The sequence below is a fragment of the Pseudomonas sp. St290 genome (genome assembly GCF_018325805.1).
Classification (GTDB): Bacteria; Pseudomonadota; Gammaproteobacteria; order Pseudomonadales; family Pseudomonadaceae; genus Aquipseudomonas; species Aquipseudomonas bijieensis.
Window position 1 is genome coordinate 4,852,427 of record NZ_AP014703.1, and the last position, 56,603, is coordinate 4,909,029.

Here is a 56,603-nt window from a genome sequence, read left to right on the forward strand (position 1 = left end):
TGATGTTGATGTTCTCGCCCACGCTGCCCAACGGGATGATGCCTTCCTTCTTGCGATCTTCCGGGCAGAGCAGCACGCCCGCGGCGATGGCATCGCGGGGTGAACGCAGTTTCAGTTCCTTGCCGTGCAGCACGAAGCTTCCCTCGCGCTGACGCTCCAGGCCACTGAGCAAGCGCAACAGCTCGGTACGACCGGCGCCGACCAGACCGAACAAGCCGAGGATCTCGCCCTTGTGCACCTGGAAGCTCACCGGTTCGCGCAAGCCCGGCCCCAACAGGTTCTTCACTTGCAGCGCCACATCGCCGCGCTCCCGAGGACGGTAATCATAGATGTCCTGGATATCGCGGCCGACCATGCAGGTGACGAGTTGATCATGGGTCAACTCGCTCATGTTTTCGAAGGTGCGGACATAACGACCGTCCTTGAATACCGTCACCGCATTGCAGATACGGAACACCTCTTCCATGCGGTGGCTGACGTACAACACCACTTTGCCCTCGTCTCGCAGGCGGGCGATGATCGCCATCAAACGGTCGATTTCACGGGCCGACAGGCTACTGGTGGGTTCGTCGAAGGCAATGACGTGGGCGCCCCGGGACAAGGCCTTGGCGATCTCCACCAATTGGCGCTGGCCGAGGGACAGGCGACCGACTTTTTCCTGCGGGTCGATTTCGTCGGCCAGGCCCTTGAGCAGTGTCAGCGCCTGCTGGCGTAGCACACCACGGTTGACCAGGCCGAAACGTGCCGGCAAATGGCCGAGAAACAGGTTTTCCGCGACGGTCATTTCCGGCACCAGGTGCAGCTCCTGGTGAATCACCGCCACACCGCTGGCGATGCTGTCAGCGGTGCCCTTGAAGACCATCGTCTGTTCGCCGATCTGCAGGTCACCGCTGCTCGGGATGTAGGCACCACCGAGGATCTTCAGCAACGTGGACTTGCCGGCGCCGTTTTCACCCATCAAGGCATGGACCTGCCCCGGATGGGCAACGAAACTGATATTGGCCAGCGCCTGCACGCCGGGAAAGGACTTGCCGATCCCGTTGAATCGCAAGCTGCCGCCGATGTTGTGTTGCCGTGTCGCTGTTTGCGCTTGCATAACCACCTCGAACTCACAGAGATCAAGCGATCCCGGTCACTCAGGTAACCGGGGTCGCTTTTGAATCAACCGACCGTCAATTCCACAGGCCGATCTTTTCCAGCTCCTGCTTGAAGTTCTCCCGGGTGATCAGCGTCACCTCGTCCATCGCGGTGTACTTCGGCGGTTCCTTGCCGGTGGTGATCCACTCGTACATCATTTCGGCGGTCTTGTAGCCTTCGATGTGCGGGCTTGGCAGCATCGAACCGAAGAAGCCGCTTTTCGGTTTTTTCAGCTCACCGATGGCGTCGGTACCGTTGATACCAATGCCGATCACGTTGTCGGCCTTGAAGCCGGCCGCTTCGGTGGCGCGTACGCCGCCCAGCACGGTGTTGTCGTTCATGCCGCCGATGATCAGATTCTTCGCGGCGCTTGGCAGCTTCACCAAGGCCGAGTTGGTGGAGTCCATGCTGCCGGGTACGTCGAGGGTCTTCAGCGCGGAATAAAGGATGTGGTCTGCCGGCATCCCGGCCTTCTTCAGGGCATCGACCGAACCGTCGGTGCGCTTCTTGCCGGTGTCCAGCTCGTTGAAGGTGTTGATCACCGCGTAGGTATCTTTCCACTCCCAGTTACGCTTTTTCGCTTCAGCAGCCATGGCGGCGCCCTGCTTCTGGCCCACTTCGAACGCGGCCATGCCCAGGTACGGCACGTCTTCCATGAACTTGCCGCTGGCGTCGACGAAGCGGTCGTCCACGGCAATCACCTTGAGATCGTTGAGCTTGGCCTTGGCCATGATGGCCGGGCCGAGGGACACGTCCGGCGGGCAGATCACAAAGCCCTTGGCGCCGTTGGCGGCCAGGCTGTCGATGGCCGAGAGGGTTTTCTCGCCGTCAGGCACGGCGATCTTGATCAATTCGAAGCCTTTGTCCTTGCTCGCCTTCTCGGCGAACGCCCATTCGGTCTGGAACCAAGGCTCCTCGGCCTGCTTGACCAGGAAACCGATTTTTACGGGATCAGCTGCCAGCAAGCTGCTGCTGAGGCTGACCGCGGTAACCGCCAGGGCGGCGCGACACAGGGAACGGATCCCACGACGATGATTCATAGCTGACTCCTTGTTTTTTTTATTGAAAGCCAAACGTCCAGGGTTCTGCTCCACCGTCGGTGGAAATGCGCAGGCTGGGCGGTTACATCAAGTTGCTACACAGCATAGGTCTAAATAGTCATATCGTATGATGATTGGATTACAGGCGAAGTTTCCGACTGCAATCCGGAAATATTCAGTCGTGATACATGACCGAACGTCCCCCATCGATGGTGATGCATGAGGCATTGATAAACGGTGCTTCGTCACTGGCCAGGAACACGGCTGTCATTGCCACTTCGATCGGTTGCCCGACGCGTCGTGGCGGGTGCAGGTCCAGCGCACGCTGACGTTCGGCATGGGGATCGGCGAAGCCGTTCCAGTAGTCGACGTTCAGTTGGGTTTCGATATACCCCGGGGCGATGGCGTTGACGCGTACCCCTTTGGGCGCGTATTCGATGCCCAGGGCGCGGGTCAGGCCGAGCAGGCCATGCTTGGCCACCGGGTACGGGAAACAGCCGGGAATGATGTGGGACGAATGGACCGAGGCAATATTGATGATGCTGCCCACGCCCTGCTCGATCATCTGTGGCAATACCGCCTTGCAGCCGTACCAGGCGCCATCCAGGTCGATGGCGAAGCAGCGACGCCAGTCTTCTTCGGTCATTTCCAGCGGGTCACGGAAGACATTGACGCCAGCGCAGTTGACCAACACATCGATGCGCCCGTGCAGCTCGACGGCGCGACGGGCCATGGCCTGCAAGTCCTGCGGCTTCGACACATCGGCCTGCAGCGCTTGCACATCGGCCCCGCGCTCCCGCCAATGAGCCGCCACCGCCTCGACCTTCTGCGCCTGGATATCACTGATCACCAGTCGAGCCTGTTGCGACGCGAACGCCGCGACGATGGCCTCGCCGATGCCTTGGGCGGCACCGGTCAACAACACGACCTTGTCTTTCAGGCGCTCACCCTTCGGTGGCTCCGGCACAGGTGGCAAGACCAAGGGCTCAGCCATGGTTCAAGACTCCTGTACGGGGGCACGACAAAAACCGGGCATCCACGGATGACCGGCGCAAAGGCGCTTGTAAGAACAGTGGCCGGCGTACGCCAGCGGGGCGTACGGGGAAAGATCGTTGCATCACTTCACCTGTTTTGTTTTTTTAGTGTGAGTGCGTATTGCCGATGGAGCCGACTATAAACCCGGCCGCCAAACAATCTCAATATATATATTTACATCCCATATTTTGGGATTTAACCTGCAAACCGTGTACACGCCACGCCGGGCACATCGACACGCATCGACAGCAGCGCACCGTCCAGCGGATGACCCAACGGGCTCGCGGCGCTGGTGATGTACAACGTCTTGAGGTCTTCACCGCCGAACACACAACTGGTCGGGCGGCTGACGGGCAGTTCGATCACCCGATCGACCTGGCCATCCGGGTTCAGGCGCAACAGGCAACTGCCGTCCCAGCGGGCGTTCCAGATGTATCCCCGGGCATCCATTGCTGAGCCATCCGGACCGCCACGCGGGTGTGGACCGAACCAGACCTCGGCAGGCGCCAGGTTGCCTTCCGGGTAGATAAAGTGCCGATACAACGTGCCATCCAGGCTGTCGCCGAAATACACCGAGGTGCCATCGGGGCTCCAGACCAAGGTGTTCGGAATACCCAGCCCGCGCAACAGGGGCAGGACACGGCCATCACTCCCGACGCGAAATAGGCCGCCGGACCGGTGCTCGATCGGCAAGTCCTCGCCTTCGGCACCGATGTTGTTCTGCATCGTGCCGAGCCAGAGCTGGCCCAGGGCGTCGCAACGGGCCTCGTTGGCACGATTGCCTGGCTGGGGATCGGCCATGCACAACAGCGTCAGGCGCGGCTCCAGGCCCGGCGAATCAAGATCAAGGCGGTAGACACCGCTGCTCAGGGTCACCAAGGCGTCGCCATTTTGGGTCGGTATGAAGGCGGACACATGCTCGGGCATCTGCCAGATATCAACATTGGCGCCGATCAACCGCAGTGCCTGCTTGCCGGCGATATCAACCCAGTACAATGCCTGGGTCGGCTCGTCCCAGAAGGGCCCCTCGCCCAATTTCGCCCGGTGTTCCGTCACAGCCGTCCACTTCATTGAAACCTCCTGTTCCCGACTTGCCCGGCGGCGTCTGTTCGACCAGCCATGACATTGGGGTAAAAGCGTTTGATCGCCAGGTCGGCGTTATCGATCAGGGTCATGCAGGCCCAGACACCTCGCGCCGCGTCACGGGCGGCGATGGCGTCGGCGATGTCCTTGTGGATGGGCAAGGTGCGGCGCAGCTCATCCGGGTCGGCCGCCGACACCTCGAACGACACCGCAAGCAGCGCCCCCAGGGCCGGGACCATTTGTTCGATGAATTGATTATGGCTGGCGGCAAGGATGCACTCGTGGAAAAACTGGTCGGCGCGGTTGTAATCGGCGCCGCTGTCCACCGCCCGCTCCAGCGCATGGTAAGCCAGGCGGATCGCCTGCACCTGATCGGCGGTGGCCCGCTCGCACGCCCAGCGCACTGCCATCGGCTCGATGGTACGGCGCAGGTCCAGCAAGTCATCGACAAAGTTTTCCGGCAGGCCGCTGCGTGACAACCAGCCCACCACTTGGGGATCGAACAGGTTCCAGCGTCGCACCGGCAACACCCGCGTGCCGACTTTCGGCCCGACCTCCAGCATGCCCTTGGCGACCAAGGTCTTGATCGCCTCGCGAATCACCGTGCGACTGACGCCCAGTTGCTCGCCCAAGTCCGCCTCGACCTTGATGGTTTGCCCAGGCTTGACCTGGCCGGCGGCTATCCAACTGCCCAGCCAATCGACGGTCGACGCATGAAAACTGCTGGACATGAAAACCCCGCGGGCCACTCTTATTGGAGGCCCACGCTAATCATCATATGATTGGGTGTCAATTTGAATTTTACGGCTTCACTCCTGTGGGAGCGAGCCTGCTCGCGATAGCGGTGGGTCAGTTAAGGCCGGGTTGACGGTGCTGCCATCATCGCGAGCAGGCTCGCTCCCACAGAGGATCAGGGTTCCAGGCCTATGGGGAAAAACTCTCCGCCGCTCCACACGCCCAACCAGCGCTGTCCGTCGATCTCGCGGCTGACCGCCAGTTCCACCAACTGGTAGAACACATTGCGATGGATCAGCGCTTCCAGATTGCTGCGTACATGCACGTAGGGCGCAGGCTCCTGGGTCTGGGGGTCGATCACCACCCGCAACGGATGCTCGGCACCGGCCTCGGTGGTTTCCTCGACATTGGTGGTAAAGCGCAACAACTGCCCTTCCCCGTGTCCTTCGACCTCGAGGGTCACGGCCACGAACGGCGCGTCATCGACCTTGATGCCGACTTTTTCCACAGGGGTAATCAGGAAGTAATCATCGCCGTCGCGGCGGATGATGGTGGAGAACAGCTTGACCATCGGCTTTCGCCCAATGGGCGTGCCCAGGTAGTACCAGGTACCATCCCGGGCGATGCGCATGTCGATGTCGCCGCAGAAGTCGGGGTTCCACAAGTGGACTGGCGGCAGGCCTTTGGTCTTGGGGATCTGCCCCAGCAAGTCATTGGCTTTTTGCGGTCCGCTCATGGTGACTCCTTAGTTACTCGTCGCTCATCCCCAGCAGGCTGCGGGCATATTCACGCAAAGGCGTGGCGATGAGGTCTTGTGGCTGCTTGTCGTGCAACGTCAGTAAACCGCCACGACTCTTGATACGTGCAGTATCAATCAAATACTGGGTGCTGGTCTCGATCAACATGATTTGAATCACACTGGTATCGACACCCAGGCGATCCACGGCTTCCTCATCCTGCCATTCGTCAGTGTTGCCGATGCGGTTGTCGGCCTTGGCGAACCGGGTGTACAGCAGGTAATGGGCACCGGCGGAACGGGCTTCACCCATGGCCTGGTCGAGGCCTTCGGGAGTACGGGCGCGACGGACCATGGGGAAATATTCGATGAAGCCATTGAAGGCTTCCTCGGCCACGACATTGGGACGCGGATAGGCGCTGCCTGGCGGAGCGAAGGCTCCCTGGGCAATGTAGATGAACGAGTCTGGCTGGATACGCAGGTTGTTTATACGACGGCTGTCGCTATGGTCCAGCAGGCCGGCATCGCTCATGTGATAACGAACGCCCTCTCCCATGTCGCTGACATTCATGCAACCGCCAAGCACCAAAACGGCCAGCAGCAAAACCAGGCTACGCATCCTACCCTCCAAAAACCGGTGTCGGAAAACCGGCGAATGGTCGTGGGATGCAGCTTTTGCGCCAGCTCATCAAGATGGGGGTCAGACGTACCCAAGTGAATGGGAAATTGCTATCGCGGGCAAGCCTTGCTCCCACATGGTAAGTGTCGTACTTGTGGGAGCAAGGCTTACCCGCGATAGCAATGGATCAGCCGCCGATGATTTTCATGATGGTCGCGCCGCCGGAGAACGCCACTTCCTGCTTGTCCCCCAACGCCTTGACCAGCAAGCGCTGAAGGGCTGGCAAGGCCTGATGCCGCGGTTTGTCCAGTAGATCGCCGACAAAGTGTCGGTTACTCGAAGACAGGCAGCCATGCAGCCAACCCGTCGAGGACAGCCGCAGCCGGGAGCAGGTACGGCAAAAAGGCACGCTTTCATTGGCGATCACACCAAAGTGCCCCAGCCCCGGTATCTCATAACGCACCGCCGTGGCATCCACCGGTGCGTCGGCTTGCAGGTATTCGTACTGATCGCCGATCAGGCTGAGCAGTTGCTGGAGGCTGACGAACTGCTGCAGGAATGCATTGGAGTCGCTGGCCAGGTGGCCCATGCGCATCAACTCGATGAAACGCAACTCATAGCCACGTTCCAGGCAGTATTCGAGCAACGGCATCACCTGATCCAGGTTCTGCCCGCGCAACGGCACCATGTTGACCTTGATCTTCATCCCGGTGGCCCGGGCCTGTTCCATGCCGTCGAGCACGGTCGCCAGGTCGCCGCCACGGGCGATACTGCGAAACGCAGCGGGGTCCAGGGTGTCAAGGGAAACGTTGATCCGGCGAATGCCAGCGTCTACCAGCAAAGGCAGTTTTTTCGCCAGCAACTGACCGTTGGTGGTCAGGCTGATGTCTTCCAGCCCCATCTGTCCCACCGCCGTCATGAAACGTTCGAGCTTGGGGCTGACCAGCGGCTCACCGCCAGTGATGCGCAGCCGCTCGATTCCGGCGGCCTCGATCAAATAGGCTACGCCGCGTGCCATGGCTTCGGCTGACAGTTCATCCTGCGCAGCCACCAACCGCTTGCCATCAGGCACGCAGTAGGTACAGGCGTAATTGCAGGCAGAAGTCAGGCTGATCCGCAAATTGCGGAAACGCCTGCCTTGACGGTCAACGATCATGGATCACTCCGGCGAAAGAAGAATCGGACCTGTGAAACTTGACCTCTAAATCAAGATTTCGCAAGACCCAAGCCTGAGTATATTACTGGGGCACTGCGCCATGTAAGCGGACATGGCGCAATAAGACAGCTGAATGTCTTGGCCTGTGCGGCCAATCAGCTACTCTGGACGTCGGTATCGCGCTTGCGCTTGTTGCCCATGCGCACGCCAATGTCCATCAGGAACTGGAAGAAGCCTTCCTGGTCTTCCAACACATTGCTCCAGAACGGTGAGTGATACAGCGCCACCGCGCCGTGCACCAACGCCCAGGCTGCGCAGTAATGGAAGTAAGGCGGCACGTCTTCGAGCTTGCCTTCGCTGATCCGGCCTTTGATCAGCTGGGTCAGGCGTTCGAAGTTCGAGGCGCGGATCTTGTGCAGCTCCTCGACCATCTCCGGCACCTGGTTGCCCTTGACCACCTTTTCTTCCAGGCGGTCGAACAAGCGGTAGCGCTGCGGGTCACGCATGCGGAACTCGAAGTAGGCCCGCGACAGGGCTTCCTTGTCCTTGTCCACATCCGCCGAATGCAGCAACTCGTTCAAGTCGCGCTCGTAATCGAGCATCAGGCGCAGGTAGATCTCCGCCTTGGATTTGAAATGTTTATAAATTGTGCCTTTGCCGATACCCACGGCATCCGCAATCATCTCGACGGTGACACTGTCTTCACCCTGGTCGAGGAACAACTTGAGCGCGGTGTCGAGAATTTCCTGCTCGCGGCGGCGAAACTCACGGACCTTACGGGGTTCTTTGTGCATAAGAAAAAGGTCTGAAGGGTCAAAATTCGAAGCCGGGTATTATGCCTAACTTACGCAAAAATGCACGGATCATCCGTTCTCGGCCACTGTTCTTCACAAAACCGTACACACCCGGCCCGCCGTTTCCCACGCCAATGTACCGCGCCTGCGCGCTTTGACGACAGTGAGAACTTATCCGAAGCGAGCGTATTCCAAATTTGTTTAAAAACCACCCCGGCCCGACTGGACGCGTTGGCATACTGATCAATACTTCAACTGTCGGCGCGACATCTCCCCCAAGTGACGCGCTGATAAAGGTACCAACGGACCGCGTGCCTTTGTTTTACTCCTAATGGTCTTAACCCGGATTCACCCCCCAGAACCCGGGTTTTTTTTGCATGGAATTCAGGCTTGCACCGGCCGGACGTGAGCCAGCGGAAACAATTGCTTAAAATTTTCCGTCGTCTGCTCGGCAAACCGCTCGTAGGACTCGCCGCGCAGCATCGCCAGGAACTCCGCCACTTCCCGTACGTATTGCGGAAGATTCGGCTTGCCTCGATAGGGAATGGGCGCCAGGTAAGGCGAATCGGTTTCCACCAACAATCGATCAGCCGGCACTTTGCTGGCGACATCGCGCAATGCATCGGCATTGCGGAACGTGACAATCCCGGACAAGGAAATGTAATAGCCCATGTCCAGTGCTGCCTTGGCCATGTCCCAGTCTTCAGTGAAGCAATGCAGCACCCCGGCCTGGGGCAGCGCGGCATCACGCAGCAAGGCCAGGGTGTCGGCCCGGGCGCCACGGGTATGGATGATCACCGGCTTGCCGGTTTGCCGGGCGGCCTCCAGGTGCAGCCGGAACGACGCCTGCTGCACGTCGGCGGCTTCCGGCTCGTAGTGATAGTCAAGGCCGGTTTCACCAATGGCGACAACCCGTGGATGGTCGAGCTCACGCAACAACCAATCGAGCGCCGGCGCGGCGTCTGGCTGGACATCCAGCGGGTGGACACCGACCGAGCAATCGACATCGGCATAACGTTCGGCCAGTGCCTTGACGTCGGCGGCGTTGTCGGCGCTGACGCCGATGCACAGGAAGTGACCGACACCCCGTTGGCGGGCCGCGTCCAGCGCAGCATCCAGGGAGCCGCCGTGGGCAGCGAGGTCGAGACGGTCAAGGTGACAATGGGAATCTACAAGCATAAAGGGCTGGGCTACATCGTATGGGTGGGACGGTCGGACTTCAGGGAGCCGGCCAAGTGGGTTTCGATCTGATTGCGAGCCGAATTGTCGCCGTCGTTGAACTGCACGCCAACGCCAGCGGCCCGGTTGCCCTGGGCGCCTTTGGGCGTCATCCAGATCACCTTGCCGGCGACCGGGATCTTTTCCGCTTCATCCATCAGGCTCAAGAGCATGAACACTTCATCGCCCAAGCGATAATTCTTGTTGGTCGGAATGAACAGGCCACCGTTCTTGATAAAGGGCATATAGGCGGCGTAAAGCACCGACTTGTCCTTGATGGTCAAAGACAGGATGCCGTTGCGTGGCCCGGGACTGACAGGTTCGTTCATGCTGATCTCCGCTGCGATTGAGCTGAGTTTAGGCAGTACCTGTCAGTTTCGACCAGGCAAACTCGCCCACTGCACCAACAGCGCCTCGAGCAATAGCACCCGATTGAGGTTCGCCTTGCCTAGCACCTTCTGACGTTGGGCAAGAATCCAGTCCTGAATGTTCAAGATTTTATCCTGGCTGCTTTTTTGCGCCAGGTACTGGATGACCTTGCGCATGTCCGCCAACCCCAGGCCGGCCTCATCCTCGGTCAGTTGGTAACGCAGGATCAGGCTCGACCAGTCGCAGAACCAGTCAAACAGCAGGAGCAACGGGATCGCATTCCAGCCCTCGGCCAGTTGCGTGGGGGATTGCTGCTGCTTGAGCAGTTTCTTTACCCCATCCACCACCAGGGCCCGCTGTTCACGCACGCCCTGGGCCTGAAGGCTGACAGCCGCCAAGGGCGAGCCGGCCGCCAGGGTCAGCAGCTCGACACGCTCTTCGTCGCTGCTATCGGGCAAGGCCTGGGCCAGCCACTGCAAACTCATCGCCTCGCTCGGCAGCGGGCAGGCCTGCTGCACGCAACGACTCTTGATGGTCGGCAGCAAGCGGCTCGGCTGGTGGCTGACCAGCAACAGCACGGTATCGCCGGAAGGTTCTTCAAGACTTTTGAGCAAGGCGTTGGCGGCGTTGATGTTCATCGACTCGACCGGCTCGATCAGTACTACCTTGCGCCCGCCCATCTGCGAGGTCTGGACCACGAAGCTGACCAGATCCCGGACCTGGTCGACCTTGATCGCCTTGTCCGCCTCCTCCGGCTCCAGCACGTAATTGTCGGGATGGCTGCCGGCCTTGAGCAGCAGGCATGACTTGCACTCGCCACAAGCGTCGTTCGAGACACCCGGGCGCAGGCAAAGCAGACTGGCCATCAGACGCTCGGCCAGTGCCCGCTTGCCGATGCCGACCGGTCCGTGCAGCAGATAGGCATGGGCATGCTGGGCACGACCGGCCAATTGCTGCCAGAGACCGTCTTGCCACGGATAGGCTTCAGCCACGGACACGCTCCAGCAAACGCGGCAGCAAGCCGTCCAGGGACTGTTGCACCTGGGCCAGCGGTTGCGCCGCATCGATCAACAGGTAACGCGCCGGATCGGCCTTGGCGCGACTCAGGAAGGCATTGCGCACGGCGTTGAAGAAAGCCTGGCCCTCAAGCTCGAAACGATCCAGCCGGCCACGGGCGCTGGCGCGGGCCAGGCCGATTTCCACCGGCAGGTCGAACACCAGGGTCAGGTCTGGCCGCAGGTCACCCTGGACGAAGGCTTCCAACGCGGCGATGCGCTCCACGGACAAACCGCGACCGCCACCCTGGTAGGCATAGGTCGAATCGGTGAAACGGTCGCACAGCACCACGGCGCCACGGGCCAGCGCCGGGCGAATCACCTCGGCCAGATGCTGTGCCCTGGCCGCGAACACCAGCAACAGCTCGGTGTCGGGGTTCATGACTTCTTCAATGGGCGCCAGCAGCACCTCGCGAATTCGCTCGGCCAACGGTGTGCCGCCCGGCTCACGGGTCAACACCACCTCGAGGCCGGCGGCCCGCAGGCGTTCGGCCAGGTATTCGCGATTGGTGCTCTTGCCGGCGCCTTCCGGGCCTTCCAGCGTTATAAACAAGCCAGTCACAGGCGATCCTTTATCAATGTTCATTGCGAGCTCGGCGGCTCGCTGGCATTCGGTTCAGGGGCAGGTTGCTGGGGCGGTACCTGGGGCACGTCCTCAGGCGCCGTATCGGGAGATGCCGCCGGGATCGGCGCCTGCTCGTCCGGGGTTGCCGGGGCCGGGCTGGAGCGGTAATCGGCACGGCGCTTGAGCTGGAATTCACGCACTGCATTGTTGTGCGACTCCAGGTCATCGGAAAACACGTGGCTGCCATCACCGCGCGCGACGAAGTAAAGGCTATTACCCGACGTCGGGTTCAATGCCGCATGAATCGCCTCGCGTCCCACCATCGCAATAGGCGTCGGCGGCAAGCCTGGAATCAGATAAGTGTTATAGGGATTTTCTTCTTTCAAATGGGCACGAGTCAGTTTGCCAGTGTAGCGCTCGCCCAGGCCGTAGATCACCGTGGGATCGGTCTGCAGGAGCATGCCCAGGCGCATGCGTCGCACAAAGACGCCGGCAATCTGCCCGCGCTCCTGGGGCACGCCGGTTTCCTTCTCCACCAGGGACGCCATGATCAGCGCTTGATACGGTTGGGTGTAAGGCACATCGGCGGAACGCTGTGCCCATTCCTTGGCGAGCACGTCTTCCAGGCGGTCGTAGGCTTTTTTCAGCAAATCGACATCCGAGGTGCCACGCACGAAGCGATAGGTGTCCGGGAAGAACCGGCCTTCGGGAAATATTCCGGAGTGGCCGATACGCTCCATGACCTGGCTGTCGCTCAGGTCGGTGAGGGTCTGCTGGAGCTTTTCATCCTTGGCCAACGCTGCGCGCACCTGGCGGAAATTCCAGCCTTCCACCAGCGTCACGCTGTACTGCACCACTTCGCCGCGCTTCCAGACACCGATCAGGCCTTCCATCGTCATGCCTGGCACCATCCGATACTCACCGGAGTGCAACGGCTGGTCAGCGAGATTGAAACGCCAATAGATCCGCAGCCAGAAGGCGTCCCTGATCAGGCCGTCGGCTTCGAGGCGCTTGAGGGTTCCGGTCGGGGTGGTTCCGTTGGGCACGTCCAGCAATTCTTCCTGGGTGATGTTCAGCGGCTGTTGCAGCGCCGAATGGATCTTCCAGGCCGAAGCCCCCAACAACAGCCCTGCCAGGACCAGGCCGGTCTCCAGCAGCAGCAAGAATTTACGTCTCACGAATCAAGCATCCAGTAGCGCACGGGCAAGGGTCTGCAGTTTACGGGTGAGCGGGCCAACCGACCAGCGCGCCGAACCGCATCCACGTACCGGCCACACGCCATACACGCTGTTGCAGACGAAGACTTCATCGGCCTGGTGCAACTGTTCGAGGCTGATGTCCGTGATTTGCGTGGCGATGCCTTGGGACTTGGCTTGAAACAATAATTCCGCGCGCATCACACCGGCCACGCCGCAACGGCTCAAGTCCGCCGTGAACAATACGCCATCGCGCACCAGGAACAGGTTGCTGAACACCCCCTCGATCACCCGTCCGGACGTATCCAGCATCAAGCCTTCGGCATGTTCCGAGTCGGCCCATTCGGAACGGGCCAGCACCTGTTCAAGGCGATTGAGATGCTTGAGGCCGGCGAGCAAGGGCTGCTCGGACAAGCGCACGGTACAAGCAAACAGGCGAATGCCTTGTTCGGCATGGGTCGAGGGATAAGCGGCCGGCGGACTCCCTTGCAGGATGCGCCGGGCCATGGCCAAGGGATCAGCGGCATAACCGCGCAGACTGTCGCCACGGGTCACGATCAGCTTCAGCACGCCGTTACCCAGCCCCCGGGCGTAGGCACTCAGCTCAGCACTCAACGCGTTCATGTCGACATTGAGCGCCAACCGCCGACAACCTGTCTCCAGGCGTTGCAGGTGACGGTCCAGCAACACGGGCCCGCCGTCGTGCACGGCGATGGTCTCGAACAACCCATCGCCATAAGCCAGGCCGCGATCTTTCAGCGACAGGACGTCGGCCGGCTGACCGTCGACCCAGCTTTCCATCAACCGGCGAACCGGCGGAACACCAGCGAACCGTTGGTCCCGCCAAAGCCGAAGGAGTTGGACAGCACCACATCGATATCCATGCTGCGGGCGGTGTGCGGCACGAAGTCCAGATCGCAGCCTTCGTCCGGCTCATCGAGGTTGATGGTCGGCGGCGCCGTCTGGCTGTTGATCGCCAGGACGCTGAAGATCGCTTCCACCGCCCCTGCCGCACCCAGCAGGTGACCGGTCATGGACTTGGTCGAACTGACCGCCAGCTTGTACGCGTGCTCGCCAAACACGGTCTTGATCGCCTGGGCTTCGGCCAGGTCGCCGGCCGGGGTCGAAGTGCCGTGGGCGTTGATGTACTGCACCTGCTCGCCGTTGATTTTCGCGTCACGCAAGGCATTGGCGATGCAACGGGCCGCACCGGCGCCATCGGCCGGTGGCGAGGTCATGTGGTACGCATCGCCACTGGTGCCAAAGCCGATCAGTTCGGCATAGATGGTCGCGCCGCGGGCCTTGGCGTGTTCCAGTTCCTCGAGCACCAGCGCACCGGCACCGTCGGACAGTACGAAGCCATCGCGGCCCTTGTCCCATGGCCGACTCGCGCGGGCGGGCTCATCGTTGCGGGTCGACAGCGCACGGGACGCGCCGAAACCGCCCATGCCGAGGCCGCAAGCGGCCATTTCAGCGCCACCGGCAATCATCACGTCGGCTTCGTCGTACATGATGTTGCGCGCGGCCATGCCGATGCAGTGGGTACCAGTGGTGCACGCCGTGGCGATGGCGTAGTTGGGTCCCTGGGCACCCAGGTGGATGGACAGGAAACCGGAAATCATGTTGATGATCGAACCCGGCACGAAGAACGGAGAAATCCGACGCGGCCCCGAATCGTGCAGCGTGCGGCTGGTTTCTTCGATATTGGTCAAGCCGCCAATACCCGAACCCATGGCCACGCCGATGCGTTCACGGTTGGCGTCGGTGACCTCCAGGCCAGCGTTACGCACTGCCTGGAAACCGGCTGCCAGGCCGTATTGAATGAACAGGTCGAGCTTGCGGGCTTCCTTGACCGACAGGTATTCCTCGACATTGAAGCCCTTTACCGAGCCGCCAAAACGGGTGGAATAGGCAGAAAGGTCGGTGTGTTCGATCAGACCAATGCCACTGCGGCCAGCCAGAATGCCCTGCCAACTGCTCGGCACATCCGTGCCCAGTGGCGACAACATACCCATACCGGTGACTACGACGCGTCTACGCGACACAGCACTCTCCTTTTTCTAATGACGACTTTGCATCAGGCCTAAAGAAAAAACCGCACGCCGTGACGGCAGTGCGGTTTTTCCATGACAGCTAGCGACGACTAAAAACGATTACGCCTGGTGGCTGGTAACGTAGTCGATAGCAGCTTGTACAGTAGTGATCTTCTCAGCTTCTTCGTCAGGAATCTCGGTCTCGAATTCCTCTTCCAGAGCCATCACCAGCTCAACGGTGTCAAGGGAGTCGGCACCCAGGTCTTCAACGAAGGAAGCGGTGTTCACAACTTCTTCTTCTTTAACGCCCAGTTGCTCGGCAACGATTTTCTTGACGCGCTCTTCGATGGTGCTCATACCTTGTTTTCACTCCTAATGGACAAATTCAGGCAGCTGGCCGGTGGGTAAGTGTATAGAAGAACTTTTCGGTTTTTCAACCGAAAGCTTCACTCCTCAGACCCCGCGGCCCGCCGTCTATAAATTGATTGCAGCTTTATAACGGATTTTAGACAGCTCGTATGACATTTTTTTGAAGCAATCCGTCACATTTAACTCATGTACATCCCGCCGTTTACCGGGATTGTAGCCCCGGTCACGTATGCCGCACCGTCCGACGCAAGAAAAGCGACCACGGACGCGATTTCTTGAGCTTGCCCCAGACGACCCAGCGGAATCTGCGTCAACAAGGCTTCACGCTGTGCTTCTGGCAGTTCGCGGGTCATGTCGGTATCGATGAAACCCGGTGCGACCGAGTTTACCGTAATCGAGCGCGAACCCACTTCACGCGCCAACGCACGGCTGAAACCTTCCAGACCGGCCTTCGCCGCAGCATAGTTTACTTGGCCTGCGTTGCCCATGGCACCCACAACCGAGCCAATACTGATAATTCGTCCCCAACGGGCCTTGGTCATGCCACGCAAAACGCCCTTGGACAGCCGGTACAGACTGTTCAGGTTGGTGTCGATCACATCGAACCATTCGTCATCTTTCATGCGCATCATCAGGTTATCGCGAGTGATACCGGCATTATTGACCAGGATCGCCGGCGCACCGAACTGCTCCTGAATGCTTGCCAGCACCGCCGCAACGGATTCGTCGCTGGTGACGTTCAGCTCAAGACCGGTGCCCTGGATGCCATTTTCCTTCAGGGTCGCAGCGATACGCTCGGCGCCCGAAGCGGAAGTCGCGGTGCCAACAACGATGGCGCCTTGACGACCCAGTTCCAGGGCAATGGCCTGGCCGATGCCACGGCTTGCACCGGTCACCAGTGCAACTTTACCTTGCAGACTCATGCAAGCTTCTCCTGTTCAGGCCTGCGCTGCACGGGCGGCAGCGAAGGCGTCTGGGGTGTTGAGATTGGAAGTCGACACGCCTTCGGCGCAGCGTTTGTTCAGGCCTGCCAGCACTTTACCAGGACCGCATTCGACCAGTTCGGTCGCGCCCTTGGCCGCCAGGGTCTGTACCGATTCGACCCAGCGAACCGGCTTGTAGAGTTGCTCCAACAGATCACGCTTGAGGGTCTCGAGATCCGGCGCCACGTTGGCGCTGACGTTCTGCACCACGGGAATCTGCGGGGCCTGCCAGTCGATGGCGGCAATGGATTCGGCAAAGCGCTCTGCAGCCGGACGCATCAGCTCGCAGTGCGACGGCACGCTGACCGGCAGCGGCATGGCGCGCTTGGCACCACGGGCCTTGCAACCTTCGATGGCGCGCTCGACAGCCGCCTTGGCACCGGCGATGACCACCTGGCCCGGGGAGTTGAAGTTCACCGCACTGACCACATCGCCTTGCGCCGCTTCAGCACAGGCGGCCAGCACATCGGCGTCTTCCAGGCCGAGGATCGCGGCCATGCCGCCCTGCCCGGCCGGAACAGCCTCCTGCATCAACTGGCCACGACGCTCCACCAGTTTCACCGCGTCGCCCAGGCTCAGGCTGCCAGCGGCTACGAGGGCGCTGTATTCGCCCAGGCTGTGACCGGCGACGAACGCCGGGCGCGCGCCGCCTTCAGCCAGCCACAGGCGCCACAGAGCGATCGAGGCGGTCAGGATGGCCGGCTGGGTTTTGTCAGTTTGATTGAGGCGCTCTTCCGGCCCTTGCTGGGTCAGCGCCCAGAGGTCATAGCCGAGCGCATCGGAAGCTTCTTTGAATGTTTCGAGGATCAACGGGTATTGCGCGCCCAGCTCGGCCAGCATGCCGAGGGACTGCGAGCCCTGTCCTGGAAAGACGAATGCGAGGGAAGCAGACATGAAAACAAAGCCCCTAATGATCTTGTCGTCAAAAATTGACGCCCCTGGGGGCGCTAGGAAACTGAGAGTTGGATGGCGGCTCAAACCGACCGGTCACATTTAAGCATTGTCGGACGAAAACGCCTAAGTTAACAAATCCTCAAGGCGACCATGCAGGCGCTCCGGCAGGTTCTCCTGGATTTCGATCACCGCTCGGTTGATCGCACTCTGGAAACCCTGCACGCCCGCCGAACCATGACTCTTGATCACGATACCCTGCAACCCGAGGAAACTCGCACCGTTGTGCCGCGCCGGCGCCAGGTCCGCCTGCAACCGACGCATCAACGGCAACGCCAGGGCACCGACTGCCCGCGAGACCAGACTTTGCTTGAACAAGGTCTCGATACGCTGGCCAATCATGGTGGCCAGCCCCTCGCTGGACTTGAGCAGGATATTGCCAACGAAGCCATCGCATACCACCACATCGGCCTCGCCACGGTACAAGCCATCGCCTTCGACGAAGCCGATGTAGTTGATACCCCGCGCACCCTGCAATAGCGTGGCCGCCAGCTTGACTTGCTGGTTGCCCTTGATGTCTTCGGTGCCGATGTTCAGCAATGCCACACGAGGACGCACGACGCCCAGGGTTTCAGCCGCTACCGAGCCCATCACCGCAAATTGCAGCAAATGCTCGGCACTGCAATCGACGTTGGCCCCCAGGTCGAGCAACTGGCAGATCCCACGCTGAGTCGGGATCGCCGCCACCATCGCAGGCCGATCGATACCCGGCAAGGTCTTGAGCACATAGCGCGACAGCGCCATCAGCGCACCGGTATTGCCGGCACTCACACATGCCTGGGCTTTGCCATCGCGCAGAAGCTCAAGCGCTACCCGCATCGAGGCGTCAGGCTTGCCGCGCAGGGCCTGGGCCGGTTTTTCGTCCATGGCGATGATTTCGGACGCCGGGAAAATGGTCAGGCGCGCACGATCCACAGCCGATTGGCCGCTGAGCATTTCTTCTAGAAGGGAGGATTGACCGACGAGGGTCAGGTGCAACGAGGGTGTAGCATTCAGACAAGCAAGGCTGGCCTGAACAATGCTGCGGGGACCGAAGTCCCCGCCCATTGCGTCAATCGCGATGACTTGAGCGGACAAGTGATTACTCGTCGGCGCCCTTGTCGATCACTTTACGGCCACGGTATACGCCTTCTGGCGATACGTGGTGACGCAGGTGAACTTCACCAGTGGTTTTTTCTACAGACAGGGTGCTAGCCTCGAGAGCGTCGTGCGAACGGCGCATGTCACGGGCAGAGCGGGATTTTTTGTTCTGCTGAACAGCCATAATTGATTAACTCCTAAACGTTTGGGTCACGCTTTAACTGCGCCAATACACTGAACGGGTTGGACCACGTTACCTCGTCCTCGCTCGGTTCGGGCTCATCTGCTCCCGCCGGCTGCTGGCATTCTTCCGGATGATGAGCAGGCACAATGGGCAAGGCGAGCAGAAGCTCCTCCTCGATCAGTGACTGCAGATCCAATGGATCTTCGCCCAGTTCCAGCACGTCATAACCTTTCGGCAACGACTGGGTATTCGCACCCTCCTTCACCACGGCGTAACTGCATTCGCTGTGGATCGGCAGGGTGACCAGCTCAAGACAACGCTGGCAAACCATTTTGACTTCAGTGTCGATAAAGCTGTGGATAACCACAGATTTACGTTCATCTCGTTCAAAAACGAATTTGGCCTGGACCGTACCGACATCGTCGGAAAGCGGGTCGCAGAGTCTCTTCAAATCGGCCAGCAGCAGTTCACCTTGAAGGGTGGTGCCACGGTCAGCCAATTTGCGCGGGTCAACGTGAGGTGGAATCGGGTCATTCAACATAGGCGCAGCATTATAGGGATGCCCCCGGCCATGTCAAAGGAAATTCAGCCCTGTCCGTCACTTGCGCACCTCGCTAGAATTCGCCCCTGCCTCCAGGAGCTGCCCATGCTGCCTTTATTACTTGCCTCAAGCTCGGTCTATCGCCGGGAATTGCTTGCCCGCCTGGGACTGCCGTTCGTCTGCAGCTCACCCGACATCGACGAAAGCCATCGCCCCGGCGAGAGCGCCCTCGAACTGGTCAAACGCCTGGCCCGGGAAAAAGCCCTGGCATTGGCTGACAGCCACCCGGCGCACCTGATCATCGGCTCAGACCAGGTCGCCGTGCTCGGCGAACGCATCCTGGGCAAGCCTCACACCTTCGAAAACGCTCGCGAACAACTGCTGGCCGCCAGCGGCGCCAAGGTCACGTTCCTGACCGGCCTGGCACTGCTCAACAGCCAGACCGGCAGCTGCCAGGTCGATTGCGTGCCGTTTACCGTGAACATGCGCTTGCTGGACCCCGAGCGCGTCGAACGCTACCTGCGGGCCGAGCAACCCTATGACTGCGCCGGCAGCTTCAAGGCCGAGGGGCTGGGCGTGAGCCTGTTCCAGAGCACCGAAGGGCCGGACGCCACCAGCCTGATCGGCCTGCCGCTGATTCGTCTTGTGGATATGTTGCTGGCCGAGGGTGTGCAGGTTCCCTGATCCAACATACATGCGTGGCGAAGGGCTTCATTTGTGGGAGCAAGGCTTGCCCGCGATGCAGGCGCCGTGATGATACAGGCCAGCCGAGTTATCGCTCATCGCGAGCAAGCTTTGCTCCCACAGCAATCTCCTCGCCACAGAAGATCGCGCGAAACAAGGAGCTAGCGCAACGCCGGCCCCTGGAACCCCATCCACATCGCCAGATGCTCGGCAATGCTCGCCCCCAGTTTTTTCGAGAAGCGGTCGAACGGCGATTCTTCGATGGTGAAGTCCACCAGATCCTTCTGGCCGATCACATCCCGTGCAACCGAACTGGCACTGCCCAAGCCATCGATCAGGCCCAGCGGCAATGCCTGCTCCCCCGACCAGACCAGCCCGGAGAACAGCTCCGGATGCTCCTTATCCTTCAAGCGTTCGCCCCGGCCTTTCTTGACGCTGGCAATGAATTGCTTGTGGGTCGTATCGAGCACACCCTGCCAAAAAGCCGTTTCTTCGGGCTTTTGCGGCTGGAACGGATCAAGGAAGGATTTATGCTCGCCGGAGGTATATACCCGACGCTCCACCCCCAGTTTCTCCATGCTCCCGACAAAACCATAACCTGCCGCCGTCACACCAATGGAACCTACCAGACTGGCCTTGTCGGCATAGATCTGGTCCGCCGCACTGGCAATGTAATAGGCGCCGGAAGCACCGAGATCGGAAATGACCGCATACACTTTGATATCCGGGTGCAATGCACGCAACCGAACGATCTCGTCGTAAACGTACCCCGACTGCACCGGGCTACCACCCGGACTGTTGATGCGTAGCACCACACCCTTGACCTTAGGATCCTCGAAGGCAGCCCGCAGGCTGCCGACAATGTTGTCGGCGCTGGCAGGCTCTTTGTCGGCGATCATGCCCTCGATATTGATCAAGGCGGTGTACGCCGAGCCGGCGACAGCGCTTTTTTCCATGTCCATCAGCGGCGTGAACAACGCCAGCACAAGAAAGAGGTAAATAAAGGTCAGCGACTTGAAAAAGATCCCCCAACGACGGGCGCGACGCTGTTCCTGCACGCCAGCGAGCAAGGTTTTCTCCAGCAGCTTCCAGCTTTTGTCATCACCATTCTCGGCGCTCGCCTTGACAGGTGCTTTCCATTCATCGGTCATGGGTGAATCCCTAGCAAGACTTAAAGGGCCCGCCGGCTCAGCCAGGCGTGCAACTCAGGAAAATGATCAATGGCCAGTCGCGGCTCGAATGCCCGTAGAGCCTCGATGGCCTGAGCCCCGTAGCTGACCGCCACCGACCCCATGCCGGCATTGCGCGCCATCTGCAGGTCGAATGACGAATCCCCCACCATCAGCGCCTGCTCCGGCCGCATGTTGCAATGCGCCAGAATCTGCTCGAGCATCAACGGATGCGGCTTGCTGGCGGTTTCATCCGCAGCCCGGGTGATATCGAAATACTCCTCCCAGCCATGGGACTTCAATACCCGATCCAAGCCCCGACGAGCTTTCCCGGTCGCAACCGCCAGACGGTAACCCTCGGCACGCAAGGCCTGGAGCGTTTCCACCACACCATCGAACAATGGTGAAGGCTCGGCTTCCAGCGCGATGTAGCGATCAGCGTAATGCTGACGAAAAACCAGTAGTTCATCGTCGTCAATGGCCGGATACAGGCTGCGGATGGCTTCCGGCAATCCGAGACCAATGATGCCTTTGACCGCGAAGTCATCGCACCGGGCAAACCCCATGCGATCCGATGCGACATGCATCGCCTCCACGATCCGACCAATGGAGTTCGCCAGAGTGCCGTCCCAATCGAAGATCAGCAGTTTGTAGTCAGGATGCACTCAACCGCTCCACGGTCTTGGCCCACATGTCATCCACCGGAGCCTGCAGTTTCAGTTCGCCACCATCAGGCAGCGGCACGGTCAGCATGTAGGCATGGAGGAACAGCCGCTTGCCGCCCAGATCGCGGATTTCCTTGGTGAAATCGTCATCGCCATATTTGCTGTCACCGGCAATGCAATGCCCGGCGTGCAAGGTATGGACACGAATCTGATGGGTACGTCCGGTCACCGGCTTGGCCTCGACCAGGGTGGCGAAGTCGTCGAAGCGACGCAGCACCTTGAACACCGTCAGCGCCTCCTTGCCCTCCTCGTTGACTTCGACCATGCGCTCGCCGGAACGCAGGTTGCTCTTGAGCAACGGCGCCCGGACTTGCTTGATGGCGGTTTCCCAGCGGCCACGCACCAGCGCCATGTAGCGCTTGTCGACGCCGTCGCCGCGCAATTGCTCGTGCAGGTGACGCAACATGCTGCGTTTCTTGGCGATCATCAACAGGCCGGAGGTGTCGCGGTCGAGGCGATGGACCAGCTCCAGCTCCTTGGCGTCCGGACGCAACTGACGAAAGGCTTCGATCACGCCGAAGTTCAGGCCGCTGCCGCCGTGAACCGCAATGCCCGCCGGCTTGTTGATCACGATCAAGGCCTTGTCTTCATAGACAATCGACGCCTCGAGGCGCTGCAGCAACCCTTGGGCCAGGGGTACCGGCTCATCGCGCTCGGGCACGCGAACCGGCGGCACGCGCACGACGTCACCAGCCTGGAGCTTGTATTCAGGCTTGATCCGACCTTTGTTCACCCGCACTTCGCCTTTGCGCAAAATGCGGTAGATCAAGGTCTTGGGCACGCCTTTGAGCCGGGCCAGCAGGAAATTATCGATTCGTTGGCCGGCATATTCCGGCGAGACCTCGAGCAGTTGAACGCCAGGGGTCGAAGGGGCAGTAGTTGTCATGGCGGCGATCATAACAATTTTTTATGGAATTGAAGCACTTAATCATTGCTGCTATAGTCGCGAACGCCGCCAAAAGTGGCTGGACAGCGGACTAACGGTCAAAAACCGGCCCTGACCAACGCAATTCACGAGGACGAGAGGCCGTCCTACGGGGCTTTCGCTACGTAACGGTAGAGTTTGCAGGTGTAACGAGCGCAGGTGACATGAGGCCTGAAATACGCCGCAAAGCAGGGTTTTGACTCGCCTTGCGCGCCACATTCACGGCCAGTTCACAAAGTGCAGTCAGCTGCGAACGACCCCGAGCGAGAGCTTCGGAAACAACGCCTAAATTAGCCATGATGCGTGACCTCCCCTTCCGGAGCTCACGGTAAATGCCAACCCGCTGCGGATTCTGCGCGCGGCAGCACCCGAATTATCAGGGATACGTGTAGGGTGGAGATGTACAACCGTCGGTCTGTGTAGCACTAGGCTTATATTTAGACGCTTCATCTCGTCCACAGACGCCGGTTGATTCCTCCTCCTGACTGAGTGCTTGAGTACCAGCAAGCAGGACGCGTCCGTCGCGACTTCGCCATCATTGGGTCGAACTCGCTGGACACTGGATTGGCCTTGCCATCTCCAGGACGCACCTGACACCGACCGTGAGAAGTCGTGTGTGCCGAACGCCGTTTCCGGCAGCCCGGAAACCGACGGTACTACATGAAAAGAATGCTGATTAACGCAACTCAACCCGAAGAGTTGCGTGTTGCACTGGTAGACGGCCAGCGCCTCTACGACCTGGATATCGAATCCGGTGCACGCGAGCAGAAGAAGGCCAACATCTATAAAGGCCGGATTACTCGCATCGAACCAAGCCTTGAGGCTGCCTTTGTCGATTTCGGCTCCGAGCGCCACGGCTTCCTGCCCCTCAAAGAAATCTCCCGCGAATACTTCAAGAAAGCCCCTGAAGGCCGCGTCAACATCAAGGACGTCCTGAGCGAAGGCCAGGAAGTCATCGTCCAGGTCGAAAAAGAAGAACGTGGCAACAAGGGCGCCGCCCTGACCACCTTCATCAGCCTGGCCGGCCGTTACCTGGTCCTGATGCCGAACAACCCGCGTGCCGGTGGCATTTCCCGCCGCATCGAAGGCGAAGAGCGCAACGAACTGCGTGAAGCCCTCAATGGCCTGGTCGCCCCAGCTGACATGGGCCTGATCGTTCGCACCGCCGGCCTTGGCCGCAGCAGCGAAGAAATGCAGTGGGACCTCGACTACCTGCTGCAACTGTGGACCGCCATCAAAGAAGCCTCGCTGGATCGCTCCGCGCCGTTCCTGATCTACCAGGAAAGCAACGTGATCATCCGCGCCATCCGCGATTACCTGCGCCAGGACATCGGCGAAGTGCTGATCGACAGCGTCGAAGCCCAGGACGAAGCCCTGACCTTCATTCGCCAGGTGATGCCGCAGTACGCCAGCAAGATCAAGCTCTACGAAGACAGCGTTCCGCTGTTCAACCGTTTCCAGATCGAAAGCCAGATCGAGACCGCCTTCCAGCGCGTCGTCGAACTGCCGTCCGGCGGCTCCATCGTCATCGATCCGACCGAAGCCCTGGTGTCCATCGACATCAACTCGGCGCGCGCCACCAAAGGCAGCGACATCGAAGAAACCGCCCTGCAGACCAACCTTGAAGCCGCCGAGGAAATCGCCCGTCAGTTGCGCCTGCGCGACATCGGCGGCCTGATCGTCATCGACTTCATCGACATGACCCCGGCCAAGAACCAGCGCGCCGTGGAAGAAAAGGTCCGTGAATGCCTGGAGGCCGACCGCGCCCGCGTACAGGTCGGTCGCATCTCGCGCTTCGGCCTGCTGGAAATGTCCCGTCAGCGCCTGCGTCCGTCCCTGGGCGAAAGCAGCGGCATCGTCTGCCCGCGTTGCAACGGCACCGGCATCATCCGTGACGTCGAGTCGTTGTCCCTGGCGATCCTGCGCCTGATCGAAGAAGAAGCCCTGAAAGACCGCACCGCCGAAGTTCGCGCCCAGGTGCCGATCCCGGTGGCTGCGTTCCTGCTCAACGAAAAACGTAACTCGATCACCAAGATCGAACTGCGCACCCGTGCCCGTATCGTCATCCTGCCGAACGATCACCTCGAGACGCCGCACTTTGAAGTGCAGCGCCTGCGCGATGACAGCCCGGAAGCCCACACCAACCAGTCCAGCTACGAAATCGCTGCGGCTGCTGCCGAAGTGGAAGAAGTCCAGCCGGCTGCCGCCACGCGCACCCTGGTTCGCCAGGAAGCAGCGGTCAAGACCGCTCCGGCCCGTGCCAACGCTCCGGTTCCGACCGAAGTGGCCGCTCCGGTTGCCGCCCCGGCCGCCGCGCCTGAGCCAAGCCTGTTCAAGGGCCTGGTGAAGTCGCTGGTCAGCCTGTTCGCCACCAAGGAAGAGCCTGCCGCGCCTGCCGTTGTCGCCAAGCCTGCCGCTACCGAGCGTCCTGCCCGCAACGAAGAACGCCGCAACGGTCGCCAGCAGACCCGCAACCGCAACGGTCGTCGCGACGAAGAACGCAAGCCTCGCGAAGAACGTGCACCGCGTGAAGAACGTGCGCCACGTGAGCCGCGTGAAGAACGCCAGCCACGCGAAGCCCGTGAGGAAGCGCCAGCCGTAGCCCGCGAAGAACGCGCACCGCGTCCGCCGCGTGAAGAACGCCAGCCACGCGCACCACGTGAAGATCGCAAGCCTCGTGGCGAGCGTGAAGAACGTGTTCGCGAACTGCGCGAGCCACTGGATGCCGCCCCGGCCGTTGCAGCAGCCACCGCTGAAGAGCGTCCGGCCCGCCAGCCGCGTGAAGAACGTGCACCGCGTCCTCCACGTGAAGAACGTCAACCACGTGCCGAGCAGGCAGCCGCCGCTGCCAGCGAAGAAGAAGTGCTGAATACCGAAGAGCAGTTGCAGGAAGACGGCCAGGACACCGCCGAAGGCGATCGTCCACGCCGCCGCTCCCGTGGCCAGCGTCGTCGCAGCAACCGTCGTGAGCGTCAGCGCGACGCCAACGGCAATGTGATCGAAGGCTCGGAAGAGTCCGAGTCCACCGAGAACGCCGAAGTGCCAAGCGCTGCGGACCTGGCTGCCGGCCTGGCCGTGACCGCGGCCGTTGCCAGCAGCGCGATCAGCGCTCCGGCCGAAGCCCAGGCTCACGAACAAGCCGAACGCGCCACCGCCGCGGTGGAAAGCGCGCCGGTTGCCGAAGCTCCCGTAGTCGAAGCCACTACCCCGGTAGAAACCACTGCTTCGCCAGAAGTGGAAGTCGCTCCGGCCCGTGAAGCCCAGGTTGCTGAAACTGAAGTGGTCGCCGAGCCTGCACCGGTCGTCGAGCAACCAGTGGCAGCCGCTGAGCCAGCCTTCGAAGCACCGTCCGAGGAAAAGGCACCAGAGCCTGCCCGCGAAGAGCAGACAGCGTTCAACTGGACCGCCGAGCCAGCTGCACCGGCGCCGGTTGTCGAACCTGAGCCGACACCAGAGCCAGTGAAAGCGGTCGAACCAGAAGTGGTCGAGCCGGCTCCAGTGGTCGAAGCCCCCGTGGTCGTCGAAGCACCTGCCCCGGTTGAAGCGCCTGCACCTGCCAGCGCCCTGACCGCGAATGGCCGCGCGCCGAACGATCCACGTGAAGTGCGTCGTCGCAAGCGTGAAGCCGAGCGCCTGCAGAAGGAAGCCGAACAAGCTGCCGCTGCCGCCGCTCAAGCGCCTGCTGCCGAGCCAGCACCAGTGGTGGAAGCAGTCGAGGCAGCCCCTGCCCCGGTTGCGGAAACCCCGGTCGAACCAGCTCCGGAAATCGACGCACCTCAGCACACCGCTGAGGAAGTCGCGCCGCGTCATACTGAAGCCCTGGAAAAAGAGCACGAGCCTAAACCTCACGCCTGATTCCACCGCCCAGTAAAAGCCCCGCCTGGTCATGCCAGGCGGGGCTTTTTTATGCCTGCAGACTTATCCACAGTGGGTCTCGGACCAGGCACAAGACTTATGCCCATTGAAGATCCAATGTGGGAGCGAGCCTGCTCGCGATGGCGCCGGGTCAGCTTGCATCAATACTGAAGTCAGACCGCTTTCGCGAGCAGGCTCGCTCCCACAGGGTTGCGCGTCGTCTGTTATTTGAAAGTCAGTGCTTCAGGCACATCAACATCCCATGTCACGCCTGGGTCATCCACCGGCACTTCAACCACTTGCGCCCCAGCAAACAATACCTTGGCGCCGCGATCCCCGGTGAGCGCCATCAGTTTCGCTCCAAACTCACGACCAAACCCCACCGGATGCCCATACTCACCTGCAAGGACCGGCACACTGATGCCATCCTCACGGATCGCCGCCACCACCTGCTCGATGCTCGACGGCAGGATGAACGGCATGTCGCCGAGCAAAATCAGCCAGCCATCAAGGTCCGGGCAAGCCTGGACGCCGGCAGCGATGCTATCGCCCAAACCGGGCGAGTCCAGTTCCACGAAATCGCAGCCGTAGGCCTGGGCCATGCGAATGGCCTGCGGACGCTCCGGGCTGGTCACCAGCACGCGCTTTTCCAAGGAAGCAGGCAGATTCACCAACACCTGCTCGATCACCGACCGCACAGCACCGTCACGCCCCGTACAATCGGCCAGCAATTTATCCTTGTCCGGGCCTGCAACCTGGCGGAAACGGCTGCCCGATCCGGCCGCGAGAATGATCACGCCAATCGACTGGGACATATTCCCTCCTCATCTGCGACCTACTGCGGTTTTTTCTGCCGCAGTTCAACGCCATTCTTGATCGCCACGATTTCGGCCAGCAGCGACAAGGCGATTTCCGCCGGGGTGTGACTGCCGATGTGCAGGCCGATGGGCCCATGCAGGCGCTCGATGGCCTCTGCTGACAAGCCTAGCTGAGCCAGGTTTTCCCGGCGCTTCTGGCTGTTGACCCGCGAACCCAGGGCGCCGACATAAAAAGCCTTGGAGTCCAGGGCCGTGAGCAGCGCCATGTCATCCAGGCGCGGATCATGGGTCAGGGCCACAATGGCGGTGCGTTCGTCGGTCTGGATGCTCAACACGGCCTCGTCAGGCATTCCCGAGACGAAGCGGCCATGCTGCTCTTCCCAACCGTAGACAAACTCCTTGCGCGGATCGCAAATCAGCACTTCGAAGTCCAGCAGCCGGGCCATTTCCGCCACGTAGCGCGAAAGTTGCCCGGCGCCGATCAGCAGCAGCCGCCAACGTGGGCCGTAAATGGCCCGCAGGACCTGGCCATCGAACACCAGGGCATCGGTCTTGCTGGCCGGGGTCAGGACCACGTTGCCATTGGCGACGGTCAGCTCACGGGCGACGATTTCATGGGCTTCGCAGCGTTCCAACAGTTCAGCGACCCACTGTGGATCGCCGACCCGCTCCTCGGTCAGGCGCAAGGTGCCACCGCACGGCAGGCCGAAACGCGCCGCCTCTTCGCGGGTGACGCCATAGGTGATCAGTTGCACCGGCGGACCGTCCGCCGGAATGCGACCGTCGTGAAGCCGGGCGATCAGGTCATCCTCGACACAACCGCCCGACACCGAGCCAATCACCACGCCATCTTCGCGCAGGGCCAGCATCGCCCCTGGCGGCCTCGGTGCGGTGCCCCAGGTCTGCACCACGGTGAACAACACTACCCGCTGCCCGGCGCGGCGCCATTCAAGCACGCTGCGCAGGACGTTCAGATCAACGCTGTCCATCAGGCCTTCGCCTGTTGCCAGCCTTGCAGCTGATACCGCACAGGCAAGTTACGGATGCGCTTGCCGGTGGCGGCGAAAATCGCGTTGCACAACGCTGGCGCGATCGGCGGCACGCCCGGTTCACCGACGCCGCCCAACGGCACCTCGCCCGGCGGAGTGACCAGATGCACCGCCACTTCCTTGGGCGCCAGGGACATGCGCGCCACTTCGTACATGTGGAAATTGTCCTGCTGGACTTTGCCATCCTTGAAACTGATTTCTCCCACCATCGCATTACCCAGGCCCATGACACAGGCGCCTTCGAACTGGGAGCGGATGCGCTCGGGGTTGATCTGCGGGCCACAATCCACGGCGATGTCCGCCTTGTGCACGATCACCGTGCCATCGTCCTTGACCTCCACCTCGATCACCGCCGCCACGTAAGTGACGAAGCTGTAGTGCACCGCCAGCCCCAGGCCACGCCCTTTGGGCAGTTCTCGGCCCCAACCGGCGGCCTTCGCGGCGGTTTCCAGCACCGTGCGGATCCGCGCGGTATCAATCGGATAACGCTCGGGGGATTCGCCGTAGTTCCATTCTTCGCTCAAGGTACGCGGATCGATCTTACGGTCCGGCCCGAGCAATTTGACCTGGTACTTCAGTGGATCCTGACCGGCCTTGTGGGCCAACTCGTCGATGAAGCTCTGGATCGCGAACCCGTGGGGGATATTCGACACCGAGCGATACCAGCCCACCCGGGCATGGGCCACCGCCTCGGGGTTCTCCAGGCGCAGGTTGGGAATGGCGTAGGCCATGTTGGTCACGCCCATGCCGATTTCGAACGGCGCCTCGTGGGTCATGCCCGGCGCGAACAACGCGGTGATGCTCGGGGCTACGGTACGATGCAGCCAACCGGACGGCATGCCATCCTGATTCAGGCCAGCCTTCAGGTATTCGGCCGACACGGTATGGAAATACGAGTGATGGATGTCGTCCTCGCGGGTCCATTGCACCCGGATCGGCTGGCCGGGAAACTCCTTGGCGAGCACCGCCGCTTCGACGACAAAATCAGGCTTGGACTTGCGTCCGAAACCGCCGCCCAACAACGTGATGTTCACCGTGACCTTCTCGAAAGGAATGCCCAGGCGTTCGGCGACACGCTCGCGAGTCACCTGCGGCGCCTGGCTCGGTGCCCAGGCCTCGCATTGGCCGTCCTTGAAACGAGCGACGGCAACCATCGGCTCCATCGGCGACTGGGACAGATGCGGCAGGTAGTACGCCGCTTCCAGGGTCGAGTCGGCCTTGGCCAGCGCGTCGTCGAGGTCGCCGCTACTGCGTACGACTTTGCCGGGCTTGAGGGCCGCCGCTTCCAGCTCCTTGCGATAGGCAATGGAGTCATAAGCGGCATTCGGGCCGTCGTCCCACTGGATTTTCAATGCCTCACGGCCCTTGATCGCCGCCCAGGTGTTCTTCGCCACCACCGCCACGCCGCCCAACGGCTGAAACTCCGAGGGTAGCGGGCGTCCTTCGATCTGCACCACCTTGACCACGCCCGCTACTTTCAGCGCCGCGCTGCTGTCCACGCTCTTGACCTTGCCGCCATAGACCGGCGGACGCGCGATGACGGCGTAGAGCATGCCGTCCAAATGCACATCAGCCCCGAACACGGCGCGGCCATTGACGATGTCCGCGCCATCGATGGCCCGGCTCGCTTCCTTGCCGATATAACGGAACTCGGATGGCTGCTTGAGACGCAAGCTGTCACGGCTCGGTACTGGCAGGACACTGGCGGCAGCGGCCAATTCGCCATAGGCCAATTCGCGACCGGAAGGTTGGTGCAGCACTTTGTGCAGCTGGGCGTGGCATTCACCCACCGGGACCTTCCATTGTGCGGCAGCGGCCAGCTCCAACATGGTTCGGGCGGCAGCACCGCAACGGCGCATCGGCTCGTACCAGTGACGCATGCTGCGTGAACCGTCGGTGTCCTGGTTGCCGAAACGCGCCTCATCGGCCGGCGCCTGTTGCACCTTCACCCGCGCCCAGTCGGCCTCCAGCTCATCGGCCACGACCATGCTCAGGCTGGTGCGCACACCCTGGCCCATTTCCGAACGATTGCAGATCACGGTCACGCTGCCGTCGGCGGCAATGCTGACGTACACCTTCGGGTCGTCGACCGCGCCATGGGGCATGCCCTCGGCGCCGAATTTCTTTTCCTCGGCAAAGGCATCCGGCATCCCCCAACTGGCGGCCAGCACCAGCACACCGGTGGCGCTCGCGCCCTTGAGGAAGCCACGACGGCTGAGGTTGCTCAGCACAAAATCATTGGGCAAGCGGCTCATGCCTTGGCCTCCTTCAGGTGAGTGGAGGCTTGGCGGATCGCGGTCTTGATTCGGTTGTAAGTGCCACAGCGGCAGATGTTGCCAACCATGGCTTCTTCGATCTGCTCATCGCTCGGGTTGGGGTTGGTCTTGAGCAAGGCGGTGGCGGACATGATCTGCCCGCCCTGGCAAAAACCGCACTGGGCCACGGCGGTGTCGAGCCAGGCCTTCTGGACTATTTGCCCAATCGGGTCAGCGTGGAGCCCGTCGATGGTGCTGACGTCCTGCCCTTTCACCGAGCCGATTGGCGTGATGCAACTGCGCGCCGGGGCGCCGTCAATGTGGATGGTGCACGCGCCGCACAGGCCCATGCCGCAGCCGAATTTGGTGCCGTTGTAACCGGCCACGTCCCGGATAGCCCACAGCAGTGGCATGTCCTCGGTCACATCCAGTTGATGGTCTTTTCCATTGAGTTTCAGGGTAATCATGGGCACGCCCGCATAGTTATCGAGTTATGGGGTCGAGCAATCTGCCGCTTGGGTAACGGTTCGGTTGTCGCAGACTGGCTCAGGCTGATCGGGCTCTCTTATCCAGGCGCACGCAGGCGTCTGTATCGGGCCTTAGGGATGCAAGGATCGCATCGTTAGGAAGCTAAATTAACCCAGGATCAAGCAAAACGCCCTGCACAATCCTGCACAAATGATCGTGCGCAGGGTGTACAGGGCGTTTTTTCAGGCGGTTGCGAAAGCCCGGTTCAGTAACGATTGGGTTCCATTTCGAGCTCGACCTGGAAACGTTCGGCAATGTCTTTCTGGATGCGCAGCGCCAGGTCCAACAGCTGCGGGCCCGTGGCCTTGCCGTAGTTGACCAGCACCAACGCCTGCAACTTGTGTACCCCGGCATCACCCTCGCGAAAGCCCTTCCAGCCGGCCCGTTCGATCAGCCAGCCGGCGGCGATTTTCATCTGCCCTTCAGGCTGTGGATAAGCCACCAGGTCAGGGTATTGCAGCTTGAGATGGTCAACGTGGGTGGCCGGCACCAGCGGGTTCTTGAAGAAACTGCCCGCATTGCCCAGCACGGCCGGGTCCGGAAGTTTTTCACTGCGGATACTGCAAATCGCCCGGCTCACATCGGCAGGCGTCGCCTGCTCGATGCCCTGCTCGGTCAATCGCTGGCGGACCGGTCCGTACTCCAGGTGCAAATGCGCGGCGCGACTGAGGGCGAAACGCACCCGCAGGATCAACCAACGCCCCACCTGCTGCTTGAACAGGCTGTCGCGATAGGCGAAGCGGCATTCCTCCAAGGTGAACTCGCGCAGCTCGCCGGTCTGGCGATCCAGCGCGGTGAGGCCGGCAAAGACATCCTTGATCTCCACGCCATAGGCACCGATGTTTTGCATCGGTGCCGCCCCAACCGTACCGGGAATCAGGCTGAGATTTTCCAGGCCCGACCAGCCTTGCGCCAGCGTGTGCTGGACGAAGGGGTGCCAAGGTTCCCCGGCTTCGGCTTCGACCACCACCCGCTCGCCGTCATCGCTGAGCAAACGAATCCCCCGGCTGGCCATGCGCACCACCAATGCGTCGATGTCGCCGGTCAGCAACAGGTTGCTGCCGCCGCCGATCACCAGCAATGGCACAGCATGTTCGCTGGCATAAGCCAACGCCTCGCGAACATCGCCATCGTCGTGGGCTTCAGCGAACAAGCGGGCAGTGACGTCCACTCCGAAGCTGTTGAAGGGCTTGAGACTGACGCCCGCCCGTACCTGCAAGGTCATAACCGCCCCTTCAATTCGATCACCAGGCGATCCGTGGCGCGCTCGATCAAGTCCAGCACCTGCTCGAAGCCCTGCTCGCCGTCGTAGTACGGGTCCGGCACATCGTCGAGTTCGGCTTCGTAGCGCCGCAGGAACAGATCCAACTCGGCCTTGCCGTTGGCCGGTTGCAGGGCCTTGAGGTGGCGCAGGTTGCTGCTGTCCATCGCCAGGATCAGGTCGTAGCTGGCGAAGTCGGCGCGGGTGACCTGTTGCGCGCGCTGGGCCGACAAGTCGTAGCCCCGCTTCAGGGCCGCAGCCTGGCTGCGCTTGTCCGGGGCTTTACCGACGTGCCAGTCACCGGTGCCGGCGGAAGCGACTTCCACCTGCCCGGCCAACCCGGCCTCACGCAACTTGTGGCGCAGGATGCCTTCGGCGGTGGGCGAGCGGCAGATGTTGCCGAGGCAGACGAACAGGACCCGCATCAAGCCTCCAGCAGGCGACGAACGCGCTCGAGGTCTTCGGCGGTGTCGACACCGGTCGGCGGAGCGATCAGCGCATCGGCGACGTGGATCCGCACGCCATGCCACAGGGCACGCAGTTGCTCCAGGGATTCAGTGTTTTCCAACCAGCATGGGCCCCAGGCGACGAAGTCCTGGAGGAAACCAGCACGGTAGGCATAGATACCGATATGGCGGCGGTACGGTACGCCTTCGGGCAGTACATCGGGGTTCTTGGCAAACGCGTCCCGGGCCCAGGGCAATATTGCACGGCTGAAGGTCAGCGCCAGGCCATTGAGGTCACTCACAACCTTGACCACGCTAGGGTTGAACAGGGTCTGCGCATCCTCGATCGGCTCGGCCAGGGTGGCCATGCGCGCTTCGGTGTGGGCCGCAAGGTTGGCGGCGACCTGATCGATGACGCTGGGTGGGATCAAGGGCTCGTCACCTTGCACATTGACGACGATGGCGTCGGCGGCAAGACCGAGTGTCGCCGCGACCTCCGCCAGGCGATCGGTACCGGAATTATGGTCTTCGCGAGTCAGGACCACCTCGGCGCCAAAGCTTTTGCAGGCCTCGACGATGCGCGCATCGTCAGTCGCCACCACCACGCGCTGGGCGCTGCTTTTGCAGGCCTGCTCCCAGACGTGCTGGATCATCGGCTTGCCGGCGATCGACAGCAACGGCTTGCCGGGCAGGCGCGTCGAGGCGAAGCGCGACGGAATGACAACGGTAAAGGCTGCGGTCATTTATCCAGGCGCTCATCGGTGGTCAGGGTGCGGGCTTCGCTTTCGAGCATCACCGGGATGCCGTCGCGAATCGGGTAGGCCAGGCCGGCGCCCTTGCTGATCAGTTCGGTCTTGTCGGCGCTGAGCTTGAGCGGGCCTTTGCAGACCGGGCAGGCCAGAATATCGAGCAATTTGGTGTCCATGGTATTCCCCTGGATGAAAGGTTTAAGGCAAAAGCCGATCCGGCAACAGGCGCATCAACTGCGTATCGAACCAGGCCGCGAAGGCCGGCGATGGCGCGGCGTCCACCGCCAGGTACCACCAGTCAGGTGCAGCAAAGGCACGGCATTTGACCGCATCCTTTTCCGTCATGACCACTGGCAGCGAAGGTGTGAAACTCAAGGCCTGGGCGCTGTATTCGGCGTGGTCGGCAAACCCGTGCGGTATTGGCCGCCAGTGTAGCGTTTCGAGGGTCTTGAAGAAACGCTGGGGGTTGCCGATGCCGGCCACGGCGTGCAAGGCCTGGCCAGGTGGAAAATGGTCGAGAGGACGGCGTTCGCCACTGGCCAGGTTCACCAGTTCGGTGGGGCGCAATTGGAAGGCAAAGCCGTCTTCGCGGTCGGCGCTGGCGCCGTTGTACAGCACGGCGTCGACCGATTGCAGGCGCTCGACCGGTTCGCGCAACGGCCCGGCGGGCAGGCAACGGCGGTTGCCCAGGCCCCGGGCGCTGTCGATCAGCACCAGCTCAAGGTCCCGGGCCAGCCGATAATGCTGCAGGCCGTCGTCGGACAGGATCAGGTCCAGCGGTTCGGCCGCAAGCAATGCCTGGACCGCACGACTGCGATCAGGGTCGATCATCAACGGCACGCCTGTGCGCTGGACGATCAACAGCGGCTCATCACCGGCGACGTCGGCGCCCTGCTCGGCCGTGACTCGCCAGGGCAGTTGCGGCGGCTTGGCGCCATAACCCCGGCTGACCACGCCGACCCGCAAGCCGCTGCGCTGGCAATGTTGGATCATCCACAGGATCAGCGGCGTCTTGCCAGTGCCGCCGACCGTGATATTGCCCACCACCACCAGCGGCACGGGGGGCTGATAGATCTGCCCTTCACCCGCCAGGAAACGCTGGCGCTTGCCCACCACCACTCGTCGATACAACCACTCCAGCGGCCGTAGCAGGGTCAGGGCCGGGTGACCTTCGTACCACGCGGCAAGCAATCGATCGGACATGGCCATCAGGGTGCGGGAGCCGCCTCGACCGTGGTCATGCGCAGATGGCTGAAACCGAGCTTGCCGGCCGCATCCATGGCAGTGATCACCGATTGATGGGGGGTCTTGCCGTCGGCGCTGATGGACAGCGGCAGGTTGGTGTCGCCGCCAGACTCTTTTTGCAGGGCCTCGATCAGGCTCGCCAGGTCGCTCTTGGGCAGCAATTGGTTGTTCACCGAGAACGCCCCTTCGGCGCTGATGGTGATTTCCAGGTTCTTCAGTTGCTGGTCTTCGGCCGGCGAGCCGCTGACGGCCTGCGGCAATTCAACCTTGAGCTGGGTTTCCCGGGTGAATGTGGTGGTCACGACGAAAAACAGCAGCAGGATGAACACCACGTCGATCAGCGACGCGAGGTTGATCTCGATGTTTTCCCGTGGCTTGCGGCGGAATTTCACTTCTTGTCCCCAGCCAGGTCCACATCACGGTCACCTTGCACCACCTCGACCAGCTTGATGGCTTCCTGCTCCATGCCAACCACCAGTTCGTCCACGCGGCGTTGCAGGAACCGATGGAAGAACACGGCCGGAATACCCACCATCAGGCCGGCGGCAGTGGTGATCAGGGCCTTGGAAATCCCCCCCGCCAGTACCGCGGCGTTGGTGGTCATGCCCGAGCCGGTAAACGCACTGAAGATGTCGATCATGCCCAACACGGTACCCAGCAGGCCCAGCAGCGGGGACATGGCGGCGATGGTTCCCAGGGTATTGATGTAGCGTTCCAGTTCATGGATGACCCGGGCGGCAGCTTCCTCGATGCACTCCTTCATGATCTCGCGACCATGCTTGGAGTTCGCCAGGCCGGCGGCGAGGACTTCGCCCAACGGCGAACTGGCCCGCAGCTCCTTGAGCTTGTCCTTGTTCAGTTGCTTGTCCTTGATCCAGACCCAGACCTGCCCGAGCAGATGCTCCGGGGTCACGCGGCTGGCCCGCAGGGTCCACAGGCGTTCGGCAACGATACCCAGTGCCGCGATGGAACTCAGAATGATCGGCAACATCATCCAGCCGCCGGATTTGACCAATTCCCACACAGTGACTGCCCCCTCGAAAAAGTGCGCCACTTTATCACACAGACTCGCCTTGCAGACCCGCCCCGCCGATAAGCGCATCAGCCGATTGCGCTGGATCAATATTGCCCCGGTGGCCCGACTGTTGGCCGATCGCGCCAGTAACGTCGGTGTCCGGCCTCGGTGCGCGGCAGCTCGAAAGCCCCCAGTTGCAGACGAATGGCGCCCTGCTCGGCGCTGTCGTAGATCGCCAGGCCCGAGCGTCGATAGCGGGCCATCACCTGCGGATGGGGATGGCCGAACGCGTTGCCCTGCCCTCGGGAAATCAACACCGAATGCGGCTTGAGACGTGACAGCAGCGCCATCGACGACGAACTGCGGCTGCCATGGTGAGGCGCGGCCAGCCACTGGATCGGTAGTGCCAGGGCCTCGTCGAGCAAGGCGCGTTCGGCATGGATGTCGATATCGCCGGTCAGCAGCAAGCGTTCACCGCCGGCCTCCACCAGCAAGACACAGGATTTCTGGTTGCTTTCGACGGCAGAGGCCCATCGCCACAGCTCGAACCCGACTCCGTCCCATTCCCAGCGTCGGCCACTGTCGCAGGGCCCGGCCAGCAACTCGGCGGGCAGCGCATCGGGATCGCCGCTGATCACTTCCCTCGTCGGCAGCCCGTTGCGTACGGCCGGGGCACCACCGGCATGATCGGCGTCGGCATGGCTGAGCAGCATCAGGTCCAAGCCTCGAACCCCCAGTTTGCGCAAGGTCGGCAGGACGACCCGCTCGCCCACATCGGCCTCGCCAAAACGCGGCCCGGCGTCGTATAGCAGGGTGTGCCGTCGGGTCCGCACCAGCACCGCCAGCCCTTGGCCCACATCCAGTTGCCAGATCTCGGCTTGCCCTGGCGGCAGGTGTTCTCGCGGTGGAAAAACCATCAGCAACACCATTGGCCACCCCAGTACACGTAGCGGCACACCTTTGGGCAACAGCAGCAGAAAAGCGCCGAGAACGGCGATACCCAGGGCCCAGTTCGGGACTGCGGCCGGGACCCAGGCCGGCATTCGTCCGGCGACCAGCGTCAGCCCCTTGAACAGCAGATCGAGCAGTCCGCCGGCGATCCACAGCAGTCCTTCGCCAATGAGAGGGACCGGCAACAACGCCGTGCCGAGCAGCGCCGACGGCAAGACCAACAGGCTGATCCAGGGCACCGCGAGCAGGTTCACCAGCGGCCCGCTGAGACTGACCGGCAACCCCACGATCAACAACAACGGACACAGGCCGACCGCGACGAGCCACTGGGCACGGGTCCAGGTTTGCCACCAGCGCCAGGGTCCCAGGCGACCGCCAAAGGTGAACATCAAGATGGCGACAGCCGCAAACGATAACCAGAACCCTGGCCGCAGGTTGGCCAGCGGGTCGAACACCAGCACTCCGGCGAAGGCCAGCAGCCATGCCCACCACGGATCTGGCTGCTTGAAGCGCAAGCGCCACAACAGCACCAGGCCGATCATCGTGCAGGCCCGCCGCACCGGTACCTCGAACCCGGCGAGCAAGCCGTAGCCCAGGGCGGCGCAGAAGGCCAGCGCGCAGGCCCAAGGCAACCACGCCAGACCTGCCGGCCACAGGCCATAGCGCGCCGCGCCAGCCACCAACAGGTACACCAGGCCGGCAAGCAGGCCGATGTGTTGCCCGGAGATCACCAGCAAGTGGACGGTGCCGGTGTCTTGCAGCACCTGCCAATCTTCGCGAGTCAGCCCGCCGCCGTCGCCCAGAACCAACGCCGCCAGCGCACCGGAGCGGCCGTGGGCGTCGACCTGTGCCAGCGCCTGGCGCACCTCATCCCGCCAGGCGCCCCGGGCCGCCTGCAAAAGACGGCCGTCCTTGACCGTACCGGTCGCGCCGATACCGCGACTCAACAACCAGGCTGAATAATCGAAGCCGTGTGGGTTCAGCAACCCGGCGGGTCGCTTGAGTTTCACCGCCAATCGCCAGCGCTCGCCGCTGTTGACCGGCGGGCCACCGAACCACGCGAGACGCAGTGTCGTCGGTAGCCGGGTACGACGTGAATGGGCATCAGCCAGTTCGAAACGCACCACGCCATCGCCCTGTTGCGGCAAACCGACGACGCGCCCCTCGACCCAACGGGTTTCTCCATCGAGCGCGACGGATAACCGATCGTCCAGCGCAAACTGCGCCGACAGACAGGCCCAGGCCAGCCCGAACAGGAAGAAACCCAGCGGATAGGTTCGAAACGGCAACGCCATCAATGCCACTACCGGCATGGCTGCAATCAGCCACAACGGTGGCAGTGCCGGTAAAAAAATCGGGGCCAACAGCCCCAGTGCAAGCGCGACTAACCCTGTGCGCATAACCCGTCCTTGAGAGTGCCCTCTCCAGGCATAGACGGTCCATGGCACTGCCGGCGTTATCAATTGTCACAAAGTCTGAATCTGCCAGCCGTAGAATCCGGACATACTTGCGGCCTCACTGCGTTGAACCGACCGAGAAGCCTTATGCCCCGGCGCCTATTCAAACGTTACATGCCAGACCCAGAGAGCATCCGGGAACACAAATCCTTACGTTTTCTCGGCACCCTGCTGCACGACCCCAACCTTTGGCACCTCAATCGGCACTCCGTGGCCCGGGCGATGGCTGTTGGCCTGTTTGCCGCGTTCTTGCCAATCCCGTTGCAAATGTTGCTGGCCGCCGCATTGGCCGTCACGGTGCGCGGCAATATGCCGATCGCGGTGAGCCTGGTGTGGCTGACCAATCCGATCACCATGCCGGCGGTGTTCTTCTGCACTTACCAGACCGGCGCCTGGCTGATGGACGTGCCCGCCCGGACATTGCCCGAAGAACTGACCTGGGAATGGATCAGCGGCCAGTTGTCCACCTTGTGGCAGCCGTTCCTGCTCGGTTCGGTGGTGACCGGCCTGGTACTCGGCGCCCTGGCCTACTTCGTCACCATGAGTTACTGGCGCTGGTGGGTGGCGCGGCAGTGGAGGCGGCGCAAGAAAAGCCGAATGTGAAATGCAAAAAGGCCTCCTGGGAATGGAGGCCTTTTTTTGGTGCGCTTGCTGATGCCATCGCGAGCAGGCTCGCTCCCACAAGGAAACGCATTTCAATGTGGGAGCGAGCCTGCTCGCGATATATCAGTCAACACACCTGCTGGATCAGGTACGCATCCCGCGCCCGCTGACCAGCAACCGCGCACAACCGATGTAGAGCACTACGGTCGCGACCAGCATGAAGGTAATCGCGATGCTGATCTTGATGTCCGACACCCCGAGGATGCCGTAGCGAAAGGCGTTGACCATGTGCAGCACCGGGTTGGCCAGGGACACGGTCTGCCAGAACGGTGGCAGCAGCGAGATCGAGTAGAACACCCCGCCCAGGTAGGTCAGCGGCGTGAGCACGAACGTCGGGATGATGGAGATGTCATCGAAGTTGCGCGCAAACACGGCATTGATGAAACCCAGCAATGAAAAGATCGTCGCCGTGAGCACCACCACCAGCACCGTCACCCCCAGGTGATGCACCTGCAGATGGGTGAAGAACAACGACAGCAGGGTCACGATCAGGCCCACCGCCAGCCCCCGCAACACGCCGCCCAGGGTGTAGCCGATGAGGATCGTGTGGGGCGATACCGGCGAGACCATCAGTTCTTCGATCGAACGCTGGAACTTGCTGCCAAAGAAGCTCGACACCACGTTGCCGTAGGAGTTGGTGATCACCGACATCATGATCAGCCCCGGCACGATGTAGTCCATGTACGTGAAGCCGCCCATGTCGCCGATCTGCCGGCCGATCAGGTTACCGAAGATCACGAAGTACAAGACCATGGTGATGGCTGGCGGCAGCAGTGTCTGCGGCCAGATCCGCATGAAACGCCGGACTTCGCGGTACACGATGGTATTGAGGGCGATGAGGTTGGGGCGCAGTTCAGAACTCACACTCATACCGCCACCTTCGCCAGATTTTTCTCCACCAGGGACACGAACAACTCCTCGAGGCGATTGGTTTTATTGCGCAGGCTCTGCACTTCAATGTTTTGCAGGGCCAGTTGGGTGAACAGCCCGGTGATACCCACGGTTTTGTCCACCTGGACTTCCAGGGTGTGGCTGTCCACCAGGCGGGCCGGATAACCGATAAGTTGGGGCGCGGCCTTCAGGTCGTTTTTCAGGTCCAGCACGAAGGTTTCCACATGCAGTTGGCTGAGCAACTGGCGCATGCTGGTGTTCTCGACGATGGTGCCGTGGTCGATGATGCCGATGTTGCGGCACAACTGCTCAGCCTCTTCCAGGTAATGGGTGGTGAGGATGATGGTGATGCCTTTCTGGTTCAGCTCGGTCAGGAAGCTCCACATCGAACGACGCAACTCGATGTCCACGCCGGCGGTCGGTTCGTCGAGGATCAGCAGCCGCGGTTCATGCACCAGCGCCCGGGCAATCATCAGTCGCCGCTTCATGCCGCCGGACAATGAACGGGACGGCACGTCACGCTTGTCCCACAGGCCCAATTGGGTCAGGTACTGCTCGGCGCGCTCATTGGCGATCTTCGGCGGGATGCCGTAGTAGCCGGCCTGGGTCACGACGATGTCGAAGGTCTTTTCGAACTGGTTGAAGTTGAACTCCTGGGGCACCACGCCAATGCAGCGCTTGAGCGCGGCGGGCTCGCGGTCCAGGTCATGCCCAAAGACATTCACCGTGCCGCTGGTCTTGTTCACCAGGGTGGAAAGAATGCCGATGGTGGTGGATTTGCCGGCACCGTTAGGGCCGAGCAAGGCGAAGAAATCACCTTCGGCGACGTCCAGATCGATACCACTCAAGGCCTGGAAACCGTTGCCGTAGGTTTTGGTTAGCTGCCGGATGGACAGAGCGGAACTCATATCGGATTACGCACCAAGAAGGGAGGGAAGAAAACAATAGATAAGGGCGGGCGGCGAGCAATGCAACCACTGCGCACGAAGGCAATGGTGAGTGGCGTCGCCGCACAAGTACAGTCAAGTGTGTCGATAGTAAGTATTAAGTCAACGCGGTCATGACGGCCTTGCGGTAGGCCGGACGCTGCTGCAACCGCGCGTACCAGGCCTGTACGCCAGGTAGCTCGGCGCGCTGGATGGGCATCTCGAACCAGGCATAAATGAAACTGCCCAGGGGAATGTCACCCATGCCGATTTGATTACCCGACAGGTAGGGCTGTTCGCTCAAGGTTCGCTCGACCATCGCCAACAAGTCATCGCACTCCTTGATCGCCGCGTTGATGGCCGTCCAGTCCTGTTGCTCGGCCGGGGTGCGCAACACGCCCCAGAACACCGTGCGAAACGGTGCGGCAAAGCTGGACGTGGTCCAGTCCATCCATTTTTCAGCCTGGGCCCGTGCCTGCACGTCAGCGGGATACCAGGCCGAACCCGACGCATGGCGAGCAGCCAGGTACCGCACGATGGTATTGGATTCCCAGAGCACGAAACCGTCGTCCTCGATCATCGGCACGCGGCCGTTGGGGTTTTTCGCACGGTACTCGGGCGTGTCCACCACCCCGAATGCCCCGCCCGCATCAATGGCCTGGTAGGCCAGTCCCAACTCTTCCGCGCACCACAACGCCTTGCGCACATTCGATGAATTTTTCCGGCCCCATATCTTCAGCATCACGGCGTCCTCGATGGATAAATGCTGCCGCAGCATACGCCGGATCAGGCGTGACTCAAATCGCCCTGCATGTCGCCGAGCAAGAGCGGCACCTGCTCGCCAAATAGATGTGGGTAGCATTTCTCCAGGTGTTCGAAGAAAAACGCCTCGGGCACATCGGTGAACTGACCGTGGTCGGTGACGTATTCCATCAACTTCGCCCCTTGTCGATTGAACGGGTGGAAAACGCTGTCGTGACGACCGTCGAATTCCAGCGGAGCCACGTCGAACAACTCGCACAACCCCTGGTTGAAAGCCGGCGTCGCCTTGACCCAGCGGTCGTTCAGGTACAGCTCGGTATAACCATGCATGGCGAACACGTCGCTCCTGAGCAATTCCAGCAGGCGTGGGGTGGACAGGTGGTTGCGCACATCCGCCAGGCCGATACGCGCCGGGATGCCGCAATGCCGGGCACAACCGGCCAGCAAGGTGGCCTTGGGCACGCAATAGCTTTCACCGGAAACCAGCGCATGACTGCCGCGCAGGGTCGCCGGGTCGCGACTGAAGGTATAGGGGTTGTACCGTACCGCCTCGCGCACGGCGTAATACAGGCTGACCGCCTGGGCCAGCGGGTCGCGCTCGGCACCGCGGTGGGTTTCGGTGAAGTCGATGACCGCAGGGTGATCGCTGTCGATGAAGGGGCCGGGGTTCAGGTATTGCTGCATAAAAGGAAAGCCTCTCGGGAAACATCACTCCCCCTCAGGGTCGAACTCGGTCTTTGTGGCGAGGGGATTTATCCCCGCTGGACGCGAAGCGGCCCTAAACCTGACACCTCGGTGTGCCAGGCAGATTGAGAGGGCCTGCCTTGGGGCTGCTTCGCAGCCCAGCGGGGATAAATCCCCTCGCCACAAGTACTGTGTTCGGCTGGGGCTGACTGTGTCCGAGTTTATCCACAGCCCCCGCCCAGCGATAACGGCATTCCGGCCAAACAATGGCGTTTTCTCACCTTGTTAACGAACGATTTCCCACGGCTGTTGCCAACCAGACTGGCGCAATACAACTGGGGTTTCCCACGAAATCAATCACATCGCGCTGACCGCCGGTTTTGCAGATGCCGTCTAAGCTCTGAAGGTCGGTTTTGCCTTGGTTCACGGAGGATTACATATGCTGTTGTTGTGGATACTGGTGCTGATCGTCGGGATCGCCTGGCTGGCGCATCGGCGCACCGACCCGCTACCCGCGCTAGGTATCGTCGCGGTCTACCTGTTGGCCATGGGCATTTTCAGCCATGCGCCCGGCTGGCTGCTGCTGATCTTCTGGGTGGTACTCGCCGCCGTCGCCGCCCCGTTGCTGCTGCCAGACCTGCGCCGCCGATACTTCAGTGCGCCGATGTTCGACTGGTTCCAGAAAACCCTGCCGCCCATGTCCCAGACCGAGCGCGACGCCATCGATGCCGGCACGGTGTGGTGGGATGGCGAACTGTTCAGCGGTCGTCCGGATTGGGACTTGTTGCTGGCCTACCCCAAGGTGCAACTGACCGAGGAGGAGCAGGCTTTCCTCGACGGCCCCACCGAAGCACTCTGCGCGATGGTCAGCGACTGGCAGATCGGCCAGGCCATGGACCTGCCGCCTGAAGCCTGGGCCCATATCAAGGAACACGGGTTTTTCGCGCTGATCATTCCCAAGGAATACGGCGGCAAGGGGTTCTCCGCCTATGCCCACTCCCAGGTGGCGATGAAACTGGCCACCCGCAGCGGCGACCTGGCCTCCACCGTGATGGTCCCCAACTCCCTCGGCCCGGCGGAACTGCTGCTGCACTACGGCACCGATGAACAACGCGACCATTACCTGCCGCGACTGGCCCGTGGCGACGATATTCCCTGCTTCGCCCTGACCGGGCCACTGGCCGGCTCCGACGCCGGGGCGATGCCCGACACCGGCATCATCTGCAAGGGTGAATGGCAAGGCCAGGAAACCCTCGGCCTGCGCCTGAACTGGGAAAAGCGCTACATCACCCTCGGTCCGGTGGCCACCCTCCTCGGCCTGGCCTTCAAGGCTTATGACCCTGATCACCTGCTGGGGGACGAAGAAGACCTGGGCATCAGCCTGGCCTTGATTCCCACCGATACCCCTGGCGTGCATATCGGTCGCCGTCACCTGCCGCTGGGCGCCGCGTTCATGAACGGGCCGAACTGGGGCAAAGACGTGTTCATCCCCCTGGACTTCCTCATCGGCGGCCAGGCGATGCTGGGCAAGGGCTGGATGATGCTGATGAACTGCCTGTCGGTCGGGCGCTCGATTTCCCTGCCGGCGGTGGGCACCGGCGCGGCGAAGTTCACCAGCCTGGTGACGGGGCAGTACGCCCAGGTGCGCGAGCAATTCAACGTACCGCTATCGGCGTTCGAAGGTATCCAGGAAGCCATGGCGCGCATTGGTGGCAACGCCTGGTTGATGGACGCGGCACGCATGCTGACCGCCAACGCGGTGGACCTGGGGGAAAAGCCTTCGGTGCTGTCGGCCATTCTCAAGTACCACCTGACCGAACGCGGCCGCGAGTGCATCAGCCACGCCATGGACGTACATGGCGGCAAGGGCATCATCATGGGCCCGAACAATTACCTGGGGCGTAGTTGGCAAGGTGCGCCGATCTTCATCACGGTCGAAGGCGCGAATATCCTGTCGCGCAACCTGATGATCTTCGGCCAGGGCGCCATTCGCTGCCATCCGTTCGTGCTCAAGGAAATGGCCCTGGCAACCCGTGAAGACAAAGACCAGGCGCTGGTCGAGTTCGATGCCCTGTTGCTCAAGCACATTGGTTTCGCCGTCAGCAACGCCGCCAGCACCCTGGTGCTCAATCTGGGCCTGGGGCATTTCGAGAAAGCCCCCGGCAATACCCTGAGCCAGGGTTACTTCCGCGCCCTCAACCGGCAGGCAGCGGCATTCGCCCTGCTGGCGGACCTGAGCATGATGTTGCTGGGAGGTGAACTCAAACGCCGTGAACGCCTGTCGGCCCGCCTGGGCGATGTTTTGAGCAACCTTTACCTGGCGTCCGCGGCGCTCAAGCGCTATCACGACCTGGACTCGCCGGACCACATGGCGCCGCTGTTCACCTGGGCCATGGAGGAAAGCCTGGGCCAGTCGGAACGTGCGCTGGATGAGCTGCTGAGCAACTTCCCCAGTCGGGTGCTCGGTTGCCTGTTGCGCCTGGTGGTGTTCCCCTTCGGTCGTCGTCACAAGGGCCCGAGCGACAGGCTCGACGCCGAGGTGGCGGCGGTCATCGGCCGGCCCAAGGGTGACCCGACCCTCGAAGAGTTGCTGCAAGGCTGCTATCGCCCGCAATCGAGCGACGATCCGGTGGGCGCTCTGCAACACGCCGCCGACCTGCTGGCTGCCGCCCATCCGCTGCACAAGAAGCTGCACGGAGCGATCAAGCAGGGTCAGCTCAATCCGGCGCCAGGCGAACCGCTCATCGACGCGGCTCTGGAAGCGGGTGTGCTACAAGCCGGTGAAGCACAGACCTTGCGCGCGGCCGAGGCAGCGCGGCGCAAGGTCATCGACGTGGATGACTTCGATAAGGAAGAGCTGACGCTGGCGCAAGACAAGGTTCGTTGATGACGAGCCGGTAGACCCGTCACCTATAGCTCTTCACCTATAGCTCTCTACCTATAAAAGCGGGCGCAAGGGCTTTATACTCCTGCGCCCGTTTTACTCTTGAGGACTTATCTCGTGTCCAATGTCGTTGCCGATCACCTTGTCTTGCTTGACCACTTGCGCAGCATCCTGGTCGCCGTGGGTGAGGCCGAACAGGTGCCCGAAGAAAGCCACGCCTTGTTTCTGGAGCGCTTCGACGAGTTACGTGCGCAACTGCCCGTCGACCCGATCGAAAGCCAGTACCTCGGCCAGGACCTCCTGTGCCAGGTGATCGTCCGTTACCCACAGATCGCCCACCTGGTGCCTCGCGACCTGCTCTGGTACTTCGCCGGTGACTGCCTGCACTACATGCCCGATGAAGAGATCGCCCTGTACCAGGCCCTGGAGGAACGTCGTTTCGAAGCCGAGCAAAACGACGAGCCCTTCGACTGGAACCAGGAAAAGCAATTGCTGGCGATGTCGGACCAGGACAGCAAGCACTGATCGCGACCGGTCATGCAAAGGCCCGCACGGTTAACCCGGCGGGCCTTTTTTTGCCTTGCCAAAGTGTGTCGCCTGGGCGGGCCGTCAGCACAACCCATCACTCTCCGGCAACTCATAGTGCGCCGCGACATTGCTGGGACGATTCCCACTGCCCACCTTGTCCAGGGTCGGCTCCTTCTCCAGGCACGCCACCAGATAATCAATGAACACTCGCAGCTTGGGTGGCAGGTAGCGGGTCGGCGAATGTAGCAACCACAAGCCACCATGGTAGGAAGCCAGGAACGTCCAGTCGGCCAATACCTGCACGATCAAGCCTTGCTCCAAGGCATGACGGGCCGTGAAATACGGCAGGCTGCCGATGCCGATGTGCTGCAAGACGGCCCCCAACCGCACCCCCGTGTGATTGGCCGCGTAGCGTCCGTGCACGCCTACGGTGACGGACTTGCTCCCTTTCTTGAATTTCCAGCGAGCGTCGTTCGGGGTTGCCCCCAGGTAAATGCAGCTGTGCTCCAACAAGTCGTGGGGATGCGTGGGAGTACCGTGTTCAGCCAGGTACTGCGGCGTGGCGCAGAGCAGGTGATCGATGGTCAACAACTGACGCCCCACCAGCCCGACCGGCGGTTGATCAGTAATCCGGATGGCCAGGTCGACGTGATCGTCGATCAGGTCAACCTGCCGATCCTCCAGCAACAGTTCCACATCGACCTTCGGATAGCGACGCAAGAATTCAGGCATGTGCGGATGAATCACGAAACGCCCCACCGCCTTGGGCACGCTGACGCGGATGCGCCCTTCAGCCTCCTGGGTGAACTGGCCGCTGATTTCCATCACCGACCGAGCGGCGGCGACCATCTCCTGGCAGCGCTTGAACACCTCTTCCCCGCCATCGCTCAAACGCAATTTGCGGGTGGTGCGTTGCAACAGTCGGGTCGCCAGGGCTTTCTCCAGGCGGGAAATACTGCGACTGATGGCCGACGGTGATGAGCCCAACTGACGGGCCGCCTCGGAGAAGCTGCCGGTTTCCACGACCTTGACGAAGATGGCCATTTCGGCCAGCAGCGGCAACGGTAGATTTGTGCTCATGACGCAACAGTCCTTTGAAATTTGAACGGATTATCACCCTTTTACGCCCTACCTATAATCCCGTCACAATTTCTGATGTGGATATGGCACATGACGCTTCGCCTCTTTTTCCATAGCGATGACCTCGAGGCCAATGTGGAAGTCCTGGATTGCAGCCCCCAGGAACATGAGTTTGCCGTGGTGCTGCGCGCCACACTGTTCCACCCCCAGGGTGGCGGTCAGCCCTGCGACACTGGATGGATCGGTGAAAGCCAAGTGCTGCGCGTGGTCCAGGACGGGCAACAGATCGTTCATTACGTCGACAGACCGGTGGCCTCGGGCATGGCGGCGATCCGCGTGGATGCGCAGCGGCGACAGTTGAATTCACGCCTGCACTCGGCCGGGCACCTGATCGGCCATTTCGCCGAAAGCCGTGGCTGGAAGCCGATCAAGGCCCATCACTGGCCCGGCGAAAGCCGCGTGCAGTTCCAGCCTGGGGAAGACCCTCAGGAACTGGACATCTCGATCATTCAGCAAGGCATCGACGAATGGATTGCCGACGACCTGCCGCGCCTGATCACGTCGCGCGAAGGCCTGCGGGAAGTCGGTTTCGGTGAGCTGGCCGCCTACGGTTGCGGCGGTACTCACGTGCAGCGCCTGCGCGAACTGGGAACAGTCACCATTGCCTCGCTTTCGCAAAAGAAAGGAACACTGTCAGTGCACTACCACGTGGCCTGATCTGCGCCAGACCCTGCGACCCAAAAACGGCTCGCAGGCCTCCCCCTGCCCCCAGAAAGATATGCCTTGCGTATCGCCCTTCCCAACACAAAAAGACAAATTATTGACGGCCACTTGAGCGAATTTTTCCACCCGTCACTTTTTAGTCATTTTTTTGATTCGTGGCGTGGCGCTTTGCCATGCTTGAACTACCGTGAAACAGAAGCGATGACAGGCTCGGCAAAACGCTCCTGAAGCGACCTGATCGATACCGTCGTTGCCTTCGAATATCCCGGAGACCCGGGTACCGAAAAGTTGTTCGCAAGCAGCCTGTCGTTCAGTCAGGCCGGAGAAATGCGCCCGTTTGCTTATAGCGACGAGGCCTGAAACCGGCATATGAACAGGCCGGCGAGATGGAAAGGGGCAGCCCGGGCCTCTTAAGTGATCCGAGGCAAATGGTTAAGCCTAGGGATGGTCTCTTTATCGAGGATCACTTCATGACCCATCGTACTGCTCCGGTTCTAAAACATTTCATTCATGGCCTGTTCTGGATGGGTCTTGGCTTGGATGCGGCCCAGGCCGCCGCGGCAAACTGTTCGCAACTGGACAATCTGCCGGCGACCTTCGAAGTCGGCCAAGGGCTCCAGAGCGAACTGCGCATCCTCGCCCCCGTGACGAAGCTGGCAGTCGGCGACCCGAAAATTGCCGATGTACAGCCCAGCGGCAGCGATGCCTTCATTCTCACGGGTCTGGCGCCCGGCGCCACCAGCCTGATGGTCTGGACGGACTGTTCGAAGATCCCCCGCCAGAGCATGGTCTTTGTCAAAGGCAGGGCCACTGAGGCGCTGACCAGCGCAGCGAGCATACCTTCCGAAGACCCGATGCTGCTCGCCCAGGTGCAGACCGACATTCGTTTCGTTGAAGTCAGCCGGAACAAACTCAAGGAAGCCTCGACGTCGATTTTCGGCAGCCGTGGCAACTTTCAGTTCGGCGCGCCGAGGACCTTGCCCTCCATCGGCGGCATTGTCCGGCCTTCATTGCCGGTCAACAACGACATGTTCAACCTGTCTTTCGCCACCGGTAAAACGCTGTTGATGATCAATGCACTGGAAGGTAGCGGTTTCGCCTATACCTTGGCGCGTCCCAGCCTGGTGGCCCTCAGCGGGCAGAGCGCGAGTTTCCTGGCCGGCGGGGAGGTGCCGATTCCGGTGCCCAGTGCCGGCAGCGACAATGTGTCCATCGAGTACAAGGAATTCGGTATTCGCCTGACCCTGACCCCCACCGTCATCGGCAAGAATCGCATTGCATTGAAGGTGGCGCCGGAAGTCAGTGAACTGGACTTCACCAACGCGGTGAACATCGCCGGGACATTAGTGCCAGCACTCACGGTGCGCCGTACCGATACCAGCATCGCCCTGGCCGACGGCGAAAGCTTCGTCATCAGCGGCCTGATCAGCACCCGCAACAGCTCACAGGTGAACAAGTTTCCGGGGCTGGGAGATATACCGATTCTCGGCGCGTTCTTTCGCGACAACTCCATCAACCGCGAAGAGCGTGAACTGCTGATGATCGTCACGCCACACCTGGTTCAACCGTTGGCCGCCGACGCGCAACTGCCAACATTGCCAGGTGAACAACTGCGCAATTACGACCCGAACTTCTATCGCATGTACTTCCTTGAACATGGCGAATTTGACAACCGCAGCGGGCTTTCCCAATGAGCCGGCGCCTGATGTGCAAGGCATCCAATATCCAACGGGTTGCCAAGGGGCATTCAATGAAAACAGTGATCGCATTAACGGCGACCTTGATGCTCGCCGGCTGTGCCAGCAACAGCGCGGTGGCTCCACGCACGGCCGATTGCGCCAAGCCTGGATCCGACCAGGAACTGGCCCTGAACATGGCGGAAGACATGGCCAACGAGGGCCGTTTGTACGCCAGCCTGGCGAACCTCGAACGCTTGCCCGAGGACTTGGTCCAGGTCCGCCTGCGCAAGGCTCGGGTACTGCGCCTGATGGGGCGCAACGAGGCTGAACCGTTATACAAAAGCCTGCTCGGGACATGCCTGGCCGCTGACGGTGAACATGGCCTTGGCCAGTTGGCGGCCGCCAGAAATGACAATGCGGCCGCTACGCAATACCTCGAACGCGCAGCGAAAATGGCTCCCACCGAAGGCAAGATCCGCAATGACCTGGGGGTTGTCTACCTCAATCAACGACGCATTTCAGAAGCCCGCTTCGAGTTCATGACCGCCATGGAGCTCCAGCAGTCAGACCCGCTGGCAGCGCTCAACATGGTGACTCTGCTGATCTACCAGGACAACTGGAAGCAGGCCGCCGAGCTCGCGAACATGGCCAAGCTGAGCCCCCAGCAAGTGGCGGATGCCCAAGCCCGCGCGGAAAGAATCAGGGGTTCGGCCCCTAACGCAATGACGTCACCCGCCAACCGCCCCACCGAGATCGTCGATGCCTCAACCGGCGCGATCAAGTAGAGCGTTACGAGGAGTCCAAGAGATGATGACCAAACAACTGATGATCGCATGCCTGGTGGGCCTTTCCAGCACCGCCTGGGCAATCGAACCAGGCCCCTCTTCGCCAGCACAGCAAGGCACAGAGAGCTGGATGCAACTGCAGATTCGCGGCGTGGTAGCCTCCACCAACCTGCAAACCGCCTCGGCCGCCGAACGCGAACTGGCCATGCAGCGCTGGCTCAACAGCTTCAACTACCCGATCCCGGAATTCTTTGACCAGGACTCGGGGGGAGAGATCACCAGTAGTAAATGAAACACGCAGGAAACGAAAGATCGCGGCCTTCGGCAGTGTCTACATTTGATCCGATGTAGGTACTCCTGAAGGCTGCGGTCTTTTGGCTTGAATGGTCGGTAGAGCACAGACCTGAACCTGTGGGAGCGGGCTTGCTCGCGAAGGCGGCCTCACGATCAGCACCTTCATTGACTGTCGAACCGCTATCGCGAGCAGGCTCGCTCCCACAATGGGCCTGCGGTGAACACAAGTCTCCTGAACACCCAAGATCAACCGTGGGAGCGAGCCTGCTCGCGATGACGGACCGACATTCAACACCTTCATTGACTGTCACACCGCTATCGCGAGCAGGCTCGCTCCCACAATGGGCCTGCGGTGAACACAAGTCTCCTGAACACCCAAGATCAACTGTGGGAGCGAGCTTGCTCGCGATGACGGACCGACATTCAACACCTTCATTGACAGTCACACCGCTATCGCGAGCAGGCTCGCTCCCACAATGGGCCTGCGGTGAACACAAGTCTCCTGAACACCCAAAATCAACCGTGGGAGCGAGCCTGCTCGCGATGATGGACCGACATTCAACACCTTCATTGACTGTCAAACCGCTATCGCGAGCAGGCTCGCTCCCACAATGGGCCTGCGGTGAACACAAGTCTCCTGAACACCCAAGATCAACCGTGGGAGCGAGCTTGCTCGCGATGACGGCCCCACATTCAACACCTTCATTGACTGTCACACCGCTATCGCGAGCAAGCTCGCTCCCACAATGGGCCTGCGGTGAACACAAGTCTCCTGAACACCCAAAATCAACCGTGGGAGCGAGCCTGCTCGCGATGACGGACCGACATTCAACACCTTCATTGACTGTCAAACCGCTATCGCGAGCAAGCTCGCTCCCACAATAAGCGCTGCGTGTTCTACATATTCCCAAAAGCCCTGAACACACCAATCATGGCCGGACCAATGGCGACCAGGAAAAAACTCGGCCACAGGCAAAAGATCAACGGAAAGATCAGCTTGGTGCCTATCTTGGCCCCCATTTCTTCCGCCGCCTGGGTCCGCCGATCACGAAACTCATCAGCGTAGATGCGCAGGGTATCGGCCACACTGGTACCAAAACGGATACTTTGCGCCAGCAGACTGACCAGCCCCTGGATATCCTCCAGGCCGGTGCGCACGGCCAATTGCTTGAGCGCCTCGGTGCTGGTGATGCCCGCCCGGATCTGCGCATTGACCAGCGCCAGCTCCTCAGCCAACTCAACCTGACTGACCGACATTTCTTCAGCCACCCGTTCAATCGTCGTGGGCAGGGCCAGGCCCGACTCGACGCAGACCACCATCAGGTCCAATGCATCCGGGAACGCGGCGCGCAACCGGCCTTGTCGTGCCTGCTTGCGTTTGCCGACATAGATCGCCGGCAGCAACCAGCCAATGCCTGCCACGAGGGTCACCGCCAACAGGCCGATGACCACTGAAACCTTGACCATCGGCAACAGCAACAACGCAACGCCGACCAGCAACAACGGCAACATCAGGCGCACGGCCCAGTACATCTGCACCGCCGAGGCAGAGCGGTAACCGGCGTGGGTCAACAAAGTCTGGGTAGCGGACGTGTGGGCTTGGTCGGTCGAGGCAAAGCGCTGACCGACCCGTTCCAACAAGAGCTGCAGGTTACTGGGCGCCTCTTGCCCGGTATTGCCACCGTAACCACGCTTGATCAGCGCCAGGCGCCGCTGCACCGGATCCTGCAGGCCCAGCAACAATAGCAGGAGCGCGACGGCCGCCAGCACTGTACTGAGGCCAATCGCGGCAATGAACAACAGGCGCGCCAGTTCTTCGTTACCGGTAAACCGACTCAACAATCCGAGCAAAAAGTCCATGACTGAAACCTCTCGGCGCGACAGCGCTTAAACCTGGATCCGGATGATTTTTCTTATCCAGAAAATCCCGATCAACATGGCGCAGAACGCGCCGATGATCAGCTTGTGCCCTATGGGGTCATTGATCAGCACCGGCATGTAGCTGGGGCTGGTGAGCACGATGGCGATCGCCAGCACGAACGGGATCGCCACCAGCACCCAGGCCGACATGCGCCCTTCCGCCGACAGCGTCCTGATCTTGCGCTGGAAACGAAAACGTCCACGAATCAGGCGGCTCAGGCGCTCCAGCACTTCGGTCAGGTTGCCGCCGGTCTCGCGGTGGATGAGGATCGAGGTCACCAGCATCATCACCGTCATGCTCGGCATGCGCTCCAACAGACCGAGCATGGCCCGGCGCACGTCGTTACCATAGTTGATGTCGGAAAACGTCATGCCGAATTCCTGGGCGACCGGCCCCTTGTGCTCCTCTGCGACCAGACGCAGGGTTTCGTTGAACGGGTGGCCGGCGCGCAAGGCCCGGCACATGGCGTCCAGCGCATCCGGCAAACCCTCTTCGAACGCGGCGAAACGCTTGCTGCGGTCACGCAGGATCTTCAACACCGGCACCCAGGTCACCGCAAATGCCGCCAGCAGCGCCATCCACCAGACCGGCGAGACCATCAGCACCAGGGCACCGGCCGCCACTCCCAGGATCAGACCGAGCAGCATGACCCGATAAGCCCGGTATTCATGACCGGCCTGCTCGATCAGTTGCGTCAGGTTGGCCATGAACGGCAGTTGTTCCAGACGGGCTTCCAGGGGCGACAGGCGCGTCAGGTATTTCTGCCGCAACACGGTCTGCATGTTGGGCAAGTGGTTGGCCTTCTCCAGCACATGCAGACGCCCGCGAATGCGCTTGCGCATCTTGCCGGCCTCGCCGAACACCGGCACCACCACACCCTGGGACAGCAGGAACACGGCAATGAACACCATGCCAAGGAAAATCAGGATGAACTCGCCGGGAATATTGTTCATGACGACCGGCCCTCCATCCACTCAGGGCGAAACAAGGTCAGCGGCAACTCGATGCCACGTTTGGCCAGCACATCGCGGAAGGCCGGGATCATGCCGCTGGGCCGATATTCCCCGAGCACCTCGCCGTGCTCGCCGATGCCTTGGCGCACGAAGGAGAAAATTTCGGTCATGGTGATGACCTCCCCTTCCATCCCATTGATCTCTTGCATGCTCACCACGCGTCGCTTGCCGTCTTCTTGACGCTCCAGTTGGATCACCACATCGATGGCCGAGGCAATTTGTTGACGCATGGCCTTGATCGGAAAAGTCGCCCCGGTCATCGACACCATGTTCTCGATTCGCCCCAGGGCATCCCGTGCTGTGTTGGCGTGAATGGTGGTCAGGGAGCCGTCGTGGCCGGTGTTCATCGCCGTGAGCATGTCCAGCGCCTCGGCACCGCGCACCTCGCCGATGACAATGCGGTCCGGACGCATGCGCAAGCTGTTGCGAACCAGTTCCCGCTGGCTCACCTCGCCGCGCCCCTCGATGTTCGAAGGCCGGGTCTCCAGGCGTACCACGTGGGGCTGCTGCAGTTGCAACTCGGCCGAATCCTCGATGGTGACGATGCGTTCGTTATGGGGAATGAAACTGGAGAGCACGTTGAGCATGGTGGTCTTGCCGCTGCCGGTCCCGCCGGAGATCAGCACGTTCAGGCGACCGCGAACAATGGCCTTGAGCAGCAAGGCAATGGCCGGGGTCATGGTGCCGACCTGGATCAGGCTGTCGGTGTTGAGCAGGTCCACGGCGAAACGCCGGATCGACATGCTCGGACCGTCGATGGCCAGCGGCGGAATGATCGCGTTGACCCGCGAACCGTCCTTGAGCCGGGCGTCCACCAACGGTGAGGATTCGTCGATACGGCGTCCCAGGCTGGACACGATGCGGTCGATGATGTTCAGCAAATGCTGGTCGTCGCGAAAACGCACATCGGTACGTTGCAGCTTGCCGAAGCGTTCGACATAGACCGAGGCAAACCCGTTGACCAGGATGTCGGACACGCTATGGTCGGCCAACAGCGGTTCCAGCGGCCCGAGGCCGAGCACTTCGTCGGTGATCTGCTTGATGATCAACTGTCGGCTGGCGGTACTCACCGGCGCCGAATGCTCCTCGAGCAGGCGCTGGCAGATATCGCGGATCTGCCGCGCGGCCTCGACTTGTTCAAGGGCATCGAGCAACGACAGGTCCATGACCTTGAGCAGTTGCTGGTAGATCTTTTCCCGCCATTCGGCTTCCACCGGCGTGACCTGGCTGCGGGTTTCGTAGAGCACATCCGGGATGGCCTGCTCCCAGGCCATCAACGCGTCTGTCGGGTCCGGGAGGCCGTCGCCGGGCTGGGTACCGACTGAAGCGCCAGGTTTGGCGGGCTGTTTGCGCAAGCGGTTACGAAAGTCGCTGATCATGGGTCATCCCCCGAAAAAACGGTTGAAGGCACGTTTAAGCAGGCCCTTGTCTGTGGCCATCTGGTGACCGACCAGGTCTTCGGTCAAATCGCGCAAGGCGGCGGTGATGGCCGCCTTCGGCGCATGTAGCCCCAACGGCACGCCAGTGTTCTGACTCTGGCTGACCAGGTTGAAGTCATTGGGCAATTTCGACAGGTTCGCGCAACGCAGGGCCTCGCCGATGTCCTTGAGGCTGACGGCGGCGTTCTTGTCATAACGGTTGATCACGATCTGCAACTGGTCCCCGCGCACGCCCAGGTCTTCGCGCAGGATCCGCACCAGGGCGCTGGCGTCGCGCAGGTGGCTGACACTCTGTTGCACCACCACGTACACCCGGTCCACCTGCTCCAGCACCGAGCCGGTGAGGTGATCGATCTGCCGCGGCAGGTCCACCACCACCCAGTCATAACTGGCACGGGCCAGTTGCAACAGGGCATCGAGCTGTTCGGGTTGGGCGTCCTGGGGCAAGCACAATTCGCCAGCCCGGCCACCGAGTATGTGCAGGGTCGGACTGAAGTGACTGCAAAAACCCCGCAGCGCGACGCTGTCCATGTCGTCGATCTGCTGCAGCACTTCCAGATGGCTGTGGGACTGCGCCACGTCCAGGTAATGGGTCACACTGCCAAATTGCAGGTCCATGTCCAGCAACAAGGTATTGCCCGCTCGAGCGCTGAGCTGCTGGGCCAGGTTGCACGCTACCAAGGTCCCGCCTGAGCCGCCCTTGGCGCTGATCACCGCGACCAGCTTCCCTTCGTTCCCGCTGCCGAGGCGGACTTCCATCACCAGGCGATTGAGCGCCGCGACCAATTCCGTATCGGCGACGGGTTCGGGCAGTACATCCCGAGCGCCGGCCTGCATCGCCAGACGCATGCCCTCCTGCTCGCCCAAAGGACCACACACCAGCATCGGTGGACGTTCATGGGCCGGACGCTGCAACAATGCCGACAGTTCTTCGCGCCACAGGTGGCTGACGCGAAGCAGCAGCAGGTCGGGCATGCGCTCCAGGCCGTAGAGCGGGTCGACATGCCCATTGCTGACCAGGCGTGTACTGACCTCAAGGCCAGGCATACGTTGGCAGACGCATTGCAGGTCGCGCAGGGCCGTGGCATCGCGGCTGCTGATCAGTATCCGCAGCCCGGCTCTGCCAGTCGTGGTCGAAAGCGGAGTTTCCCTGGTGTTCAGCATGGTGTGATCTCCCCGGAATCGGAATGACGCCCAAGGCTTTCGCGTGGCAAGGTTGCCCTGAAGGTGGGCAAGGTAATGGGCACGCCTAAGCCGGGAATGAACAGGTTGAAAACGAAGTTCTGCACGCTCAGCCGGACATAGCGGACGGCACGAAAGCCCGTGCTGCCGGATGTATCGGCGGGGTTCGCCACCACGGCGCCATTGACGTCCAGGTAAGTCAGCGCCAGGTTCGAGGTCGCCAGGCTGGTGATCAGTTGGCTGGTACCGGCGTCCGTCGCGGCGTTGAAGATAGCCCGGCGCAACACCACCGGATCGCTGATATTGCACACCGCCGCCAGGCGCACCCCACGCCGTGCCGCTTCATCCAGCGCGTTGACCGTAAAGTACAGCCGGCCCATTTCCACCACACCGAACAACAGGATGAACACCAGTAAGCCCACGAAGGAAAACTCCACGATGTAGGTGCCGCGCATGTGTTTATGGTTCATCACAGCGCCCTCATGACGGTGGTCGCGACCAACTGGATGCCCAGCGGAATGGCATTGCCGAAAAATCCTGGAATCGACCCGGTGCAGTTACCCGCACCGATCACCGGGCAAAAGGTGTAGGTAATGGTGACGCGCACATGATCGATGCCCTCGGCGGCGACCTGCACGTTAGCCGTGGTCAGCCCTGACACCACAGCGGTGCCGGCAGCACTGGGCACGCCATACACCGCGACGTTTTTCGTCTGGGTCAGTAGCGTGTTGTTCAACGTGATACCGCCGAGAGTGGCGTTCCACGCCTGGCTGGCGACGAAGCGGTCGGCATCGCGGCTGGCCTGAAGTAGTACGTTGTACTGGTAGAGCATGCGGCCGAACTCGCCGAAGGCCAGCAGCAACAACAGCAGCAACGGCAGCACCAGGGTGAACTCCACCAGGGCCACGCCTCGCTGGGCTTGCGCCGGTTTGAAATGAGAAAGTCCCATGACGCCTCCTACGAGTCGGTACTCGGAGTGCCGCTGCCGTTGAGGTAGGTTTTGTAGAGCTGGATGATCTGTGGGCCCGAATCGGTAGACGGCGTGGGACCGGGTACGTTGTCGCCCTCGCACTCCTGGACGAACTGGCCGAAAACCAAGGAGTCCGAGCCCCCGCCATCCACCGGCTGCACAACGAAA

The 56,603-nt window shown here is 61.4% G+C and carries 59 protein-coding genes (2 of these 59 running past the window's edge); 10 read left to right on the forward strand and 49 right to left on the reverse strand.

Going from position 1 to position 56,603, the window contains the following annotated elements; genetic code table 11:
- The 22 genes from araG to PBDP_RS21120 form a co-directional block, all read right to left on the reverse strand.
- A protein-coding gene (gene araG / locus PBDP_RS21015) for an L-arabinose ABC transporter ATP-binding protein AraG (RefSeq protein WP_212801271.1) crosses the window boundary here: on the reverse strand, positions 1–1,096 show its 5' portion. Its footprint begins 449 nt before the window's first position; the window shows 1,096 of its 1,545 coding nt (coding positions 1–1,096); its start codon is at positions 1,094–1,096; its stop codon lies beyond the left edge, outside the window.
- A 76-nt stretch (positions 1,097–1,172) separates the two neighbouring features.
- Complete coding sequence (locus tag PBDP_RS21020) at positions 1,173–2,177, reverse strand: substrate-binding domain-containing protein (RefSeq protein WP_176689324.1); 1,005 nt, start codon at positions 2,175–2,177, stop codon at positions 1,173–1,175.
- 175 nt (positions 2,178–2,352) lie between these two features.
- On the reverse strand, positions 2,353–3,171 hold the full coding sequence (locus PBDP_RS21025) for an SDR family oxidoreductase (protein WP_024616941.1): 819 nt from the start codon (positions 3,169–3,171) through the stop codon (positions 2,353–2,355).
- Between the two features lie 236 nt (positions 3,172–3,407).
- A complete protein-coding gene (locus PBDP_RS21030; protein ID WP_116833141.1) occupies positions 3,408–4,283 on the reverse strand; it encodes an SMP-30/gluconolactonase/LRE family protein in 876 nt (291 codons plus the stop codon).
- The gene (locus PBDP_RS21035) at positions 4,280–5,026 is read right to left on the reverse strand and encodes a FadR/GntR family transcriptional regulator (protein ID WP_109754374.1); all 747 of its coding nucleotides are present in this window, start codon (positions 5,024–5,026) and stop codon (positions 4,280–4,282) included. Before PBDP_RS21035 ends, PBDP_RS21030 begins: the two co-directional genes overlap by 4 nt.
- Before the next feature lie 179 nt (positions 5,027–5,205).
- Positions 5,206–5,766 carry a DUF1285 domain-containing protein gene (locus PBDP_RS21040; RefSeq protein WP_212801272.1) on the reverse strand — a complete coding sequence of 187 codons (561 nt, stop codon included), beginning with the start codon at positions 5,764–5,766 and terminating at the stop codon, positions 5,206–5,208.
- Between the two features lie 13 nt (positions 5,767–5,779).
- On the reverse strand, positions 5,780–6,385 hold the full coding sequence (locus tag PBDP_RS21045) for a DUF4823 domain-containing protein (protein ID WP_109754376.1): 606 nt from the start codon (positions 6,383–6,385) through the stop codon (positions 5,780–5,782).
- 187 nt (positions 6,386–6,572) lie between these two features.
- Complete coding sequence (locus PBDP_RS21050; protein ID WP_014339493.1) at positions 6,573–7,541, reverse strand: GTP 3',8-cyclase MoaA; 969 nt, start codon at positions 7,539–7,541, stop codon at positions 6,573–6,575.
- A gap of 155 nt (positions 7,542–7,696) precedes the next feature.
- Positions 7,697–8,335 (reverse strand): TetR/AcrR family transcriptional regulator, encoded by a 639-nt coding sequence (locus PBDP_RS21055; protein ID WP_212801273.1) that lies wholly within the window; start codon positions 8,333–8,335, stop codon positions 7,697–7,699.
- A gap of 384 nt (positions 8,336–8,719) precedes the next feature.
- Positions 8,720–9,514, reverse strand: coding sequence for a TatD family hydrolase (locus PBDP_RS21060; protein WP_109754378.1), 795 nt, complete (start codon positions 9,512–9,514; stop codon positions 8,720–8,722).
- 11 nt (positions 9,515–9,525) lie between these two features.
- Positions 9,526–9,882 carry a PilZ domain-containing protein gene (locus PBDP_RS21065; protein ID WP_109754379.1) on the reverse strand — a complete coding sequence of 119 codons (357 nt, stop codon included), beginning with the start codon at positions 9,880–9,882 and terminating at the stop codon, positions 9,526–9,528.
- Positions 9,883–9,924: 42 nt separating this feature from the next.
- On the reverse strand, positions 9,925–10,914 hold the full coding sequence (locus tag PBDP_RS21070) for a DNA polymerase III subunit delta' (RefSeq protein ID WP_109754380.1): 990 nt from the start codon (positions 10,912–10,914) through the stop codon (positions 9,925–9,927).
- Complete coding sequence (gene tmk, locus PBDP_RS21075) at positions 10,907–11,539, reverse strand: dTMP kinase (protein ID WP_176689320.1); 633 nt, start codon at positions 11,537–11,539, stop codon at positions 10,907–10,909. The genes PBDP_RS21070 and tmk overlap by 8 nt, the downstream gene beginning before the upstream one ends.
- Positions 11,540–11,559: 20 nt before the next feature.
- The gene (mltG, locus tag PBDP_RS21080) at positions 11,560–12,720 is read right to left on the reverse strand and encodes an endolytic transglycosylase MltG (protein ID WP_212801274.1); all 1,161 of its coding nucleotides are present in this window, start codon (positions 12,718–12,720) and stop codon (positions 11,560–11,562) included.
- 3 nt (positions 12,721–12,723) lie between these two features.
- Positions 12,724–13,539, reverse strand: a complete 816-nt coding sequence (pabC, locus tag PBDP_RS21085) for an aminodeoxychorismate lyase (protein ID WP_116833143.1) — start codon at positions 13,537–13,539, stop codon at positions 12,724–12,726.
- Positions 13,539–14,783, reverse strand: coding sequence for a beta-ketoacyl-ACP synthase II (gene fabF, locus PBDP_RS21090; protein WP_109754384.1), 1,245 nt, complete (start codon positions 14,781–14,783; stop codon positions 13,539–13,541). The genes pabC and fabF overlap by 1 nt, the downstream gene beginning before the upstream one ends.
- A gap of 108 nt (positions 14,784–14,891) precedes the next feature.
- On the reverse strand, positions 14,892–15,128 hold the full coding sequence (gene acpP / locus PBDP_RS21095) for an acyl carrier protein (RefSeq protein WP_003175607.1): 237 nt from the start codon (positions 15,126–15,128) through the stop codon (positions 14,892–14,894).
- A 191-nt stretch (positions 15,129–15,319) separates the two neighbouring features.
- Positions 15,320–16,063, reverse strand: coding sequence for a 3-oxoacyl-ACP reductase FabG (gene fabG / locus PBDP_RS21100; RefSeq protein WP_109754385.1), 744 nt, complete (start codon positions 16,061–16,063; stop codon positions 15,320–15,322).
- A gap of 15 nt (positions 16,064–16,078) precedes the next feature.
- Positions 16,079–17,017, reverse strand: coding sequence for an ACP S-malonyltransferase (fabD, locus tag PBDP_RS21105; RefSeq protein WP_003204258.1), 939 nt, complete (start codon positions 17,015–17,017; stop codon positions 16,079–16,081).
- Between the two features lie 123 nt (positions 17,018–17,140).
- On the reverse strand, positions 17,141–18,151 hold the full coding sequence (gene plsX / locus PBDP_RS21110) for a phosphate acyltransferase PlsX (protein ID WP_109754387.1): 1,011 nt from the start codon (positions 18,149–18,151) through the stop codon (positions 17,141–17,143).
- A 4-nt stretch (positions 18,152–18,155) separates the two neighbouring features.
- Positions 18,156–18,338, reverse strand: coding sequence for a 50S ribosomal protein L32 (gene rpmF / locus PBDP_RS21115; protein WP_003179396.1), 183 nt, complete (start codon positions 18,336–18,338; stop codon positions 18,156–18,158).
- Positions 18,339–18,351: 13 nt separating this feature from the next.
- The gene (locus PBDP_RS21120; RefSeq protein ID WP_212801275.1) at positions 18,352–18,879 is read right to left on the reverse strand and encodes a YceD family protein; all 528 of its coding nucleotides are present in this window, start codon (positions 18,877–18,879) and stop codon (positions 18,352–18,354) included.
- Positions 18,880–18,984: 105 nt separating this feature from the next.
- On the opposite strand from PBDP_RS21120, the gene PBDP_RS21125 reads away from it, so the two are divergent.
- Positions 18,985–19,563, forward strand: coding sequence for a Maf family protein (locus PBDP_RS21125; protein WP_109754388.1), 579 nt, complete (start codon positions 18,985–18,987; stop codon positions 19,561–19,563).
- Positions 19,564–19,724: 161 nt separating this feature from the next.
- Here the strand turns inward: PBDP_RS21125 and PBDP_RS21130 are convergent, their stop codons facing one another.
- From PBDP_RS21130 to rluC, 3 genes are read right to left on the reverse strand one after another with little or no spacing between them, the layout of a single operon-like run.
- The gene (locus PBDP_RS21130; protein WP_212801276.1) at positions 19,725–20,714 is read right to left on the reverse strand and encodes a S49 family peptidase; all 990 of its coding nucleotides are present in this window, start codon (positions 20,712–20,714) and stop codon (positions 19,725–19,727) included.
- 20 nt (positions 20,715–20,734) lie between these two features.
- A complete protein-coding gene (locus tag PBDP_RS21135; protein WP_109754390.1) occupies positions 20,735–21,397 on the reverse strand; it encodes an HAD-IIIA family hydrolase in 663 nt (220 codons plus the stop codon).
- Complete coding sequence (rluC, locus tag PBDP_RS21140; protein ID WP_109754528.1) at positions 21,387–22,343, reverse strand: 23S rRNA pseudouridine(955/2504/2580) synthase RluC; 957 nt, start codon at positions 22,341–22,343, stop codon at positions 21,387–21,389. The genes PBDP_RS21135 and rluC overlap by 11 nt, the downstream gene beginning before the upstream one ends.
- 699 nt (positions 22,344–23,042) lie before the next feature.
- On the opposite strand from rluC, the gene rne reads away from it, so the two are divergent.
- Complete coding sequence (rne, locus tag PBDP_RS21145; RefSeq protein WP_212801277.1) at positions 23,043–26,237, forward strand: ribonuclease E; 3,195 nt, start codon at positions 23,043–23,045, stop codon at positions 26,235–26,237.
- A gap of 224 nt (positions 26,238–26,461) precedes the next feature.
- On the opposite strand, the gene PBDP_RS21150 is transcribed toward rne, so the two are convergent.
- The 12 genes from PBDP_RS21150 to PBDP_RS21205 form a co-directional block, all read right to left on the reverse strand.
- Complete coding sequence (locus PBDP_RS21150; protein ID WP_109754392.1) at positions 26,462–27,052, reverse strand: nucleotidyltransferase family protein; 591 nt, start codon at positions 27,050–27,052, stop codon at positions 26,462–26,464.
- Between the two features lie 20 nt (positions 27,053–27,072).
- Positions 27,073–28,044 (reverse strand): XdhC family protein, encoded by a 972-nt coding sequence (locus tag PBDP_RS21155; protein ID WP_109754393.1) that lies wholly within the window; start codon positions 28,042–28,044, stop codon positions 27,073–27,075.
- The gene (locus PBDP_RS21160; protein ID WP_212801278.1) at positions 28,044–30,359 is read right to left on the reverse strand and encodes a xanthine dehydrogenase family protein molybdopterin-binding subunit; all 2,316 of its coding nucleotides are present in this window, start codon (positions 30,357–30,359) and stop codon (positions 28,044–28,046) included. The genes PBDP_RS21155 and PBDP_RS21160 overlap by 1 nt, the downstream gene beginning before the upstream one ends.
- Positions 30,356–30,826, reverse strand: a complete 471-nt coding sequence (locus PBDP_RS21165) for a (2Fe-2S)-binding protein (protein WP_109754395.1) — start codon at positions 30,824–30,826, stop codon at positions 30,356–30,358. The genes PBDP_RS21160 and PBDP_RS21165 overlap by 4 nt, the downstream gene beginning before the upstream one ends.
- A 266-nt stretch (positions 30,827–31,092) precedes the next feature.
- Positions 31,093–32,112, reverse strand: a complete 1,020-nt coding sequence (gene murB, locus PBDP_RS21170; protein WP_109754396.1) for a UDP-N-acetylmuramate dehydrogenase — start codon at positions 32,110–32,112, stop codon at positions 31,093–31,095.
- Complete coding sequence (locus tag PBDP_RS21175) at positions 32,109–32,573, reverse strand: low molecular weight protein-tyrosine-phosphatase (RefSeq protein ID WP_109754397.1); 465 nt, start codon at positions 32,571–32,573, stop codon at positions 32,109–32,111. The genes murB and PBDP_RS21175 overlap by 4 nt, the downstream gene beginning before the upstream one ends.
- Positions 32,573–33,337: a 3-deoxy-manno-octulosonate cytidylyltransferase gene (gene kdsB, locus PBDP_RS21180; protein WP_212801279.1), complete on the reverse strand. Its 765-nt coding sequence runs from the start codon at positions 33,335–33,337 to the stop codon at positions 32,573–32,575. Before kdsB ends, PBDP_RS21175 begins: the two co-directional genes overlap by 1 nt.
- Complete coding sequence (locus tag PBDP_RS21185; protein WP_003179363.1) at positions 33,334–33,519, reverse strand: Trm112 family protein; 186 nt, start codon at positions 33,517–33,519, stop codon at positions 33,334–33,336. The genes kdsB and PBDP_RS21185 overlap by 4 nt, the downstream gene beginning before the upstream one ends.
- A gap of 22 nt (positions 33,520–33,541) precedes the next feature.
- Positions 33,542–34,552, reverse strand: coding sequence for a tetraacyldisaccharide 4'-kinase (gene lpxK, locus PBDP_RS21190; RefSeq protein ID WP_212801280.1), 1,011 nt, complete (start codon positions 34,550–34,552; stop codon positions 33,542–33,544).
- Positions 34,552–34,980 (reverse strand): flagellar polar localization protein PocB, encoded by a 429-nt coding sequence (gene pocB, locus PBDP_RS21195; protein WP_013694002.1) that lies wholly within the window; start codon positions 34,978–34,980, stop codon positions 34,552–34,554. Before pocB ends, lpxK begins: the two co-directional genes overlap by 1 nt.
- A complete protein-coding gene (gene pocA / locus PBDP_RS21200; protein WP_162893858.1) occupies positions 34,977–35,612 on the reverse strand; it encodes a flagellar polar localization protein PocA in 636 nt (211 codons plus the stop codon). The genes pocB and pocA overlap by 4 nt, the downstream gene beginning before the upstream one ends.
- Positions 35,613–35,707: 95 nt before the next feature.
- On the reverse strand, positions 35,708–37,954 hold the full coding sequence (locus tag PBDP_RS21205; RefSeq protein ID WP_212801281.1) for a DNA internalization-related competence protein ComEC/Rec2: 2,247 nt from the start codon (positions 37,952–37,954) through the stop codon (positions 35,708–35,710).
- Positions 37,955–38,098: 144 nt separating this feature from the next.
- Here PBDP_RS21205 and PBDP_RS21210 point away from each other — a divergent pair, with 144 nt between their 5' ends.
- Positions 38,099–38,614: a DUF2062 domain-containing protein gene (locus PBDP_RS21210; protein ID WP_046063671.1), complete on the forward strand. Its 516-nt coding sequence runs from the start codon at positions 38,099–38,101 to the stop codon at positions 38,612–38,614.
- 144 nt (positions 38,615–38,758) lie between these two features.
- Here the strand turns inward: PBDP_RS21210 and PBDP_RS21215 are convergent, their stop codons facing one another.
- From PBDP_RS21215 to PBDP_RS21230, 4 genes are all read right to left on the reverse strand, one after another.
- Entirely contained in the window at positions 38,759–39,538 is a 780-nt protein-coding gene (locus PBDP_RS21215; RefSeq protein WP_072347169.1) for an ABC transporter permease, read from the reverse strand.
- Positions 39,539–39,540: 2 nt separating this feature from the next.
- Complete coding sequence (locus PBDP_RS21220) at positions 39,541–40,473, reverse strand: ABC transporter ATP-binding protein (RefSeq protein ID WP_109754403.1); 933 nt, start codon at positions 40,471–40,473, stop codon at positions 39,541–39,543.
- A gap of 136 nt (positions 40,474–40,609) precedes the next feature.
- Complete coding sequence (locus PBDP_RS21225) at positions 40,610–41,233, reverse strand: glutathione S-transferase family protein (protein WP_109754529.1); 624 nt, start codon at positions 41,231–41,233, stop codon at positions 40,610–40,612.
- A gap of 44 nt (positions 41,234–41,277) precedes the next feature.
- A complete protein-coding gene (locus PBDP_RS21230; RefSeq protein ID WP_109754404.1) occupies positions 41,278–41,937 on the reverse strand; it encodes a transglutaminase-like domain-containing protein in 660 nt (219 codons plus the stop codon).
- 439 nt (positions 41,938–42,376) lie between these two features.
- Between PBDP_RS21230 and PBDP_RS21235 the strand changes: the two genes are divergently transcribed.
- Together PBDP_RS21235 and PBDP_RS21240 are read left to right on the forward strand one after the other, a co-directional pair.
- Entirely contained in the window at positions 42,377–44,824 is a 2,448-nt protein-coding gene (locus PBDP_RS21235; protein WP_109754405.1) for an acyl-CoA dehydrogenase, read from the forward strand.
- Positions 44,825–44,938: 114 nt separating this feature from the next.
- Positions 44,939–45,346, forward strand: a complete 408-nt coding sequence (locus PBDP_RS21240) for a PA2817 family protein (protein WP_003204309.1) — start codon at positions 44,939–44,941, stop codon at positions 45,344–45,346.
- Between the two features lie 84 nt (positions 45,347–45,430).
- On the opposite strand, the gene PBDP_RS21245 is transcribed toward PBDP_RS21240, so the two are convergent.
- Positions 45,431–46,429 (reverse strand): LysR family transcriptional regulator, encoded by a 999-nt coding sequence (locus PBDP_RS21245; protein ID WP_109754406.1) that lies wholly within the window; start codon positions 46,427–46,429, stop codon positions 45,431–45,433.
- A 90-nt stretch (positions 46,430–46,519) separates the two neighbouring features.
- On the opposite strand from PBDP_RS21245, the gene PBDP_RS21250 reads away from it, so the two are divergent.
- The 5 genes from PBDP_RS21250 (at position 46,520) to PBDP_RS21270 (ending at position 49,908) form a co-directional block, all read left to right on the forward strand.
- On the forward strand, positions 46,520–47,146 hold the full coding sequence (locus tag PBDP_RS21250) for an alanyl-tRNA editing protein (RefSeq protein ID WP_109754407.1): 627 nt from the start codon (positions 46,520–46,522) through the stop codon (positions 47,144–47,146).
- 66 nt (positions 47,147–47,212) lie between these two features.
- Positions 47,213–47,380 (forward strand): hypothetical protein, encoded by a 168-nt coding sequence (locus PBDP_RS21255; protein WP_163857443.1) that lies wholly within the window; start codon positions 47,213–47,215, stop codon positions 47,378–47,380.
- Between the two features lie 242 nt (positions 47,381–47,622).
- The gene (locus PBDP_RS21260; RefSeq protein ID WP_109754408.1) at positions 47,623–48,846 is read left to right on the forward strand and encodes a type II and III secretion system protein family protein; all 1,224 of its coding nucleotides are present in this window, start codon (positions 47,623–47,625) and stop codon (positions 48,844–48,846) included.
- 56 nt (positions 48,847–48,902) lie between these two features.
- The gene (locus tag PBDP_RS21265) at positions 48,903–49,616 is read left to right on the forward strand and encodes a tetratricopeptide repeat protein (RefSeq protein WP_109754530.1); all 714 of its coding nucleotides are present in this window, start codon (positions 48,903–48,905) and stop codon (positions 49,614–49,616) included.
- A 22-nt stretch (positions 49,617–49,638) separates the two neighbouring features.
- Positions 49,639–49,908: a DUF3613 domain-containing protein gene (locus PBDP_RS21270; RefSeq protein ID WP_109754409.1), complete on the forward strand. Its 270-nt coding sequence runs from the start codon at positions 49,639–49,641 to the stop codon at positions 49,906–49,908.
- A gap of 899 nt (positions 49,909–50,807) precedes the next feature.
- On the opposite strand, the gene PBDP_RS21275 is transcribed toward PBDP_RS21270, so the two are convergent.
- The 7 genes in view from PBDP_RS21275 to PBDP_RS21305 are tightly spaced (at most 27 nt apart) and all read right to left on the reverse strand, a layout consistent with a single transcriptional unit that may run on beyond the window.
- Entirely contained in the window at positions 50,808–51,770 is a 963-nt protein-coding gene (locus PBDP_RS21275) for a type II secretion system F family protein (RefSeq protein WP_109754411.1), read from the reverse strand.
- A 27-nt stretch (positions 51,771–51,797) separates the two neighbouring features.
- On the reverse strand, positions 51,798–52,784 hold the full coding sequence (locus tag PBDP_RS21280; RefSeq protein WP_109754412.1) for a type II secretion system F family protein: 987 nt from the start codon (positions 52,782–52,784) through the stop codon (positions 51,798–51,800).
- Entirely contained in the window at positions 52,781–54,223 is a 1,443-nt protein-coding gene (locus PBDP_RS21285) for a TadA family conjugal transfer-associated ATPase (protein WP_212801282.1), read from the reverse strand. The genes PBDP_RS21280 and PBDP_RS21285 overlap by 4 nt, the downstream gene beginning before the upstream one ends.
- Before the next feature lie 3 nt (positions 54,224–54,226).
- Positions 54,227–55,447: an AAA family ATPase gene (locus PBDP_RS21290; RefSeq protein WP_116833162.1), complete on the reverse strand. Its 1,221-nt coding sequence runs from the start codon at positions 55,445–55,447 to the stop codon at positions 54,227–54,229.
- Positions 55,441–55,935 (reverse strand): TadE/TadG family type IV pilus assembly protein, encoded by a 495-nt coding sequence (locus PBDP_RS21295; protein WP_109754415.1) that lies wholly within the window; start codon positions 55,933–55,935, stop codon positions 55,441–55,443. Before PBDP_RS21295 ends, PBDP_RS21290 begins: the two co-directional genes overlap by 7 nt.
- Entirely contained in the window at positions 55,935–56,414 is a 480-nt protein-coding gene (locus PBDP_RS21300; RefSeq protein WP_109754416.1) for a TadE/TadG family type IV pilus assembly protein, read from the reverse strand. Before PBDP_RS21300 ends, PBDP_RS21295 begins: the two co-directional genes overlap by 1 nt.
- 8 nt (positions 56,415–56,422) lie before the next feature.
- Positions 56,423–56,603 carry the 3' end of a TadE/TadG family type IV pilus assembly protein gene (locus PBDP_RS21305; RefSeq protein ID WP_109754417.1) on the reverse strand. 1,136 nt of this gene lie beyond the right edge of the window, so only the last 181 of its 1,317 coding nucleotides appear in the window; its start codon lies off the right edge, out of view — the gene reads right to left on this strand; the stop codon is at positions 56,423–56,425.

Excerpts from the sequence above, each read along its gene's own strand:
- PBDP_RS21055 (WP_212801273.1), bottom strand. The coding sequence starts at position 8,335 with ATGCACAAAGAACCCCGTAAGGTCCGTGAGTTTCGCCGCCGCGAGCAG.
- PBDP_RS21160 (WP_212801278.1), bottom strand. The coding sequence starts at position 30,359 with ATGAGCCGCTTGCCCAATGATTTTGTGCTGAGCAACCTCAGCCGTCGT.
- PBDP_RS21185 (WP_003179363.1), bottom strand. The coding sequence starts at position 33,519 with ATGGACACCAAATTGCTCGATATTCTGGCCTGCCCGGTCTGCAAAGGC.
- PBDP_RS21025 (WP_024616941.1), bottom strand. The coding sequence starts at position 3,171 with ATGGCTGAGCCCTTGGTCTTGCCACCTGTGCCGGAGCCACCGAAGGGT.
- PBDP_RS21285 (WP_212801282.1), bottom strand. The coding sequence starts at position 54,223 with ATGATCAGCGACTTTCGTAACCGCTTGCGCAAACAGCCCGCCAAACCT.
- PBDP_RS21045 (WP_109754376.1), bottom strand. The coding sequence starts at position 6,385 with ATGCGTAGCCTGGTTTTGCTGCTGGCCGTTTTGGTGCTTGGCGGTTGC.
- PBDP_RS21235 (WP_109754405.1), top strand. The coding sequence starts at position 42,377 with ATGCTGTTGTTGTGGATACTGGTGCTGATCGTCGGGATCGCCTGGCTG.
- fabG (WP_109754385.1), bottom strand. The coding sequence starts at position 16,063 with ATGAGTCTGCAAGGTAAAGTTGCACTGGTGACCGGTGCAAGCCGTGGC.
- PBDP_RS21150 (WP_109754392.1), bottom strand. The coding sequence starts at position 27,052 with ATGTCCCAGTCGATTGGCGTGATCATTCTCGCGGCCGGATCGGGCAGC.
- PBDP_RS21155 (WP_109754393.1), bottom strand. The coding sequence starts at position 28,044 with ATGGACAGCGTTGATCTGAACGTCCTGCGCAGCGTGCTTGAATGGCGC.
- PBDP_RS21120 (WP_212801275.1), bottom strand. The coding sequence starts at position 18,879 with ATGTTGAATGACCCGATTCCACCTCACGTTGACCCGCGCAAATTGGCT.
- PBDP_RS21210 (WP_046063671.1), top strand. The coding sequence starts at position 38,099 with ATGCCCCGGCGCCTATTCAAACGTTACATGCCAGACCCAGAGAGCATC.
- PBDP_RS21050 (WP_014339493.1), bottom strand. The coding sequence starts at position 7,541 with ATGATCGTTGACCGTCAAGGCAGGCGTTTCCGCAATTTGCGGATCAGC.
- PBDP_RS21020 (WP_176689324.1), bottom strand. The coding sequence starts at position 2,177 with ATGAATCATCGTCGTGGGATCCGTTCCCTGTGTCGCGCCGCCCTGGCG.
- rluC (WP_109754528.1), bottom strand. The coding sequence starts at position 22,343 with ATGACAACTACTGCCCCTTCGACCCCTGGCGTTCAACTGCTCGAGGTC.
- PBDP_RS21060 (WP_109754378.1), bottom strand. The coding sequence starts at position 9,514 with ATGCTTGTAGATTCCCATTGTCACCTTGACCGTCTCGACCTCGCTGCC.
- kdsB (WP_212801279.1), bottom strand. The coding sequence starts at position 33,337 with ATGACCGCAGCCTTTACCGTTGTCATTCCGTCGCGCTTCGCCTCGACG.
- PBDP_RS21205 (WP_212801281.1), bottom strand. The coding sequence starts at position 37,954 with ATGCGCACAGGGTTAGTCGCGCTTGCACTGGGGCTGTTGGCCCCGATT.
- PBDP_RS21250 (WP_109754407.1), top strand. The coding sequence starts at position 46,520 with ATGACGCTTCGCCTCTTTTTCCATAGCGATGACCTCGAGGCCAATGTG.
- PBDP_RS21245 (WP_109754406.1), bottom strand. The coding sequence starts at position 46,429 with ATGAGCACAAATCTACCGTTGCCGCTGCTGGCCGAAATGGCCATCTTC.
- PBDP_RS21275 (WP_109754411.1), bottom strand. The coding sequence starts at position 51,770 with ATGGACTTTTTGCTCGGATTGTTGAGTCGGTTTACCGGTAACGAAGAA.
- PBDP_RS21260 (WP_109754408.1), top strand. The coding sequence starts at position 47,623 with ATGACCCATCGTACTGCTCCGGTTCTAAAACATTTCATTCATGGCCTG.
- PBDP_RS21065 (WP_109754379.1), bottom strand. The coding sequence starts at position 9,882 with ATGAACGAACCTGTCAGTCCCGGGCCACGCAACGGCATCCTGTCTTTG.
- PBDP_RS21265 (WP_109754530.1), top strand. The coding sequence starts at position 48,903 with ATGAAAACAGTGATCGCATTAACGGCGACCTTGATGCTCGCCGGCTGT.
- PBDP_RS21175 (WP_109754397.1), bottom strand. The coding sequence starts at position 32,573 with ATGCGGGTCCTGTTCGTCTGCCTCGGCAACATCTGCCGCTCGCCCACC.
- rpmF (WP_003179396.1), bottom strand. The coding sequence starts at position 18,338 with ATGGCTGTTCAGCAGAACAAAAAATCCCGCTCTGCCCGTGACATGCGC.
- murB (WP_109754396.1), bottom strand. The coding sequence starts at position 32,112 with ATGACCTTGCAGGTACGGGCGGGCGTCAGTCTCAAGCCCTTCAACAGC.
- PBDP_RS21300 (WP_109754416.1), bottom strand. The coding sequence starts at position 56,414 with ATGGGACTTTCTCATTTCAAACCGGCGCAAGCCCAGCGAGGCGTGGCC.
- PBDP_RS21290 (WP_116833162.1), bottom strand. The coding sequence starts at position 55,447 with ATGCTGAACACCAGGGAAACTCCGCTTTCGACCACGACTGGCAGAGCC.
- PBDP_RS21165 (WP_109754395.1), bottom strand. The coding sequence starts at position 30,826 with ATGATTACCCTGAAACTCAATGGAAAAGACCATCAACTGGATGTGACC.
- PBDP_RS21130 (WP_212801276.1), bottom strand. The coding sequence starts at position 20,714 with ATGACCGATGAATGGAAAGCACCTGTCAAGGCGAGCGCCGAGAATGGT.
- PBDP_RS21030 (WP_116833141.1), bottom strand. The coding sequence starts at position 4,283 with ATGAAGTGGACGGCTGTGACGGAACACCGGGCGAAATTGGGCGAGGGG.
- rne (WP_212801277.1), top strand. The coding sequence starts at position 23,043 with ATGAAAAGAATGCTGATTAACGCAACTCAACCCGAAGAGTTGCGTGTT.
- pabC (WP_116833143.1), bottom strand. The coding sequence starts at position 13,539 with ATGGAAAGCTGGGTCGACGGTCAGCCGGCCGACGTCCTGTCGCTGAAA.
- PBDP_RS21280 (WP_109754412.1), bottom strand. The coding sequence starts at position 52,784 with ATGAACAATATTCCCGGCGAGTTCATCCTGATTTTCCTTGGCATGGTG.
- PBDP_RS21225 (WP_109754529.1), bottom strand. The coding sequence starts at position 41,233 with ATGCTGAAGATATGGGGCCGGAAAAATTCATCGAATGTGCGCAAGGCG.
- PBDP_RS21270 (WP_109754409.1), top strand. The coding sequence starts at position 49,639 with ATGATGACCAAACAACTGATGATCGCATGCCTGGTGGGCCTTTCCAGC.
- lpxK (WP_212801280.1), bottom strand. The coding sequence starts at position 34,552 with ATGGCCATGTCCGATCGATTGCTTGCCGCGTGGTACGAAGGTCACCCG.
- PBDP_RS21035 (WP_109754374.1), bottom strand. The coding sequence starts at position 5,026 with ATGTCCAGCAGTTTTCATGCGTCGACCGTCGATTGGCTGGGCAGTTGG.
- acpP (WP_003175607.1), bottom strand. The coding sequence starts at position 15,128 with ATGAGCACCATCGAAGAGCGCGTCAAGAAAATCGTTGCCGAGCAACTG.
- PBDP_RS21220 (WP_109754403.1), bottom strand. The coding sequence starts at position 40,473 with ATGAGTTCCGCTCTGTCCATCCGGCAGCTAACCAAAACCTACGGCAAC.
- PBDP_RS21125 (WP_109754388.1), top strand. The coding sequence starts at position 18,985 with ATGCTGCCTTTATTACTTGCCTCAAGCTCGGTCTATCGCCGGGAATTG.
- PBDP_RS21230 (WP_109754404.1), bottom strand. The coding sequence starts at position 41,937 with ATGCAGCAATACCTGAACCCCGGCCCCTTCATCGACAGCGATCACCCT.
- PBDP_RS21295 (WP_109754415.1), bottom strand. The coding sequence starts at position 55,935 with ATGAACCATAAACACATGCGCGGCACCTACATCGTGGAGTTTTCCTTC.
- PBDP_RS21040 (WP_212801272.1), bottom strand. The coding sequence starts at position 5,766 with ATGAGCGGACCGCAAAAAGCCAATGACTTGCTGGGGCAGATCCCCAAG.
- fabD (WP_003204258.1), bottom strand. The coding sequence starts at position 17,017 with ATGTCTGCTTCCCTCGCATTCGTCTTTCCAGGACAGGGCTCGCAGTCC.